We start from the raw sequence: 56,824 nt of genomic DNA, 5'->3' as shown, positions 1-56,824 counted from the left end.
TGCTTCAACTTTAGCTATAGTAGCTGAATTGTGTTTATTGTCCTCATAAATCTGAATAATATTATTTACTTTTTCTTTAAATTCAATGTGTTTTCTACTTTGTTTTAAATTAGCTATTATCTCATCATTGTTTACTAATGCTCTAAGATTATCAATTATATCAGATAATTTAGGTGGTTCAGGTGATTTATAATGTTGATTGATTTTCTCAAATTTATCTTTATGTGGATGATTCTTTATTAGATCATCTTCTATAAAAGAAATAAACTCTTTTTGAGGTACTCCTACTTGTTTTATTAGTCGTCCTAATGATTGTTCATAAGCTTTAACAGTAACGTCAAGACGTTTCCCTGCCATAGAAGCGCTTAATTCTATATAGCGGCTAAATTCCGGAATAAAAGCATCTTTGGTATCAATATGATGATCTTGAAAAAATTTCTCTATTTTTTCTTGTACGGTTAAATTAGATTGTTTTTTATGCGTTTCTTCTGGTACCTTTGTTTGTTCCGGAGCCGGTTTTGAAAGAATAATAGGCTTTATAGGCTTTTGGGTTTCAAATTGCGGAGATGGGGTACCGACAACTATATTAAGTGCTTGGGCATGTGCAGTTAAATCAGTCTGTTTTTTATGTGCCTCGTCCCATGCCTTTATTTGCTCAGGAGTAGGTTTTGGAGGAACAGCTGGTGTTGTATTTTTTAGTGGATTATTTGACATAGTTGTTTTTTCTTCCCACTCTTTTATTCTATCTTTTACTGATTTTGGAATATTATCTTGTGCCATATTAAACTCCTATATTTATTTACATAATTAAACCATATTTGTTATTTTCGTTATTTTGCTTAAATTTTTTATAGATTGCAAGCAAAATTTCTTTTTGTAGTGCGATATTTTTACTATAAGATAAGGTTATTAATTAAAATGAGATATGAATTTTATGTACCCTCTTGTTAGACTTAGAAGAAATAGAAAAGCATTGTGGCTTAGAGAGTTAATAGCTGAAAGTAATTTATCAATCAATGATTTAGTGCTACCTTTATTTGTCATTGATGGGCATAATGAAAGGCAAGAAATTAAGACTATGCCCGGTATATATCGTTTATCGATCGATCAAATAGTAGAGACGGCTAAAAGAGCAGCAGAGCTTGGTATTAATGCTATTGCATTATTTCCTAGTATTGATCAAAGTCTAAAAAGTGAAAAAGCCGACGAGGCTTATAATTTAGATAATTTGATATGTAGAACTATTAGAAGCATCACAAACGCTAATATTGATATCGGTATAATATGCGATGTAGCACTTGATCCTTATACCACACATGGTCATGACGGTATTGTGCATCACGGGGAAGTTGATAATGATAAATCAGTAAGAGCCTTGTGTAATCAAGCACTAGTGCTTGCAAAAGCAGGGGTAGATATTGTTGCACCTTCCGATATGATGGATGGCAGAATCGGAGCTATAAGGGAATATCTTGACAAAGAGGGTTTTATAAATGTCGGAATTCTTGCTTATGCCGCTAAATATGCTTCAAGCTTTTATGGTCCGTTTCGCGATGCAGTTAGGAGTAACAAAAAGAATTATTTAGATAAATCAAGCTATCAAATGGATGTGCGTAATATTAAGGAAGCAATGCTTGAAATTGAACACGATATAGCTGAAGGAGCTGATATGGTAATGGTTAAACCAGGTATGCCGTTTTTAGATGTTATTCGTGAAGCAGCAAATAATTTTAATGCTAAAATTTTTGCATATCAGGTTGGCGGAGAATATGCAATGTTAAAATTTGCAGCCGAAGCAGGGGCAATTGACTGGGAGAGAACCATAATTGAATCATTAACTAGTTTTAAACGAGCAGGAGCAACTGCTATATTTACCTACGCAGCTCTTGAAGTAGCTGAAATATTCAAGAACAATAAAATTAAGTAGAAAAACGGCTTCTGCCCTTGATATAAAATAAATAATATGTTTTATAATTATACCAAAATTATCAATTTTATGTAAATCATTATAAAGAGGCGAGGATGACGCAAAATAAGAAATCAGTATTTAAAGGTTGGAATTTTTTAAAGCCTAAAGGAGGTGGAGCTAATGAGGCAGGAGAGCATGGCGGAGTATATCAAAGCTCAGACGGTAAAATTACGGCGATGATAAAAAAAGAGACTTCAAGCTCAAAAAATATAGCCGAGTTTTTAGGATCTCAAATTTTTGAAGCTATAAGTCCTGGAAATGGAGCAAAGGTTAATTTAATTGCTCCTGATAATTTTAATAAATCTAAAGCCGTTGATTCGCAAATATATGTCAAATCTGAATTTTTTGAGAATTATAGTAGCGATATGTATGTGGACATGGATAAACATATGTCTGCTAAAACTAAACCGAGTTTTTGGTTTAGAAAAGACGGTGGTAGACCGCTTTTTATGGGGGCTCGCAATAAATTATTTAGAACCTTAGAAAATGCTTTTAAGGAAATTAAGTATCAGAACTTTGAAAATATTATGCCGGCAAGTTTATTGATCGGCGATTTTGATATACATGTTGGAAATATAGGAGTTATCAGAGACCAAAAAAATCCAAAAACTTTACCTAAATTAGTAAGAATTGATTTTGCCGGTAGTTTTGATAATTTAACAAATAATATCTACCCACATTCAAGAGTTAAACATTTGCCGGGATTTGGTCCTACTAACCATTTTAGAGAATTTCCCTCTAGTTTAAGAACAAAAAATCCTAAATTTGCCGATAGCTTACTTGCAGTTTCTAAAATTGATTTAAGCAAAACTATTGATAAAAGTGTTGATGAATTAACTAAATATTATAGTAATGAAGCAATTGCAGAATTTGCAAAACAAGCGATGCCAAAGAAATTTAATAATAAAAAATCTAAAGAAATAACGCCTGAAGAAATTAAGGCTAGTTTAATAGATATAATGAAAAAAAGCAAGAATCCTTAAAGGAATACGGCTTAGAAATTAAAATAAATAGTTTAATCGCTAAAAAATATAGTTTTCCTTATTACGAAGTGAAAGAGCAAGGATTAAAAACATTAATGAAAGAATATTCTGATTATTTTGAGAAAATTCTTAATTATGAAGAAAGAAAAAAAGGAGGACAAAAAATTAAATTAAGAAATAAAGTTACTACTAATTTTGCAAGAATTTTAGAAATACTCGGTGTTAGGGATAGTGCAAAAAAACATTTAATAAAGACAATAAAAAGTTTAAATGAAGATATTAAATATGAAAGAAATTTAGCTGATTCTTCTGATAAAGTAAAAATAAAAAAAGAACCAGAACAAAAATCGGTAAAGACAAATGTAGATGCAAACAGAGAATATGTAGATGTTCTAGAACAATTCAAGAAAGAAGTCGGAACAGATGATATTGTTAGTATTACTCCAAGTCAATTAGGTCTAGCTAAAAAAGCTAAAAAGAAAGACCAAGATTTATTAAAATTAGATGAAGAAGATCTAAAACATATAAAGAATCTCAACGAAAAGGTTATGAAACCGACAAAAACTACTTTGGTTGATGTTGATAACAAAAAACCTCTGAAATCTAAAGAAAGCAAAGCTAAAATGAGATAATAAACGAACCAAGCAACAAGAAGCCTACAACTAAGTAATTAATCAGTAAAAGCCCATATTGCATCGGCAGCTTAATTATCTCAATCTTTTTAGAAAAATACATGGCTTTTACTACTTGAAGATAATAAAAAGCAGCAACTACACTGGTAAAAATACCACAATAAGCTAATGCAAATTCTTCTTGATTAATTGCTTGGTAAAAAAGGTAATATTTACCGAAAAATCCTGTAAGAGGAGGGATTCCAATCATTGAAAACATAACTATGCTAATTACGGCAGCTATAGTTTTATGGTTCTCTGCAATTCCTTGTATAGTTTTAAAACTAGCTTTATCGGCGTCTTTACCGAGCAACATAATTAAGCAAGTAAAAAATCCTATACTCCCTACCGCATATATTAGAATATATAGTAGAACTGCTTTATATCCTTCTTGATTATGCAGAAGAACGCCGATTAATACATAACCGATATTTAAAATAGTGCTATATGCCATTAATCTTTTTAGAGAAGTTTGACGAATAGCTCCAAAAGCTCCAAACAGCATAGATAATATAGCAATTATCTTTATTAAATTATAATTAATAGGATGATAATCACCTATAATAAATTTGCTGATATTTAATAAAACGGCAACCATACCGATTTTAGAAGCAGCAGTAAAATAAGTAACTGACGCTATCGGGGATCCTTCATATACGTCAGGTGCCCAAAAATGAAGTGGAACGCTTGAGAGTTTAAAGAAAATGCTGCTTAAAAATAATACAATACCGATTATTAAACCAAGGTTTGTTGAAGAAGAATTATTTAGCTTATATAAAATGTCTTCAAATTGTAAGCTTCCACCAAATCCATATATAAAAGAAATCCCGAATAATGATAAACAACTCACTAAACTACCCAAGATACAATATTTTAAAGCACCTTCCGATGATTTAATATCATTTAATTTAAATCCTGCAAGTGCATACGAAGTTAAAGCAGTAAGCTCCATACCGCAGAATAATAATAGGAAATTCTGTGATGAAATTGCAACAAAAATACCTACAGTCGATAATAACATTAAAGTAATAAATTCAAACTTTAATTCCTCGTCGGCAAGAATAGAGTAATCACGGTATATAATCATGGATATAATAGTGAATAGTAACACTATGCTTTTACTAATACCGATATTTATTCCGGTAGCAAATGAGTGCCATACTCCTTCATATCTTGAATACTTAAAGGTAAGAAAAATTGATAATATGCATAATAAAATAATGATATTAGAAATAATTCTATTTTTATTTGGTATCATTACGGCAAAAAACTGCCCTAAAAGTGCTATTATAATTAAAGTTATTTCGGGAAGTAGCAGTAGCATATAAAACTAATATTATTTATGGAAATATAGATATTAGTAAATAAATCATTTTTTATCAACAAACTTATATATAATATTGAACTTTAAAACTACCTCTAATTAAAATTATTTTCTTTTATATACTAATAGTAGAAAAACTTATATAATACTACTTCATAATCTATATTATGCAAAAAAAGAAAAAACCTAAACATGATGAGATTGTACGTAGTGCATTTGCAAACCCTATAGTTGCTAAAGAGTTTTTTGAAATGCATTTACCGCCGCATATAAAAGCTGTATTTTCTCTAGAAACTCTTAAAATGGAAAAGGATAGTTTTATAGAGCCTAATCTTAAGAAATCTATATCGGATATTTTATTTTCTGCTAAATTTGACGGTGAAGACGGCTATTTATTTTTATTGTTAGAACATCGAAGTAAACCTAATTATTATATGGCTTTTCGCTTGTTTAAGTATATGTTAAATATTGCGGAATATCATATGAAAGTACTAAAAAATAAAAAATTTCCTTTCATATATCCTTTAGTGTTTTATAATGGCATACAAAAATATAATGTTCCTTTAAATTTATGGGAATTATTTGAAAATAGTGAATTAGTAAAAGCTACTTGGATTAATGATTATCAGCTGATTAATGTTCATGAAATTCCTGATGAGAAATTAAAAGAAAATGCTTGGTCCGGAATTTTACAATTTTTTATGAAGCATATTCATAAACGAGATTTGATAAAAAAATAGCAAGAAATAGCCGATCTTTTACCTGCATTTGCTGAAATTAATATAGGGATTGATTATATAGAGTTAATTTTATTCTACACTTTGACCAAAGCTAGTCAAAATGATATAATAGAAATAGAAAAAATACTTAAATCACAATTAAATACTGAAACAGGAGAAGAAATTATGGGAAGTATAGCACATTACTGGGAAAAGTAAGGTATCGAAAAAGGTATACATATCGGTGCAATGAAATTAAAAGAAGAAAAAATTATTATAGCCAAAAATTTAATCAAAGCCGGTTTAAAAACTGACTTAATAGTTACCTCAACCGGATTAAAGAAGGAAGAGGTTGAAAAACTTAAATAAATTACTCATACATGTATTTACTATCATTTATATTAGAAGGAGTAACTACATTATTCCGTCAATTATGGTTATCCGTTAGCTCTATAGAGTTTTATAAAGACGTATATAGAAACTATCAAGGATACGGAATAAGATATTTATTTACCGTATCTTTTATTCCATCAATAATTTATTGTATTTTTATATTAAATTACATAATAACTTTAAAAGATTATTTTAACGGAATACAATCATCAAAAGTTACAGATAATATTGAATATATTATCAATCAATTACCGGAAATTAAATATAATAATTCAAAAATTTCAGTTGAAGAAGTAGAGCCTATATATTTATATAGTAAAAATAACAATAAAATAGTCGTCATTGATACAAAACATCACGTTTCTAACAAAGAAAAAAGCAAAATACCGTTTGTACTTGAAGAGAATAAGCTTAGGATAAATTTAATTGTGGCCAATACTAAGAAAAATTTTCCAAGTATTGTTAACTATTCTGAGATATTCAAACAAAATGAAGTAATTTTAACTCCTGAAATAATAAAAAAATATTTTGCCGATAATTTATTATATGCACCAAATTTATTTATTTATTTTGGTATGCCGGCTATTATATTATTTTGGTTTGTAACATTCTTATTAGAAAGAAGTATTATAGTTTTGTTAGTGTATAGCTTAGCTAATTTACTTACTACTAAAACTTCAATACAAACTTCTATAAGGTTAGTAATGTTTTCAAGCGGAGTCCCGATAATATTACAACCGGTTATTATTATATTAATACCGGAATTAAGCATATTATTGCAGCTACTACAAATATTTACAACTTGTTTAGTATTTATCGCTATTTGGCAAATTAACAAGAGCCTGTCGAGTTATATATAAGAAAAATCGGTTATCGTATGATATGTGATTTTAAATCCTCAATTTACTAAAAAAACAGCCTATTACTAAAAAAGTAAAAGTTTTTATTGTTAAAATGAGACCTAAAATTATTTTTTTATAAATTTAGGGAATTCAAATGGGTAAAGAAAAAAAGAAAGTAAGGTTTGCAGAGGAGCCTCACGTTAAAGAATTTTCTCAAAATCAAGAAGCAACAGAAGTAAACCTTATAAAAGGAAGAGTAATTAATATTTATGATAAAGGCGGCTACTTAAAGCCGGATCAATTAGTATTCATGAAAGAGAAGCTACCGGAGTCAAAAATGTTGAAGTAAAGAGAAATCTAAATTTCTTTTAACAAATTTTCGCTGCAGTAGGTCTTATAAAAGATACAAAAATAATCAAAGAAGAATTTACTTATACTGCCTGCGATATACAAGGAATATTAAAGGATAACGGTCAATTTATTAATAATCCTGAAGAAATTAGAAAATTTGTTGCTAAAAATAGAGATCTTCAAATTGCGGATATTGACGGTATCGGTATTGGTAATTTAAATCATCAAGGTAAAATACAAATTAATTCAAAGCTTGGATTAAATAATGAAAAAAATTATCCTTTATAAGGATGGTCAATTAGCTATTATTGAAAGAAAAGGTCAACTTATTAATCACGAGGGAGAGCCTTTATACAAAGATAACTTAATCCACAAAGATAATAAAGTTTATCTAGTTGGGGATGCCGGAAGAAATATTGATACACCTTTTAAGAGATCCAAAAACTAGCGCTAGAGATAATTGGAATAGATTAATAGATAAATTCAAGCATGTTTTAATACCGGAAAAACATGAATTAGGAAAATTAAACGATGCTATAGTAGATTCCGTAAGAGTTAAAGTAGTTCATCCAAATCCAAAACTTTCAGAACATCATCTTCAAGAAATAGATCAAGGTAAACAAATATGGGATGGGCATGAATTTGAAATATTGCGTATGGGTCCGGAGGAACAAAAAAATCACCGACTATTCTATGATACCTCCTCTCCGAGATTACTTGATTCTAAGGGTAAGGTAGCTTCTACTATCGGTAAAGAAAGTAAAAGCATGGATAATGTTCAAGCATTTGTAATGGGAAAGGATGGAGCAATTTATATAGGTACTCATAAAAATCAATATTTGCCAAATACTAAAAATCTTGTTCACGGTTCATTTTTAAGCGGAAAGCCTGCGGAAACATCAGGTGTTATAGGTATAAATGATAAGGGAAAAATTGATTACCTTAGTAATAATAGCGGTCATTATCAACCTGAAGCTTTAGATATGTACCGTGCTATAAAAAAAATACAAGAAACTATGCCTGGTCCTTTAGATCAAAATTGTCAAATCGATATTCAAGGGCATCCACGAGTACTTGTTAATGATTTTGTAAAAAATATGGAAACCAAAATAGGTTTCAGAAAAAATGCTAAAACTCATTATGAAAAACTAAGCGAGGAAAGAATGGAGAAAATTAAAAATTATCAAACTAATTTAAAAAATATTGCTGCTTCTTCAAAGCCTAAAGCCAGAAATAGAAAAACAAACAGAGGTCGTGGATAATAAAATAGTTTATTTTATTTCAAAGTGCTTTTATGAATTTCAGCTTTTAGCCGGAATGGCATCGAAGCGTTAAGCTATGCTATAAAGTAATTCTTCTTAAGCAATGCTAGAATTATCAATTATTTATAATACTCTGCCCTTCTTTTCCACTTCTACTAGATTTCACACAATTAAACTTTATTTTATATTAACAAGCTAATTTTTTATGAAATAATATAATTTATATACTTGACTAAATTACTTGGATGTTGTAGATTTAAAAAAATTTTAAGTTTTAATAACGCGAATAGCGAATTATTGCATAATCTGCTATTCGGTTAGCAATACTGAATATAAAAGGTGAAAGGCGGCTTCCCCCTTTTATATAAATTAATTATATTGTTTTTTATTAAAAAACTTATCAGCTTTTACTTAAAATAATAATATATAATTTTGAAATCGGGGTGAAGAACCGCTTCAAACCCCGATTTCTACAATGATGTTGACGACGAAAGGAAGATATGCCGTAATGGCAATACTTGAAATGGCTTCAAAATCAAGTGCTGAACCGGTTACTTTGAATGAAATTTCCGTAAAACAAAATATATCGCTTAACTATTTAGAGCAAATATTTTCTAAACTTAAACAAAGCTGATTTAGTTAAGGCTATTAGAGGATCGAAAGGGGGATATATTTTAATAGGTAACCTAGAAGAAATAAAAATTTCCGATATTATGGACGCCGTTAACGAAAATTTTATAATGACTACCTGCTATAAGAAATCAGTTAAAACTTGCGTAGCTGATACAATAAAATGTAATTCGCATAAATTATGGAAAGGTCTTGGGAAGCATATTAGAGATTATTTTGAAAATATATCCATTAAAGATGCCTTAAATTTAAATATATGATATATTTAGACCATAATGCCACTACTGTTATTGACCTTAGAGTTAAGGAATTCATAATAAGTTTAATGGACACGGAGCTTAACCCTTCATCAGCACATAGCGCAGGTAGATTTGCTAAGAATATCATAGAAATAGCACGCTCGCAAATAGCAACGGCTCTTGGTATAACCTTATCATCTAGAGAATATGATATTACTTTTACGTCGTCGGGAACTGAAAGTAATAATTTAATAATGAAAAATTTTTATGACGGCGATATTTTGATTTCAGCTATTGAACATTTATCAATCTATAACCATATAAAACATGCTCCAAATATTAAAATTATAAAAGTTGATAATCAAGGTTTAGTTGATTTAAAACATCTAGAAGAATTATTATCTCAAAGTAGTACTGCTAAAAAACTAGTTTCCGTAATGATGGCTAATAATGAAAGCGGGGTTATACAAGATATAGCTGAGATAAGTAAAATAACTAAAAAATATGAGGCAAAATTTCATAGCGATTTAATACAATCATTAGGAAAAATATCTATAAATATCAAAGAGTTAGGGTTAGATTTTGCTACAATTTCAGGACATAAAATAGGAGCGGGGCAGGGTAGTTCTGCTTTAATTTCTAACTCTAACTTTCACGTTACTCCAATGATTATAGGGGGAGGACAAGAAAAAGGGATAAGATCAGGCACGGAAAATGTTTTAGCCATTGCAGGGCTTGGTTTAGCTGCTGAATTAATAACAAAAGATATCTCAGAAAAATATATAAAAATCAAAAGCTTACAAGAAACCTTAGAGAAAAAACTAAAAGAATATCCAAACGTAAATATTATTAGTGAAAATGTTTCAAGATTGCCTAATACTAGCTTGTTTACTGTGCCTGGTACGGATGCACAGATAAAATTGATAGGGTTTGATTTACGTAATATTTGTGTAAGTTCCGGCTCTGCTTGTTCATCAGGAAAAATATCTAAATCGCACGTATTAACCAATATGGGTGTAGAGGAAGAAGAGGCAAAATCTTCGATTAGGGTATCTTTAAGCCATAACAATACAATTGAGGACATAGAAGCTTTTATAAAAGCTTTTGAAGAGATATATGACTGGACGATGTCATTCCTGCAATAGTAACATTTAATGTTACCCCGTGAGCTTGACCACGGGGTCCAAAAAAAATTAAAAAGGATTGAATACCGTGGTCGAGCCACGGTATGACACAGTTGTAAGAGAATTAACTATATGAGCCCACAATTAAACAACCTAATTTTGCCGATATATATGGATTATCAGGCAACAACGCCGCTAGATCCAAGGGTAATGGAAGCAATGCTGCCGTATTTCACTACTAAATTCGGTAATCCGCATTCACGCAGCCATTCTTTTGGTTGGGAAGCAGAAAACGCCGTTGAAGAGGCGAGAAGTAGAGTAGCGAAGTTAATAGGAGCAGATGCTAAAGAAATTATTTTTACCTCCGGTGCAACCGAGTCTAATAACCTTGCAATAAAGGGAATAGCAAAATTTTACGGCAATAAAAAGAATCATATTATTACCGTAGTCAGTGAGCATAAATGTGTGCTTGACGCTTGTAGGCATTTAGAGCAAGAAGGTATAAAAATCACATACTTACCGATTAACCCAAATGGAATAATCGCTTTAGAAATATTAAAAGAATCTATTACCGATCAAACTATGTTAGTCTCGGTTATGGCGGTTAATAATGAAATAGGCGTGATCCAGCCTTTGAAAGAAATCGGAAAAATTTGTCGTGAAAGAGGCGTTTTCTTTCATTCCGATATTGCTCAAGGTTTTGGTAAAATTCCAATTGACGTTAACGAGTTTAATATTGACCTTGCCAGTATCTCAGGACATAAAATTTACGGTCCAAAAGGAGTAGGTGCATTATATGTAAGGAAAAAGCCTCGTATACGTGTTACGCCGCTCATAAACGGTGGTGGTCAAGAACGTGGTATGCGTTCGGGTACGCTGCCGACTCCTTTAATCGTAGGGCTTGGCATGGCTGCTGAAATATCGTATAATGAGATGGGAAAAGATACTAAGCATGTAAATTACTTATTTGACAGGTTTTTAAACAATATAAAACAAAAAATTTCGGAAGTTTATTTAAACGGCGATGAAGATCAAAGATATAAAGGTAATTTAAATTTAAGCTTTGCCGGAGTAGAGGGGGAGTCAATTATTCTTGCCATTAAAGATTTAGCAGTTTCTTCCGGTTCTGCTTGTACTTCTGCCTCACTTGAACCGTCATATGTTTTACGTTCCATGGGAATCGGTGAAGAGCTTGCCCATACTTCGATTAGGTTCGGCATAGGTAGATTTACTACCGAGCAGGAAATTGATTACGCAGTAGATTTAATATGTTCAAAAATCGATAAACTAAGAGAATTAAGCCCTCTTTGGGAAATGATGCAAGAGGGTATTGATTTAAAGAAGATCAAATGGGCGTTTCATTAAAGTCCTTAATGTCATTCCCGCTTCTAGCTAGGAATGACATATACAACGGGGAGTGACACATTAAAAATTAAATTTTAGAGAATAACAATGGCTTATAGCAAAAAAGTGATAGATTTTTATGAAAATCCTCGTAATGTCGGGTCGCTTAATAAAGAAAGTAAAAATGTCGGTACGGGACTCGTTGGAGCTCCTGCTTGCGGTGACGTTATGAAGTTACAAATCGAAGTTGACGATAACGGCATTATTACGGATGCTAAATTTAAAACATTCGGCTGCGGTTCGGCTATTGCTTCAAGTTCTTTAGTAACGGAATGGGTTAAAGGAAGATCGATAAATGATGCTGAAGCTATTAAAAATACCGAAATAGCAAAAGAATTATCGCTGCCGCCGGTAAAATTACATTGTTCACTACTTGCAGAAGATGCAATAAAAGCAGCTATAGCCGATTATAAACAGAAAAAAGAAAGCAAAAAAGATTCTTAAAACATGAAAAATGTTATTTCATTAACCGATTCTGCTACAAAGCAAGTAAAATTGCTAATAGAAAAACGAGCCAAGCCTACCTTTGGTATTAGGGTAGGGGTTAAGTCAGGTGGTTGTGCAGGTCAAACTTATTACGTTGAATATGCAGATAGTAAAAATCAATTCGATGAAGTAGTTGAAGACAAAGGCGTGCGGATACTAATCGATCCAAAAGCGTTAATGTATATTCTAGGTTCTGAAATGGACTATGTAGAGACTAAATTCAAATCTCAATTCACTTTCACCAATCCCAATGAAAAAGCTAATTGCGGCTGCGGCAAATCTTTTAGTGTGTGATAATCCCACTTGATTAATTACCCACTATGTATTATTCTATCAGTTATGATATAAAAAGTAATTTATATGACACAAGCATGTATATTAAAACCGGATACGAAAGGAAGAATAACACTTGGTAAATTAGCTAAAGGGGTAAGTAGTTTTCACGTTATTGTTAATAGTAAAAAAGGACAAATTATTTTAGAACCCTATACGGAAATACCTTTAAAAGAAAGTTGGCTATTTAATAACAAAAAGGCTTTAACACAATTAAATAATGGTATTAAAGATTCCGCTAAAGGACAAGTTAAATTTATAGAAGATTTTAGTAAATATTTAGATGATGACTTTTAAAATTCTTTTTACTATTCAAGCTAGTAAAGATTTGAAAGAACTTGAAAATAATAAAGGATTAGAAAAACGTTTAAAAGCAGTAAAAAAAAACATTAGCATATTTACAAGCAAATCCTCGCCATCCTAGTTTAAATACCCATAAATATAAATCTGTTAAAGGAAATAACGGAGAAGAAATATTTGAAGCTTATGCTGAAAACAATACTCCTGCTGCTTATAGAATTTTTTGGCATTATGGACCAAACAAAGATCACATTACTATTTTAGCAATTACAGCACATTAAAAAATGTCAATATATACGTTTTCTAAAATAAGTTGCATAAAATCGTTTTTATAGCTATATTAAAGCCATTTCTATATAATAAAATCAAAACAAAATATATGTCGCAAAAATTAGGTTTCTGGGCGGTTTTTGCCTTAGTGACCGGAAGTCAAATCGGTACTAGCGTTTTTATATTGCCGTTAAGTTTAGCTCCATTCGGTATATATAGCATTTGGGGTTGGGTGCTGTCGCTATTTGGTGCTATGAGTATAGCGCTTGTATTCTCGTGCTTATGTGCAAAATTTCCTAAAACGGGCGGTCCTCACGTTTATGTACGGGAAAGTTTCGGGGATAAAATAGCCTTCTTCACCGGTTGGACTTACTGGGTTATATCCTTTGTCAGTACAAGTATAGTTGTTATCTCAGCGATAGGTTACCTAACACCTTTTTTTAAATCACAAGCGATTTTGGATTTAATATTACAGATAATATTATTAAGTGCTATTGCGGTTTTAAATTTAAAAGGTCCTGAAGTAGCAGGAAAAGCAGAGTTTTATTTAACTCTCTTAAAATTTGTGCCACTGCTTGTAATAGGTTTAGCTGCATTATCTCATTTTAATATAGATAATATTGCTATAGCTGAAGAAGTAGAGAATTTAAGTATTCCGACTATAATGGGAAGAGTTGCACTGCTTACTTTTTGGGGATTTATTGGGGTTGAGTGTGCAACTACTACGGCAGGGGCGGTAAAAGATCCGGCAAAGACCATTCCAAGAGCCATCATGCTCGGAACTTTCTGCGTAGCGGTGTTATATATTATAAATAGTATAGGTATAATGGGATTAATCCCTGCTTCTGAACTTATTAGTTCTAAAGCTCCTTATGCTGATGCTGCCGCATTATTATTCGGTGGTAAATGGTCAAGAGTCATTGCGGTTATAGCCTCGATTATATGTATAGGTACACTCAATGCTTGGGTGCTAACTAGCGGACAGATTGCTCTTGGGCTTGCCGAAGATGGATTACTGCCGAAATTTTTTGCTAAGAAAAACAGTAATAATGCCCCAACTTACGGAATTATTGTAAGCTGCCTTGGTATTGTGCCGTTATTAGTCTTTACGGCAAATGATAATTTTGCCGAGCAGATCACACAAATAATAGATTTCTCGGTAATAGCATTTTTATTTGTTTACTTAATTTGTAGCTTAGCATTTTTAAAAGTAATTCTTAGTTCAAAAGAAAATTTTTCTTATTATTATTTACTTATAGCTATGATATCTATTATCTTTTGTAGTGGGGTCATCTATGAAACGCCTGTTAAAACTCTAATTATAGCTAGCTCCTTTACTATCCTTGGTATTCCTTTATATTACATGTGGTATAGAAGTAGTAAATAGTCCGTTGCAAAGCCCTCGGTGTCACCCCGTGACTTGATCACGGGGTCCATCGAGTTATTTTTATGGATACCGTGGTCAAGCCACGGTATGACAGATAAACATGATAAAAGAGAGAGTTAATCTACTTAGAAGCTTATTCACAGAATATAATATAGACGGTTATATAATTCCGTCTAACGATAAATATATGAGTGAATATGTACCGGATTATGCTAAAAGACTTGAATATATCACAGGTTTTACCGGCTCAAACGGTATGGTTATCATATGTAAGGATGTAGCATTATTTTTTACGGACGGTCGCTATTTAGAGCAAGCAAACAAAGAACTTGATTTAGAGCTTTTTAAGATTTTTGATTTAAAAGATATATCCACATTAAATAAAGATAAAAAAATACAGCATAATGCTGTAGGTTATGATTCTGAATTATTTACTTATCCTACTATATCAAATTTAAAGTTCAACTTTCAGAAAATTAACGGTAATTTAGTTGATAAGATTTGGCATAATCAGCCTCTAGAGCCAAATTCTAAGGTATATTTGCATGATATTGAATTTGCCGGTAGTAGTCATCTAGAGAAAATAAATCAGTGCCGTAAAACTTTTTTGGATTCCCGCTTTCGCGGGAATGACAATAAAGAGGGCTGGAATGACACTTTATCAGCCTTGGTCATTCTCGATAGCTCTTCTATATGCTGGTTACTAAATTTGCGGGCTAGTGACGTTGCGTATACACCTTTAATGTTTGCTAAAGTTATACTCACGTCTACAAAATTATATCTATTTATCGCTCCATCAAGAATTGATGCTGAAATTATTAATGCACGCCCTGAAATAACAATTTTATCTGAAAAAGAATTTGAAAATATTTTAAGAGATAGCGAGAATATTTTTGTTGATGATAGTATAGCCTCTGTCCATATAATGGACTTAATAACTGATAAAAAAGTACAAAAAATTACTGACCCGTGCCTAATACCAAAAGCCTGTAAAAATGAGATCGAAATTAAGCATGCAATCGACTTTCATATTAAAGATGCAGTAGCTTTGTGCGAATTTTTTGCTGATTTTTCTCAATGTCATCCCCGTGAAAACGGGAATGACACAATAACAGAACACACCCTCGGGTTAAAGCTTACAGAGTATCGAGCTAAACAAGAGGGTTATGTTGCGGATAGTTTTCCTGCTATTTGCGGGTTTCAGGAAAATAGTGCAATTATTCATTATAGAGCTGACCCAAAAACTGCTAAAAAAATTATAGAGCAGGGGATATTACTAATAGATTCCGGCGGTCAATATAGAGGAGCTACCACCGATATAACTAGAACGATCGTAATAGGTACGCCGACCGATGAGCAGAAAAAGCGTTATACGCAAGTACTTAAAGGACATATTGCTTTAGCAAGAGCAAAATTCCCTAAAAATATCGTTGTGGGAGCTAATCTTGATATACTCGCTCGGCAATATTTATGGCAAGAAATGCTAGATTATCCGCACGGTACAGGGCATGGGGTAGGGAGCTTCTTGAGTGTTCATGAAGGACCGCAAAGCATAAATCTTCGTAATAAAACCGTACTTAAAGCAGGTATGATCTTATCTAATGAACCAGGTTTTTATATTCCTGGAAAATACGGAATTAGAATCGAAAATTTAATGTATGTAAAAGAAAATAGCGGATGGCTTGAATTTGAGACCTTAAGCTTAGTGCCCTATGCTAGTAAATTAATTGATGTGAAACTACTTAATATTGATGAAATAAGCTATATCAAGGAATATTATAACAAAATTAGAGCTAAAATTTATGATTTGTTATCTACGCAAGCGGGGAATTGGCTTAATAATGAAATAAATTTATTTTTACAATCATTATTGTAATTGACGTTTCCGCTATTTATTGGTATAAAGTCTATACAAAGTTAATGTCATACTGTGGCTTGATCAAGCCACAGTATGACGCAGTCAATATTACTTTGGGACGTCGCCAAGTGGTAAGGCAACGGTTTTTGGTATCGTCATCCGGAGGTTCGAATCCTCCCGTCCCAGCCATCCTTCAATTTTCGATGCTTTTACGAAGCTTTTTGGTAAACAGACTCGCTAAATATAAATAAACCTTAATATGAACAAATCAAGTAAAAAGTTCTATAATCTATATTATGGAAAATAATACAAGGTTTTATTTGATACTTCTGCTCAAAATATGGTTGTTATCTCTTAAATGACCGTTATATTGAGTTAATTTAGTGATTGGTGCATTCGATTGGATTTGAACCAACGACCTTTGCCTTCGGAGGGCAACGCTCTATCCAGCTGAGCTACGAATGCAAATCGTCATTGCGAGCGAAAGTCAATAGGACTCCTGAGATTGCCACGTCGGCATAAAGCTTTCCTCGCAATGACGATTAATAAGAACGATCCAAAATAAATCTAATAATCGAAAACAAATAATCTTTATAAATATTCTGAACCGGAATTTTATTTAATAACTTATTTGTTTCATTTTCTAAGTTACTCAAATAATTAACTGTGTCATTGTAAATTTCATGCTCAATCATCAAATTACGTGCTTTAATAAACTCTTCATTAGTACGCTTATCGCATTTAATTACATTTTCAAGCCAAAGCTGCTTATCTTGCTCTAACTTATTATATAAAAAGATCAACGGTAACGTAACTTTTCCTTCTAAGAAATCATCACCGATATTTTTGCCTACCTGTTTGTCATCACCCAAATAATCAAGTAAATCATCTATAACCTGAAATATCGTTCCGAGTAATTTTCCAAAGTCCTGCATATCTTTAGAAACATGGTCTACCTGCTCTGCTATAATTGCCCCGACTTCGCAAGAAGCTCCAAATAGTTCGGCAGTTTTAGATTTAACTATTTGCTGATATTCGTCTATAGTTATAATACGTCGCTCATTTAACTTAACTAGCTGCACTACCTCTCCTTCGGAAATAATTGCCGAAGCTTTAGCTAAAATATTCATAGCTTTAATAGAGCCGGAAGCTACCATCAACTTGAAAGACTGACTAAATAGGAAATCACCGACTAAAATACTTGTTTTACTTCCCCAAATAACGTTAGCCGTAGGTTTGAATCTTCTTAAAGTACTGTTGTCTACCACATCATCATGAAGCAATGTAGCGGTGTGAATGAATTCAACGGCACTTGCGAGCTTTATATGATTATCGCCTTTATAATCAAACATTTTAGCGGTTATTATAGTTAAAAGCGGACGAATTCTTTTACCTCCTGCTTCCAGTAAATATTTACCGACTATTGCTATTAATTCTTCATCACTTTTTAAACAGCGAATAATCAGATTATTTAACTTCGTTACTTCATCTTTTAAATCTTGCTGTATTTTTACTATAATATTCATGGTATCTTTTAATTGCTATTGTCATCCCGCGACTTGATCGCGGGATCCAGTCTTTTTTAATTTTTTCTGGATACCGTGATCAAGCCACGGTATGACACCGAAAAATTATTTTTACAGTTTATCGAGTATACATTGTTCTAATATTTTTTGATTAGCATTAGGAATTAATTCCATAATTTTTTCTTTTACGTTTTCTCCCGGTTTCACTTTTTTTGCTGCCGCTTGATATAAAGATAAATAATATAAAGGTATAAGTTTATTTATATCATCTATAGTACCTATTTTAGCTTTGTTTAAGTCGGATAAATCAAATACATACTCAATGCTAGCGTCAATTAAATTAGATGAATTCGGGTGATCGGAAATAGTTTTTAAAAATGATTTTAAAGTATCTCCGTATACTTCCTTGCTCTCTTCCGGAAAGTTTTTAAAATCCCCTACCCCATATATATATGGGCTTACAACATCTATTATTTTAGAGTAGTTATTAATTATTATTACACCTTTACTATAAGAATCTTTAAGAGCATTTACGATAGTTTCATTTGTTATATTAAATCCCGATGCGTTTGAATATAGACTTAAGCTATTTATCTGTGCTCTAGTTAATTTGTTTAATTCAGTAACTAAATTAATATTTAAATTAAAATTATATTGCCTATCTTCAAAAATACTAAAATTATATTGTTTATTATTATTCAAAATATAGCTTAGTTCATTATTAAAATCTTTATATATCTTATTATCGGAAAGTTTAAACAAATAGTCCCGCTTATCATAATATTTCTTTATAACCTCTAATAAGCCAATTATAAAACCATGTTTTAGCTTAAATTGCGAATCTACCAAAAAATCAATATTATTATTGCCGAAATCGTTTAACTTACCTTTATATAGTAAATTAATATTGTTTTCAAAACCATTACTATTTATTTTTGCATTAGTAACTTCAATTGTTAAATCTTTAGCAATATCTTTAAAATGCAAACTACTAGTACTAATCACGAAATTACCGGAAAATTTGAAATTATTATTCCAAGCAAGCCTATATAATAATAAGCCGGCAGGTATTATTCTATCTTCAAGGTTGCTTTGTATTATTTCGGTTTCATAGTAAATTTCTAATTTTTGCGGTATGTTATCAAGGAAATCCTGTTTACTTGTATAATACTTACTCTTGTCAAATAACATAGTAAATATAGTATGATATTCTTCATATAATTTTTGATTATCGACTAAGTCAAAAATTTCTGTTTTACCAGAATTAAATTTAATATTTTCAATAAAATTTATGATTTCAAACAAATCTTTTTTCGACCGCACTATTTCAAATAATTTAAAATTTAACGGTATTTTTGCCGATAATATGAAGTTATCATTATAAAATCTTACTCCAAATCCTCTTTGAACCGGCTTAAATCTTCCGAATGCTTCTCCGGAAAAATTTATAAATAAATTCTGCTTAAGTAAATCATAACCGATATTTATCGGGGAGGTAAATTCAATTGCTCTATTAATACTCTCTTCTTGCCAATTAATTACCGCAATACCCCATTTAAAAGGAAAACCATAGGGCTGAACTTTGGAAAATTTAATAAGATATTGCTGATTAGGATTATTATCAGCCTCTTCTATATTAAGATCGGTACCGGCATATTTTTGGTTTATAGAGTGTGATAAAGAGAGCATAATAGCAAACCACAGCCCACTATATGCGAGTATAATAAAGATAGTTATAAATAATATTATTTTAAGAGTTTTTTTCATTTTAAATCGGCATTGTTGCGTGATTTTCTAAGTCGTCATTGCGAGCGACTAAAAGGAGCGTGGCAATCCAGCAAAAAATTAAAAAAATGCTAAAGATTAGCATTTTTTACTGGATTGCTTCGTCAATTACTCACGTAATTTCCTCGCAATGACGCTTTCATTTACACAATTCTATATATTCCTTATTCAATTTTACAACGTTCCAAATCCATAAACTCATCATAACTATAAAAATTACTAATAAATATATTATAATAGAATCAAAGGTAGCAGTCGGAATAATAATAAATATCAAAGACTGGATAAATGCTCCAAGCGATTTACCGAATTTAGTACCTATTACCTCTACGGCAGCTTTTCCCTTAGTTCTAAGCTCTAAAGATAAAGGAATATACGCCATTTCTTTTGTTGAATCAAATAATGAATATTTGGATGACTTACTAAGTATATTCTGAATCGCTCCAACAATAATCGCTGCATATAGAAGATTAAAATCACCGAAACATGATCCTATTTCTTTAATAAAAATTATAAAGATAAAAAATATCAAGCCGGTAATAGACAACATAATAGGAGTTAATAATGCAGAAATAAGCCAACCGAGTCTTCTAAGAATATTGCTGCCTATTACCATGAAAGTAACGCATGATATTCCCATCCAAATATTAAACCTGCCCATAAAATTAACATAGTCTATAGTATTTGGATATAATTCTTTTATTTTTGCTTTCCACGGTCCTTCGACTATATTTATTAATAATCCATAACAAATTATTAATAAAGCAATACGACCTATATATTTTGAGTGAATTACTAATTTGATACTTTCAATTACCGAAAGTGTGGTTTTCGTTTTAGCCGTAACTTTTTTTGCATCTAAAACATTGATGGAATCCGTTAAAATAAATCTATTTATTATCCTAAATAGAAGCATAGCAATTATTCCTGCAGTAACAATAATTGACATGATCGGCTGAAGCATTATAGCATTTTGAGAAGATGAATTAAAAGAATCCGGTAATAATTCTGAATCAATGACGCCCTGCCCGCTTGAGAAAAAGACAAGTACGCTACCTGCTATTATAAGACCGATATTGCCGACCATTCCAAGAACGGGATAGAATCTTTTAGCTTTAGACGTATCAAAAATGTGATTGGCAAACTGCCAAAACATTAAGTTTATGACTACTGCACTCCATAATTCTGAGAAAATATACATCAGTGCATAACTCCATTTACTACCTATCTTAATGAACCATTTAAAATTAGGGTATGAAGCAATTAAATTATTTATCATTTCATCATTAGGATGATAAATATCTTGATTTGGATAAATAATATAGGCAAATAATAAGAAAAATAGTAAAAAACTGCAGACTATAATGTAGAAAATATATTCAAAATTTAATTTATTACTAAGCTTAACGTAAAGTACGGTAAAGATTACGCACGAGGGTAATACTAACCATAATTTTAAGAAGCTAATAATTTCAGCACCCATAGAGGGTACTACTAAACTATCTTTGATAGATCTTAAAGCCCCAAAATTAAAAAGAATACATAACATCATTAAAGCCATAGGTATAAATAGCTTTAATTCTTTCCTTTCTATAGGCCAAATTATCTCTTGAACTTGTTCAAAAAAGATTTTAGGCGGTAACATTTTTATTGTAACCTTACATAAAAATTAAATTAAACTTTTAAATCTCTTAAGTGCTAAAGTCAATTAAAATAATCAATTTATACTGCTCCAAGGCGTTATTTCTCTATATCGCCAGTAATATTTTGTGATTTTATCTAACTTGTCCTGGTTTGTCTCCCATAATTCCTGCTTATCGGTAGTCCATGGCTTAGGTCCTGCATAATGTAAAATGAAATAAGAAAAATAAGGGCTTTGATCCTCAAAATATGTAGAAAAGTTCCATCTCATCGATAAAGGGTATATATAGTTATGAAAAGCAACATTCAATAAATCTTGATCAGGAAAAAGAAATTTACATTCTGAGTTTGTCATAGCTTCTAATATCATATATTTACTCTTTTGTTCTCTTATATTTTCAGGTTAAAAAATATAACACCACTATTTTTATAAGAACTAATCATATTCCTATTACATTCATTACTTTATCATTACAATATGTAATACCTGTATCTATGCTACCAGCCGCAATATAATCACTCACATCTATTTTTTTAAGAGAATTCAAATCACGCAGTACTACAATATCTGCATCAAGATATAATATAGAATCTAGATGAGGAAAGATTTGATCAAGATATAACCTATACATTACTAAACTAGGCCAATTATCTGAAAATCGCATTTTTTTATTACCTAAATCTTGATCTAGTATATTTTCAGGAAAAACAGTAAAATCTATAGAGTAATCTCTAATATATTTCATGGAAGCTAATTTTTCCATTGATTCTTTAGTAAGAATATCACTTGGACTCATGACAATATGAAATCTATAAAAACTATCTAAATCGCTATTCAGTAAACTAGAAGAAATTACTGTGTCAGCATGAACAGCAAATTTATCATTAATACTCAACGCTATATCAAGAATATTATCCTGCTTAATACCGGTAATTTTTATCACTTTTTGTATTTCTTCTGTAGCAAGTCTATAATCAGTTTTTATAGTTTTTGCATTAAAAGATGCTCTACCTAGTAAATGAATTAAGCTAAGCCTATATAAGCACTTGGCGGTAAGGTCTGGTATATTAAGAGAGATTAAACTGTTTAAAAAAGGAATCTCATCCGCTGTATAACCGCTATAATATTTTAGGAAATCATCATCATTTTTTATTTCTAATATTTCTTTTACTTTCCCTTCATGACCTAAAATAATGAGTTTAGCTAAATTAACTGCAGCTTTTTTAGTATATAAAGTATCTAAACCGTAACTACCGTTTTTAATTGCTTTATATTGCTGAATTAAAGTAGCATTTTTATCGGCATAAAGACGTAGTAAGCAATCATACCCTTTGCTACCTCTAAACGTACCATTACGTCTTCTACTTGAAAAGAACAAATTTTTTCTAACCTTGCTTTATCTTTTGAGTTTAAAGATTCGCTATCTTCTAATTGCTCAAGTACTAAATCAAAATTTAATTGATCTTTACGTATGGTACTATAGCACTTTTTATAACTATAAGTACCAATATCCATAACACAACTTGTATTTTTATGCATTCTGTAATTACTTATGAAAAAAGTAGCAATAACTATTATCATTAGCAAAATAAAAAAGATAGTATTAAATTCGTACGAGACATTTACATTTATAAAAAATTAATGTACGGATTTTAACAATTAATAATAAAAAGAGCAATAATTAGATTAGATTATTTGCTTATCTTCAGTTATTATAGGCTTTATGTTAAATAATTCTCGTTTATGTATTATTTGGTTGTTTGGACTTATTAGCGGTTTTAATCTAATGATTACCGGTAATACTTTAAATTATTGGCTTGCTAAAGAAAATATAGCCCTGCAAACAATCGGTATATTATCGTTCATAACGCTTCCCTACTCTATTAATTTTTTATTAGCACCGGTTTTTGATGCTCTGCAAATTAAATATTTGAATAAAATATTCGGTCATAGATTATCTTGGATTTGCTTAACTAGTAGTGCATTAGTATTTCTTGTGTATATTTTTAGCTTTTTAGATCCTAGTACTAATCTATTATTATTTGCTTTCACGGCTTTAATTATCTCTTTTTTTAGTGCCGTACAAGATACTATATTAAGTGCTTTAAGAACGGAAATAGTACCTAAAGAATCGCTTGGGTTTACTTCAGGAATATATATATTCGGTTATCGGGTCGGTATGCTTCTTGCAGGTCCCGGAGCTATTTATTTATCTATTTATTTAACATTTAATGAAATATATAAAATCTTTGCCGGTTTAGTATTTATTTATTTAATTTTATTGATTGTAGGAATTAAGTATTGTTATTTAAATGAGAATATACATATACAGATAATCAAGAATGATATAAAAAATAATCAAAATAAAAAAAACATCATAAATTTTATATATAATGCGTTAAAACCTATAGGTTCTGTTTATTTCATTATTCTTATATTAATTTTCCTAGTATTATATAGATTACCGGATAACTTAATTAATGTTATGATTAATCCGTTTTTGCTTCATCTTGGATATGATGCTTTTGAAATAGCAAGCGTTGGAAAGTTTTGGGGCGTTGTAGGAGCTATAATCGGCGGATTAGTCGGCGGTGTTATTATGAAACATAAAAATATATTAAATAGTATATTTTTATTTGGTATTATTCACGCTTTAGGACATATTTTATTTATTTTTCTTGAAATAAACGGTAAAAATTCTTTATTATTATTTATTACGATAGGAATAGAAAGTATTACCGGTGGTATGACAATGACTGCTTATATCGCTTTTATTTCTTCGCTCTGCCAAGGTAAGTTTCGAGCTACCCAATATTCTTTCCTTTCATCGATGATGGGGATTTCGCGCTCAATTTTTCCTATAATTTCAGGCTATATGGTAGTAAATTTCGGTTGGCAAAATTTCTTTTTATTTACTACAATTATTACTATTCCCTCTTTGCTAATATTATTAAAAATAAAAACTAAACTACAATGAATGGTATTAAATACTTTTTTACATATAATATTTTTAACACCATATTTGGCTATATATTCCATTATACCGAGTATTTTTATATTAAATCAAAGTGCAAAATATCGTAGTGTTAAAAAAGCTCTACCAAGTGTAATTACTGCTTGGGCATGTTATAGCTTTATTATAAGTATGGTCGCTGCCGCCGATCAATTCTTTATTGTGGCTATCACATTTATTATAGGAATAGTTGAACTTATTTTTTTATTTATATGGGATATAATATATGGAATCAATCATATTTTAATTTAACAATAGAATCTCAGCCGGTTTTTATATGGAAACAAATTTTAGTTTCTATATTGATATCAATATTATCTGCATTAAATCCGTACGGAATGTTTATAATGTATATTTATTTTGGTAAATATCACTCAAATAACATTGGCATTACTAATATATTCATAGGTATATGGTTTTTATCATTGGCAATAATCGGTTATAATATTAGAAAATTAAATAAAAATGCCTATAATATTAAAAATAATTAATAAAATAGGAGCCATGATAATTTGGGGTGGTCTTATTATGTGTAATGATAAGTGTAATAGGCTAAATGAATAACGATATATTAAGTGCTTTTTTACATGGCATCGTTTTAGCTCTCGGTTTAATAGTGCCACTCGGAGTACAAAATATTTTTATATTTAATCAAGGAGCAAAACAGCCAAAGTTTAGCAAGGCTTTACCTAGCATAATTGCGGCCTCAATATGCGATACTATTCTTATATGTATGGCAGTTCTTGGGATATCTTTGTTAATTCTTGAAATTTCTTGGTTAAAATTATCTATATTTATTGTTGGATTTATTGTTTTAATTTATATAGGATATAATACTTGGAATCAACCGCCTATTGATCTTACAACGCATTCTCAAGCTTTTTCAGCTAAAAAACAAATTTTATTTGCTATATCGGTGTCAATATTAAATCCGCATGCAATTATGGATACGATTGTAGTAATAGGTACTAGTGCTTTAAAGTATAACGGTAGTGCAAAAATTATATTTACCTTAACTTGCATACTTATATCTTGGATATGGTTTTTTTCTTTAGCAGTTGCAGGTTATAATATTAGAAAATTAAATAAAAGTAGTACGATTTTAACTATGATTAATAAAATAGCTGCTATTATTATTTGGGTAGTTGCGTTTTATATAGGAGTGCAGTTATTGCATGAAATCGGTTTTATTAACTAGAAGCCTAGAAGAAAATAGGAAAATTATTAAAGAAATGAGTAAATATAATTTAGATTTACATTATATTCATTGTCCTTTAATTAAATATAAAACATTAGATTTTAATATTAATATTTTAGATAATTACTCAAATATAATAATCACTAGTAAATATGCTGCTATAATTATTGCAAAACATTACATCAATCAAAATATTTGGGTAGTAGGTAACACATCAAAAAAATTGCTAGAAAATAAAGGTTTAAAAGTAGCTTATACCGCTAAAAACGTGGAAGATTTGATTGAGCATTTTCCACCTAATTTATATGAGCAGACTATATATTTATCTTCAAATGACATTACTAAAGATTTACCTAATAAAATAGCTAGACATATCATGTATAATGTAGAATATTTAAATGAGCTGCCCGTATCTATTATAAAAGAATTTGAAAAAAATATTGATTTCATATTATTTTATTCTCAGAATAGTGCTAAAACTTTAGTAAAATTATTACTTCAGAATAATTTACTCCAATATTTACAAGATAGTTTAGTTGTAGCTATAAGTTTGAAAGTCGCAAATATAGTTAGACCTTTTATAAAAAATATGGTTTATTGTGATGATCAAAACCCTAACGATATAATCAAGTTATTATCCGAAAATGCAAAAATTTGATAGTTTATTTAAAAGTAAAAACATCTTTTTTATAGCAATAGTAATATTTGTCTTATCTTCTTTTACTCTTTATCATAATAGCGCTGATATTTTAAAATTGTTTAAAAGTGATGCCAAAGATTTAAGCCAAACATTTGATACGGTAGAAGAAAGTAAATCAAATATTAGTGAAGAAAAAAATGAAGCACCGCTATTATCTACTAAATCGCTTTTAAATTACGTAAGTTCTTTAAAATTCCCTGAAGCACTACTGCCCGAACAGCAACTAGAAACTATAGTTAATTCAGCCTCATTCGGATACAAGGAACAAGGAGCGAAGCCTATAACTAATAGAAAAGTGACGAATGACACAGTAGGTACGTTCAAATCAATTGACTATACCGCAGATACTTCAAAAATATATACTCTAGATTATATTCATTACTTATTAAGCGTAAATTTATTAGTATATAATTTCATGCAAGATAAGGATTATAGTAAAGAACTAAGAATAGTAAAATCCCGCCTGCTACCTCAAGATATAAGGAATATTTTAAATAACTTAGAAGCATATAATAATAATTATCTTTTCTCTAAATCAAGGAGTCCGGAAGTAATTTTTCCTACAAATCATAAATGGCTGGAAAAATTTATCAAAATTGAGAAAAAATCTTCTGTTATGATAATAAAAGAACAAGATAAAAATCTAATTTTAGAGAAATTAAACTATCTAATCGATTTTCTTTATTCAGAAAAATTTATGCAGGCGTTCGTAAATAAAGATGTTTAGGTTATTATTAATATGTGCTACTTTTTTACTATTTTATTTCGGGTTTACTTTAATAGAGAGCTTTGATTCAAAAGTTTTTATTAGTTTATACGATTATAATATTGAAACTACTTTGTTCTTTAATCTTATTTTAGGGCTTTTATTACTAATTTCTTGTTTTATTGTCATTAGATTTCTAATATTAATTATCGATTTACCGTCTAAAATACATAACATTTTTAATAAACGAAAAATTAATCATGATAGATATGCTTTAATTTTAGCTTTTGCAGAATATATTATGAGTAATAAAGCTAAATCTGCTTCTATTGCCCGCAAAAATTTATCTTCTGAAGATCTAAAAGACTCACAAGAATTCCATAATTTAATCTTAGCCGTAACTGAAGAGGATATAGATACAAAAATTTCTTATTTTCAAAAACTTATTAAATCTAAAGAATTCGCTTTTTACGGTAGCAAAAACCTAGCAAAACTTTATTATGATAAATCTTTGTATGAGAAAGCAGAAAATTATGCAATAAAGGCTTATAATTTAAATGAACTTGATAGTGACAATTTAATTACTTTAATGCGTTGTTACGGAAAGCTTTCTCTATGGACAAAATTTACTTTTATAACGAATAAACTCACAAAATTTCATAAACATGACTCTATAAAACAAATGCAGGAAATAGCCGAGTATTACTTACTCGCAGCGAAGCAAGAAGTAGAAAGTAATAATACGGCTCATGCTATAGATTATTTGGAAACAGCTATAGATTTAAATTTTTATAATGGCGAATTGTTAGAATTTTACTTTACTTTAAATGATAAGCTTAATGTTAATAAAAAGACCAAAATATTAAAAGATGCTTTTTATATTGTCCCCTCTTTAAAGTTAGTACAGCTATTTAAAAAATTTACATCTCTATCAGATAGGCAAATTTACGAAGAATTAACTCAAGAGTTAGATGCTAAAAAAGATGAAATATTAATTTTGGCAATAGAAGCTTATTTAGAATTGTAGGCGTTGTTGCATCATGTCATTCCCGCAAAAGCGGGAATCCAGTAAAACATATAAAAAACTTGTTTTTATATGTTTATTTTATCAAATATGTAATTTTACCATTAAGGTTATTTTTTTGGATTCCTGCGATCAACGGAATGACAACCGCCCTTTTCCAAATCATACAACAAAAACTAATATAAAAATAGTTTCTTTTGACTCTTACTAATTTCTTCATTCACATTATTATTATGATGATAATGAGATTGGATTGTTATTAAATAATCATTTATTGCTTTAGAAAATCCTTCAGTTTTATAACGAAAGAAATGGTCAGCACCGGTGATAATTTTATAATCAACTTTAATATGGGATTGTTGCTTAGATAATCTATTTGCTAGATCTTTTACATCATCTGCCGATACTATACTATCATTATCTCCCTGTAATATAAACCCTGGGATAGGACAAGGTGAAAGGAATGAAAAATCATATTTATGAATTGTATTAACCGGCGGTGAAATAGCAATAAAGTGATTTATTTCAGGACGTCGCATTACAAGCTGCATAGCTATCCATGCTCCGAACGAAAATCCTAATATCAGATTAGACTGAGCATTCGGGTTATTCTGCTGTAACCAATCGAGAGCTGCCCCCGCATCAACAACTTCACCGACTCCATTATCAAATTTACCTTGCGATCCCCCTACTCCTCTAAAATTAATACGTAAGACGGTATAACCGTTATCTGCTAAAATTTTATAGGCATTATAAACTACTTTATTATTCATATTACCCTCATATAAAGGATGAGGATGAAGAACTAATGCAATAGGGGCATTAGGCGAGGTAGCTTTTGCATATCTTCCTTCAATTCGTCCTTCCGGACCGTTAAAATAAATTTGCGGCATAATTATTCATAATATTTAATTTGTTCGATATGATATTTTACCACTTTTTCTTATTAGTGCAACTATTCTTATATTTTAAGCCACTATCATTAAAATATGATTGTATTGACGTACGCCGCCATATATACTAAAATAGTGGATATAACTAAATAGAGCTATATTATGAATACGGTAGATATTAGATTACGTGTTTCGGAAGATATAAAGGTAGAAGCAGAAACAATATTTAAACAAATGGGTATGACTATGTCGGAAGCCATGAGAATATTCCTAAATCAATGTATAAATAGCGGCGGTTTGCCTTTCAAACCACATATTAAGATTCCTAATGAAAAGACTATAAGAACTTTTAAAGATACAGATAAGCAAATTGGCTTAACTATCTCAAATAATACAGAAGAAATGTTTAATAAGTTAGGTATCTAATTTGTGTTAAAGCTAATATATACAAATTCTTTTGAGAAAGATATAAAAATCGCAATTAAAAGAGGTAAAGATTTAAGAAAGCTAAAAAAGCTTATCGAATTATTATCTACCAAAAGCCCTTTACCTGTAAAATATAGAGATCATAACTTAATTGGCAATTTTATTGGTAGAAGAGAATGCCATATAGAGTCTGATTGGCTCTTAATTTATAAAATTGATGAAGATTCAATTATTTTTGAGCGTACCGGAACTCATTCAGATTTATTTTAAACCATATTATAGCACCAATAGCAAATTACAAAAGTAATTTGCTATTCACTATTATCTAAGAAAATACTGCTCGCTCGACTGCATCTACGCTATGTTGTACTAAATCCTTAGCGATTTCTTTAGTAATCATCTTTTTTAAACCGTTTTTTAGTTCTTGTCTAACACATCCAAGCATTTGCGGTTCTGCTACAATAATCAATTCCTTATATTTAGCTTGATCATTCCCTGCTATTTTTTCTAAATGCTTAATAACACTTTTGGCTGCTTCTTGATGTTCTATTTCTCTGAGAGAAGTATGAGGCTCAAACAATGATCCCGGTGTAGATTTATTTTGGTAAAAGCTTTGTCTTTTTTCTCTATGGTGGTGATGTTCCTCTAAATCCAAAGATAATTTTAAAGGTTTATTAGTAGTAATTTTAACTCCTTGAGCGTCGTAAAGCATCATTTGCTTACTATCGATAACCGCAATTAATTTTAACGGTGCTGTACTTACCATAAATACCTCCATAAAAACTAGTTAGTAATTTTATGATAATACTAATTATTTTTAAAACCTAATAATTTTTGTTTTTCACTATTAATTATTTGTTCAACCTTATCATTAAGTATACGTACATCTGTTTGCTCTACCTCTTCTTTTTCTATTACTCCAATAATTTTTACCTTTATAGTTCCAGGCTGCTTAAACCAAAAACCTCTAGGCCAAAATAAACCGGCATTATGAGCCATCATCACAATTGGAACTTTAGTAATTGAAGCAAGCTTTACGGCACTTGGCTTAAATTTTACCGTTCTATCAGGCGGGACTTTGGTTGATTCCGGAAATATTATTAACCATAATCCTTCTTTTATTTTTTCCTGACCTTCTCTTAAAATCTGAGCAACCGAGCTATTAGTACCTCGATCCACCGCAATCGGTTTAACCATCCGAAGCCCCCAACCAAGCAAGGGTATATTAAATAATTCACGCTTTAATACCCAAGAATGTTTAGGAATAATCAACTGCATAAACATTTGATCCCAAAAGGATTGGTGATTAGACACGACTATTGAGATTGTTTTCGGTAATTTCTCAAGCCCCTCTACTTCATATTTAAGACCGCAACAAATTTTTGCAAGCCACACAAAAGCATAAGAGAAGATAAGGGCAATTTTATATCTTATTTGATAGTTGACATTGAAAAATGTTACTGGTATGTAACATATAAGAAAGAAAATAAATGTAAATAACGATAATAATCCGTAAAATGATAAAATTCTTAAACGCCAAAGCATAATTATTAAAATAATTATATTAATTAAAATGGTATTTATAACATAATTTTACAATGAGTAAAATAAAAAGGTATTATAATGAAAAAAACTGTTCTTGCCGGTGTGCAAGCAACCGGTTCTTTACATCTTGGTAACTACTTAGGTTCAATTAGAAACTGGGTTAAAATGCAGGAAGAATATAATTGTTTTTTCTTCTTAGCAGATTTGCATGCTATCACGGTTGATATTAAGCCGTCAGAACTTAATAATTCAATTATGGAGGTTCTTGCAATCTATATAGCAGCAGGGCTAGAGTCCGACAAAGTAACAATTTTTGCACAAAGTATGGTAAAAGAGCATAGCGAGCTTGCTTGGCTACTAAACTGCGTTACACCGCTTGGCTGGTTAAAGCGAATGACGCAATTTAAAGATAAAGCAGGTAGCGATCAAGAAAAAGCGTGCCTTGGATTATTTTCCTATCCGGTACTTATGGCAGCGGATATTTTAATATATAAAGCCGATATAGTGCCTGTCGGTGAAGATCAAAAACAGCATCTAGAGCTAACAAGAGATATTGCAGGTGTGATAAATAGGAAATGTAACAAAGAAATTCTAAAAATACCCGAACCGCTAATTAACGGCTCAGGCACAAGAATCATGAGCTTGCGGGACGGGTTAAAGAAAATGAGTAAATCTGATATTGCGGATTTTTCTCGTATAAATTTGAAAGATGATAACGATCTTATTCATCAAAAAATAAAAAAAGCCAAAACCGATCATTTAAGCTTTGTTAGCTATGATAAAGAGACAAGACCTGAAATTAGTAATTTATTAGATATTTATAGAAGTTTATCCGAAGAAAGTTTGGAAAAAATAATCGATAATTATCAAAATCAAGGATTCGCAAAATTTAAAGAAGATTTAGCAGAAATTATTATTACAAATCTACAACCGATACGTGATACATATTTAGAATTAATGAATAATCAAGAGTATTTATTAAAAATACTTCACAAGGGAGCAGAAAAGGCAAGAATTAGAGCCTCTGAAACGGTAAATGAAGTGAAAGAACAATTTGGATTTGTAATTTAAATTTATATATTTCAAGATTTCCCTTGAAATATACAAGATTATTTGCTATGAATCTTCTTGGATAGGTGGCCGAGCGGTTTAAGGCACTAGTCTTGAAAACTGGCGTACGGGCAACCGTACCGTGGGTTCGAATCCCACCCTATCCGCCAGCTCGTATTCTGCTTAAAATCAAGTTACTTCCAAAAAAATATAAACAGAAACATAATAACTTAGTATGAAGTATTTATAGTGATATTATATCTGTAATATTGCTAAAAGGTTATTATGATGAATAAAGAAGATTTTGATTGTGCATTTAAAATACTAGAATTACAAATAAATATACTAAATCTAAAGTTATAACAAGTAAAACTAGGTTATTACCGACATAATACAGAATTAAAAGCTTTAGCTTCCGAGCTTTTGACATTTCTGAAAAGCATAACAAAATATAACTTTATTCCTCGTATTACATAACGTAAATGCAACTAAATTACATAAAACTTTTAATCATAATTCTTTTGATACAATAATTTTTCAATTTCCTCATTCCGGTAGTAGAGAAGAAGTAAATGGTTTAAATCCAAATTATATTCTTGTTCGTGATTTTATAATTTCTGCCTCTTATGTATTAAAGAAACACGGAGTGATTCTAATTACCATAGTGGATAGCGATTTCTATAATTACATATTTCGATTTGAAAAATTGTCACAAGAATTAAGAATATTTACCCCTATTAAATATAAATTTGATCCAAAAGATTACCCGGAATATATACACACTATGACTAATTAAGATGAAAGTGCAATTGAAGACTATTCTAAATTTGCTACTTGGGAACTTAAATTATGAGTCAACTTAGTCTTTTTGATGACCAAATAATTATTTCGGGACTAAAATATATTGCAGAATATATAACAGTAGAACAAGAGGATAAGCTCATAAAATTAATAGATAGTAACCCGTGGATTACTGAATTAAAACGTAGAGTTCAGCATTACGGCTATAAATATGATTATAAAAACCGTTCTATAGATCAATCATATTATTTAGGTCTCTTACCTAAGTGGCTACAGGTTATAGCTGATGAACTTTATAAACAAAATATTTTTAACGAACTCCCAAATCAAGTAATTATAAATGAATATAGGCCGGGACAAGGCATCGCCTCTCCCATATAGATTGTATACCTTGCTTTTCAGATACCGTATGTTCACTAAGCTTAGGCGGGAGCTGTGTTATGGAGCTAACAAATGATAAAACAAAACATTCTATTCTACTTAAGCCTAGAAGTTTATTAGTTTTTAAAAATGCAGCAAGATATGTATGGAAGCATGGGATTGTACCTAGAAAGAGTGATAATAAAATAATGCGTAATAGACGTGTATCTTTAACTTTTAGGAAAGTAATCTTTATAAAATCAATAGTTTTTATTTAAATACTAAAATCACCCTATCCGTCATCTTATTGTTGTCTTGCTTAATTTATTGATACTAATTCTCATTCTATATTACCCATTAGTTCAGCATCATTAAATTCGATAAACTGCCTTGCTACTATATTTGCATCATTAGGAATTATAGTAGGAGTATATGGAATCAACTCTTCCTCATTCCCGTTGAATATTTTATCCCTTCTTGCAATAATTTATTTACTTGTAGTTTATGTATATCATTCATTGCCTGATTAGGTTTAATATATACCTGCCCCGGTAATAAATTTGTACCTATAGTAACTTGGCTTGAAGATTCGCCTAGAATAATTACTACGCTATTTTGATTTTCTAAGGCTGCTCCTAAATAACTATTAAATACACTTTTTCCTCCAAATACAAAATTTACAAATATTGGGTTTACTCCTTCTGATTTAACTCCATCTAGGAATTTTTGACTAACTTTATCTAATTGATCTTCTTTTTTATGTACCGAAAGTTTTTCTTTAGTTTCCGGGTTATATTGACCGGTTCTAGGACCGTTAGTTGCTAAAAGTATCATATTTTGATCTTTTGCAATTTTAGCTAACTGCTTTCCTAACTCATATGTGTCATTTTCTGTATAAAATTTTATATTTCCTTGTGCATCCGGTGCATCCGCCTGCCAAACAAGTAATTATACAACCGTTGGAAGAAAGAGGAATCTTTTCATCATTTTTTAAATCATTATAATCTTTTATACATTCTTCTTTTGTAAGATTATGAGGTATACCTGCTCTTCGTTTAAAGCATAAAAAGGCAATGATATTGTATCTAAAATTTTTAGATTTGCCTTTACTTCCGTTGGTAGCTGATGCCCACTCCAAATAAATTTACTACTGTTTTTCATTGATTTTAAAATGTCAAATCCTTTAATCCCATCAAGCCCTGCACCTATAAAATGACTTGCTTTTGTGTCTGATTAGTATTTATTTGAGTATGACTTAAGTCTTCAATATTTATATCAGCATTCTCAACTTTAAAGCCTTCTTTTTCATAGCCTTTCTGCAATGCTGCTCTAATTCCCAATGCATTACTGTTGTCACCCATATATTGAGAACTAAGCAGTGCTACAAGTAAAATTGTTTTCATATAATTCCTCGATTAATTTAAATATTATTTGCTATTATCGTTCTAATTCACTCAACATCATTTTAGCAGCTTTTATGCCTGCTTCTTTTGAGGTTTTTATATTGGTAGTTTCAGTATGGAAAGTTATTTTACTGCCGTCAAGGTTACCGAGCATAAAATCGGTTTTTATATTATCTTTATCTAAATATTTAGAGTAAGCAGCAATCGGCGTGCGACAATTGGCATCTAGATATTCTAAAAATGCTCTTTCAGGCTTTATTAATTCAAAGGTAGGAAGATGATTAATTTGGTTGCATATCTCAAGCATAGCATTATCATCTTTTCTAATCTCAACTGCCACGACTCCCTGCCCTATACACGGCAACATCTGTGAATACTCTATCAAATGACAATATTGAGGATTAAATGCATTAAGTCTTTTCAGCCCTGCATATGCTAAAATCGTTGCATCAACTTCACCATTCATTAGCTTTTTTATTCTTGAATCAACATTCCCTCTAAAAACCGTTACCTTTAAATCAGATCTTATTTTTTGGATAAATGCTTTTCTTCGTACTGCCGAGCTACCTATTACGGCATTTTGCGGCAGCTCTTCTATAGATTTATATTTTAGACAAACAAAAACATCTCTAGGGTCTTCACGCTCTAAAACGGCAGCAATTATTAAATCTTCAGGAATCCTTCCAGGCACATCCTTTAAAGAATGAACGGCTAAGTCAATCTTTTTATCAAGTAAAGCTTGCTCTATTTCCTTTAAAAATAAGGCTTTACCGCCTATATCGTATAAGGGTTTATTTTGGATTAAATCACCGCTAGTAGTAATCGGCACTATTTCACAATTAATATCAGGAAAAAATTGCTTGATTTGCTGAATAACTAAATTAGTTTGAATTAAAGCAAGCGGACTTTTTCTTGTACCTATTCTGATAGAATTTGTCATTCGTTTTCTATTATTTCAAAAGGACTAGTAAAACTTAAAACACTATCGCTTATAATTACTTCATGATTCATAATAATTGGATGATTTATCTCACCATGCTCTATTCCTTCAGCTTTATAAGCTTCTATATTTTGGATATGCTTTAAGCAGAAATCTTTTATACTCGATCCTATTAATTCATCTCCTTTAGTAAAATCACCGAAAATTATCGCTTCTATACCATCAAATATACCGGCATTTTTTAACTGCACTAGATTACGATGTACTGCATAGGCTTTTTCATTAACGTCTTCAAGCAGTAATATATTACCTTTTTTAGGTTAATAGAAGTTCCTATTAACTTGCTAAAAACCGTTAAATTGCCGCCTATTATTTTAACCTGTTCATTTTCCATGGCTTCTTTAAACATTCTCACCCTTTCTGCTTCTGTATCGGCAAAAAATGGTAATTCATCACCTGAGAAAATCCTATCATCTACTAAAGTTTTAAACCCTTGTAAAGCTAGCATTTTAATAGCTTCCTTTAATTTATCCTGTGCATCCGGACAACCTAACGCAGGAGCTATTATAGATATAAAATCTTGTTGTTTGTTAAAAATAATTTTCTTCATAGATAAGGATTCTAATTTATGGCTCGATTTTACGTCATTGCGAGGAAAAATTGTAAATTTTGACGAAGCAAGGAAGAATAAAAATGCTAATTTTTAGCATTTTTTGATTTTTTTTTTTGGATAATAAGTAAATGCTGTAACAAAAAGTACTATAAACTTATTTTATTCCCAAATAATTAAAAACCAAGTTCACTGTGTGAACCTAATCGTATTAATTCCAATGTGTCAGTATCAGGTTTTCTATAAATTAATACTAAATCTAGCTTAATATGACCATCTCTACAATCTTTCCAATTACCTATAAGAGCATGATCGCTCATATGTACAGGTAATGTTATATCAGCAATCAAGTACTTAACTGCTTTCAGTATAGATATAATCCAAATTTATTCAATAGAGTTCTTTCCACACTCGCTTATAGAGAGGAATTTAAAGGAGACACGGAACACAGCACCGCAGCGTACATAGAAGTACGTGAGGATGCGAGTACCGGATCGACGTATAAATACCTCTAGAAGTAGAGTTTCGAAAGAACTCTAATGTTTTCTACGTTTTTCACGCTTGTAGTCACGTTTAAACTGTATAGTACGTTTAATCGTTCTCATTTAATCGGATAACAAATTATTTATATTACCAATATGAACTAATTTACCGCTTCTTGCAGTTTTCATGGCTTTAATTGTTTCATCATTTGGGATAAGCGGTTCAAATGGCAATGCTTTTTCACGAGCAACACGAAATAAAAGCATACGAACAGCATCGGATAAAGTAAGCCCCATGGCAGCAAGTACTAAAGCTGCTTCTTCTTTCACGTCTTCATTAATACGGGCTCGCACAATAGAATCAGCAGACATAAAAATTTTCTTTTAAAGAATGTAGCTACATTGTAGCACATATATTAAAAACTTTCAAGATTAAAAAACAAAAATAAATCATATAAATATAACTCAATACAATTGCTTTGCTCCTTTCAGTCGCTCACAAGGTATCATAAAAATAAACTTAGTCTTTCCCTGCTTATCGTTTTCTGCCCAAATTTTTCCAGCATGCAAAGTTCTATTACTTTCTTACATAATGCAAGCCCTACTCCTCTGCCTCCTGCCGGCGTGCGTGTTTTAGAGCTTACGACAAATACACCGAATATAGTTTGTAATTCTTCTTTCGGTATTCCTATTCCATCGTCTTTTATACTGAATAAAATATTATCTTCCTGCATGTGTAGATCAATTTTTATTATTCCCTCACTACAATAGCTTATAGCATTAATAATTACATTATCGAATGTGTGTTTAATATAATGAGGATCACAGTTAAATATTATATTTTCTTCAATATCAGGTATAAAATTTAGGGTTTTGCCGTTTAGATATAGTTTCTTACATATTTGAATTCTTTCGTGTAGCAATTCGCTTAAGTTTATATTTTCTTTATTTAATTTATAATTCAGACTGGATAATTTTGAAAAATCTAGAATATTATTTATCAAGCTATTTAATTCTAATAGAGCTTTTAGCTATAATCTCTACGGCATTGCGACGCTGATCTTCATTAAATTTATCATAATTACCCCATAAGGTTCCACCAAGGCTAATAAATACCGGTTAGCGGCGTATTTATTTCATGGTTTATATTACGTAAAAATTCATGTTTCAAATCAAGTAATTTTTCGAGTTCCTGTTCTCTATAATTAACTCTATTGCCTAAATGAGCATTGTGCAGCTTAATTAATCTTTCTTGCTCTAGCCTTGGTTTTAAGAATACTATTAAAAGACTACTAAATAAGGTTAAGAAATATATTACTTTTAACTGGAAGCTGTCTATACTAATTAATAACTTCTCATCCATAAAATATTTATAAAACTCTATACTAGCAAACACGCCGGTAACGGGTCATAAGTAAAGTAGCTTGCCACCTGAATATCGTTGCAATTATAAGTAAGTTAATTATCGAACTCATTAATTGCAACTGATCAAAACTACTTGATATAACAAGTAAACTACCGAAAAATATTAATATAACGAAAATAGCAACAAACCAAGATAAAGATATAATATAATTCTTTTTAAACTTTAAAGACCATAAAGGATAAGTGATTAATATTGCGGCAGTTATTAAGTGTGGTATGGTAAATAATGTTATATATCTCCAAATGGTTCATTATTCTGCTATTGGGCGTGGTATATAAAGATGAGAACATCGATATTAAAATAAATATACCGACATAACTATAAGTAATTTCCTTACTAGGTAGGGTACTTTCCCAATATTTAAAGATGTTAAAATTCTTAAGATCACGGAGTAAAGTCAAAAATTTTCTTTTTCTCTCTTGCTGATTATTTTAACGGCTAACGGCTCTTTTAAAGAACTAAAACCCCCTGGTTGCTTTAAAATATAATGGCTTCCAAGGAAAAAGAGTAAATTTACGATAGTTGCGGGTAATATCGGATAAATACCTAAAACCGCTCTTAAAGAAAATATTTGCCACAATATAATAGTTAATATTGCAGCAATCATACCGATAAAAAAACTTTTGGCAGTTGATTTAAAACCGTATATTAACAAAATTAACGATAAGGTGATTAGCGGCAAATAGATACTGGTTAATAATAAAAATAGATTTATTAAATCTTTCGTATAGAGCGATATAATAAAACCTATTAAGCCTATAGTAATTGCCGTTATATAATTATACTTTAGAGAAGTTTTTTTAATGATGTCATTAGTAAAAGTTATAGCTGCAACGTTAATATAAGAGTTAGTACTTGAGATTATCATTGCCATAATAACACCAACTATTAACCCCTTAAATCCTATATAACTTTTAATAATCCGTAAAAACAATTGATTAGTATCGACACCAGGATTTTGCGAGAGTAGTAATATCACAATCCAAATAAATAAAGCGGATAAGCAAAGGCAAATAATTGCCGAAATAAAAAAAGTTTTTGATATTTGTTTTGTATCTTTTGCCATCAATATTCTTTGAAAGATTGAAGGACCAAGCGACGGAATCGCAAAATATATAAAAATATTTAAAGATATCCAAAATTTAGGACTAGTATGGTGAAACAATCCTTGTAAATCAGTCAGACGAGTTTGTACATTTGAGTCTATAGTTATATGCGGGGCGCTAAAAACATTCCATACGATAATTCCTATTACCGGAATAACGGCACTATAGGTAAAAAACTGTACCGCTTCAGTAAAAGTAACCGATTTTACGCCACCAAAAGCAGAATAGCTTATTATTACGGTGGCTATACATAAATCTATGTAAAAATTTGAAATATTAAAGAATAGCTGTAATATTAAGCTTGCTACATGGAATTGCATAGCAATCCTACCTATAGCCATTAATATACTAACTACCGATGTAAGAATACGAACTTTGTTGCCGTACGCCTCCCCTATTATTTCCGCTGCCGATAAGCTACCCAAAAAATTCTCAAAACGAGGAGCTATAAAGTAACTAATTAATAACCAACTAACGACGCTACCGAATATACTAGGTAATAAGTAAAACAAGCCATCCGTATATATTCTTGAATTATCAATTAAAAAAGTACTAGTACCGATCCAAGTAGCAATAAGAGTGGCAACTATCGTACCTGTGGAAAAATCCCTTTTCCCTATCGCATATTCACGAATATTGTTTATATTTTTGATATTTAGAAGTCCAACTAGCAAATTAATCGCTAAAAAGCTAGTAAAAACAATGATATCTATATTTGGCATAGAGTTAAGTTATCAGGTAGCAATAAAGAATTTTCTATGCAAATAATAATAAAGATAAAAAAGAAACAAACAATATTTTTGTAAAGTTAAAGAATATAGGCTTTGTTGCACGGCTCGTTTTATGTCATTCCTGCGAAAGCAGGAATCCAGTAAAACATATAAAAACTTGTTTTTTTATATGTTTATTTTATCAAATATATAATTTTTGTACCAATGTTAAGGTTATTTTTCTGGATCCCCGTCTATGCAGGGATGACATCGAGTGCGTTTTTCGAGTCATGCAACAAGACCAAGCCGTCGCATGAATGACATAGAAAGTCATGACTAGTACACTATAAATAGACTATTTTTTATTCATAAAGATTAAACTCTTCTACCGCCTGACCTAATGATGTTACAGTATAATCATTATTATACCAAGTTGTGTATACATCAAGTGCATTATGACAATCATCATAATCAACTATAGATGTTTTTTTTCTTCTAATACATCTGCAGCAGTTTTATTACCAACCATCTTGATACTTGGATCAAACGGCGGTTTATTTTCTTTATTTAATAAAACTTTTAAAGTTGGAAGTTTTGGGGTATTAGCATTCTTTTCTGATTTATTTAAAAATAAATGATGAACAGACGTAGCTTTAAGCTCATGTTCCACTGTACAGTTTATACCGGCCTACAGGAAATGTTATTTTATACTTCTCACTACTCACAGAATTTACATTACCACCATTGTTTACTAAAACTTCTACAACTTTATCGTCATTATAATCACTATACCAATGTAGTACAGTCCTGCCGGTTTTATCTTCAAGATTTATATCAGGTTTTGTTTGCATATTTTTTATGCATTTTTCCAAGAAATCAGCTCCTAATTCACCAAGCCATGCTACTGGATTGGAACCAAAATTACTATCGTCCTTAATGTTAGGATTAAACTTTTCTTGTTTAACTATTTTTTCTATTATAGGCTCAACTACAGTTAATAATTCTTGTGATTTAATAGGTAATATTTTATTCATAAGCATTACGATCATATTACTAGAATCTTTAAAGTCATAATTTTCTAATGTTTTTTCTACTAACTTATGTACATTCTCAGTTAATTTTTTAAAATTTGTTGTAGCTAAAAATTTATGCCCTACATCTGAAATTTTAGAAATATTTTCTTGAATTTGTAAAGAACCTTGAACTAATATATTATTTGCTTCAAGTGAAGGGTTAGCTCCAAATTTCAGCAAATTTTCAACTATTTTATTATATTTATCCATTTGAGCTTGAAATAAATTTATATTTTGATTATTTGGCTTATTAGCAATAAGTTGATATTTATTGCAGAATATAAAGCAGTATGATTATCTTGACCAAGATCATTAATATCTAAACCTACCGACCTTCCGGCTTTAATTTTTCGATTTGTGTCTTACGGAACTCATCAGAAATATGTGATTCCATTAAAACACGGAAAAAATTATGAATTTGTGCTTTCTCAGCTGAAACAAATTTATTCATTATTTGAGGATTATTATGAAATATTCCCATTACCTTAGAGCTATTACTCCAAACTCCCCATTCAAATATAGTATTACCGTTTGCATCTTTCTTATCCCAATTAGTTTCAGGAATAGAAATCATTTTTTCTAATATCTGTAATGTAATATTTTCTAAAGCATTTTTAACATTCTGATCTTGTTGGTTAGGTATCAAGCTGCAAAGAGTTTCAAAAATATTAAGGTTATTGTTAACATCATTAATATTAGTTCCGTTTAATATAGCCGGTATTTGTTGTATGTTTTGTATATTTCCTGAATTTAGTAATTGAAAAGGTGTATACATAAAAAAGCTCCAAAATTTATATTATATTTTACAATAAAATTACCATGAAACATGGTTTTTTCATTTACGCTTTTAAAATATATAAAAAGTTACTAAATATCAATAAATTATTAAATTTAATACCAAGGTGCTAATGATAGCTCTATGCTAATCCCTTTAACGGTAATACCAGATTCTTTAACGGCAAGATATTTTTCTTCTCTAATTAAAGCGAGTGCTTTATTACGGTAACTTGAGCATATTACGCCGATTTTATCTTTATATGCGAGTATTTCTTCATCTTTAACTAATGAGGATAAATCTTCATCTGCTATAACTTTATATATCTTTCTTCTTATAACCCCTTGATATTTAGCTCTTGAAATGACTTCTTGTCCTACATAACAACCTTTATCGTAGCTAATCCCGTTTAATTCTTCACCGCCGTATAAAATCGGGATGGATTTATCGAAAGATAAATCTTCTACACCGTCTATTATTGCAAAATTATATTTATCTTCTAGGTATATTGGATTCCCGCCTTCGCGGGAATGACATAGGGGGCGAGAATGACATAAAGGGTCGAGAGTATCTTTTAATGTTCCATTTACTATTGAACGAAAACCAAGCTTAGTATAGCGAGGATCACGAGATGTAACTAACGTGTCTATATCTAATTTTTGATGTGCGTAGATCACTTTATATTCGTCACTGCAGTCTATTATTTGTATTTTGGAACGAAATTTATAGAAATTTAAATGATCTATCAAAGCAGCTTTATTACTTTTATCAATATCAAGGTAAATTTCCTCAAAGTTATGAATATACACAAAAAAATCAAATAGGTATCTTCCTTGATTGTTAAGTAAATAAGTATAACAGTATTTACTTTTATTTATATCGTTAGTAACAAGATTTTGTAGGAATTTTACTGAATCTAAACCTATTATTTTAATGACCTCTCTATCACTTAATATTTCATACATAATTATAATATTATTGACTTTATACGTGCCTAACTACTATACTCTAAATTTATATAAATTAAACTTAATAATCATGAGATGTTCATCTTACTGTACTTCTTCCGAATATAAGATGAGTGATCTAGTTACTAATTTAAAAAAGATTGGTCTTGAACCTCAACATTTTGACGATGTTTTATATATTCGGAAAGAGATAAATAAAGATTCTGATTTTATAGAGATATTTTTCTTTCCGTTTGGTTGCGTAACTATTTGGGGCGGTGATGAAATTCAAGAAAAAATAGTTTTAAGCGATACTGATTTAGTAACGGTAAATAAGCTTAAAGAACCGGTATCAGATTATATTTATTTTGAATATAATACGGCAGTCGAGAAAACCTTTATTGATGAAGAAAAAAATAAAATAATCTTAGCTGATAAATCGGTTTTTGTTAAACTCTCTATTTCTCATGCTCTTGCACAATCAGTTAAGCTTAGCGTTCTTGAGCAATCTGTTAGTAACTTGATTGTTCAGACAACTCCTATACAGCAGGAACTAGCTAGAACCGGTAGCGTATCACTTTCTAAAAAGGAAATATTACAGCAAATAGGTATATTATTTAACGAACGTTATTCAATTAGTCTGCATAGCGATATATTCGATACTCCGGAATTCTTTTGGCGTCGCCCGAGCTATGAGCCTCTATATCTCATGACGGCAGAGTTTCAAGACATAGCAATACGGCAAAATATAATGAATCATCGTCTTAATATGATTCATGAGCTTTTAGACATTCTTTCAAACGATCTTAATTATAAACATTCTACCAAACTTGAGTGGATCATTATTATTTTAATTGGTCTTGAAGTTGTTTTATCTTTATCTCGTACTAATCTTTTCTTAAAAATTATCGGAGCTTTATAGAATCGCTTCTATGCAAATTATCGATAATCACAAAACATTAGAAGAAGTTTGTAAACAGTTAGCAAGTAAGACATGCTTAAGCATAGATACGGAATTTGAGCGTCGCTATACTTATTATGCTCAGCTTAGTATAATTCAAGTTAAAGCAGAAAATTATTGCGGAATAATTGATGCATTAAGCAATTTGGATCTGAATATTTTTAATAAGCTGCTTGCAGACAATAATATTACTAAAATATTTCATGCTCCTCGTGAAGATTTAGAGATTTTCTATAATTTGTTTAAAACACTACCTTCTAATGTTTTTGATATACAAATTGCGGCAAATATTTGTGGATTCGGTAAACAACTAAGCTATGATGATCTTTGTTATAAACGATTCGGTATTGCTATTGATAAAACTCATCAAAAATCTAACTGGCTAAAACGCCCTATCACTAGTGATATGTTAAATTATGCTATGTTAGACGTGGAGTATTTATATAAGATATATAAAGAGTTAAATAATATAATTATTAGAAATAATTTAGTTAATAAATATCAAACTACTCTTAGTTCTTTGTTAGACGTTAGAAATTATAAGGTTGAGCCGAAAGATGCTTGGAAAAAAATAAAATATAGAAGTGATGATGAGAGCTTTAACCGTAAAATTCAAATACTTGCAGCTTATCGCGAAGAGAATGCACAAACTATAAATATTCCTCGTAAGCATTTTATTTTAGATGAAGATTTAATAAAGCTTTGTAAATACCCGCCGGTAACAAATAAAGATTTTAAAAATCTAAATTTAAAAAGCAAATATTTGCATAAACAAAAATATAAAGATGAAATAATAAGTTTGTGTAATAACTTTTTGGTCATGTTATGATATTATTATAGACCTTATTGTAGAAATCATACCGAGATCACAAATTTAAGCTTACGATCATGAGATTCAACCGGAAAATTATCGCTTAATTGTTCTTTTAAACAAACTCCGGCGGTTAATATATTTCGGTTATTATTTAAATATCGATCAAAATGTCCTTTGCCGTATCCAAGTCTATAACCGTCGCTACTAAATGCAAGACCTGGGATAATAACTAACTCAGGAATAAAAAAATCATTATTTATAGGCTCAAAAGTTTTAAAATCACCTAAAGCCAATGAGTCATTATAATGATAAGGACAATATTTTATCTCATTTTTTATAATTTTCGGTAGGAAAAATTTTATTTCAGGATGTAAGTTTGTTATTTCAAGTAAATTAATTTCATATTTTAGAGGGTAATAGAGACCAACGGTTTGGATTTCTAACTCCTTTAATAAATGGCTAATTTTACTTATTAAGGAGTTTCTGACTAAGCCGGAAGTAATTTTTTCTTGGTTTTTTATTAAAAGATCCTTGAAATAAAGACGCAGTTCTTGCTTGTTCATTATTACTGTCATTCCCATACTCCCCAATGTCATTCCCGCGAAAGCGGGAATGACATTGCAATATCACATATTGATCGTTCTTTTATCCACACTAAGAGCTGCTTCTTTTATAGCTTCGCTTAATGTTGGGTGGGCGTGGCAGGTTCGTGCTATATCTTCCGCTGCTGCTCCGAATTCCATATAAGCGGTAAGCTCAGCAATTAATGTACCTGCATCGGCTCCTATAATATGTGCTCCTAAAACCTTATCGGTTTTACTATCGGCAAGAATTTTAACCATACCTTCTGTACTACCGATCGCTCTTGCTCTACTATTTGCTAAAAACGGAAACTTACCGACTTTATAATTAATGCCTTTTTCTTTTAGCTGCTCTTCCGTTTCACCGACACTTGCTACTTCAGGATAAGTATATATCACGCTTGGAATCAAATTATAATTCACATACCCTGCCTGCCCTGCCACAATTTCCACGGCAGCTACGGCCTCTTCTTCGGCTTTATGAGCAAGCATCGCTCCTTTCACAACATCACCGACTGCGTAAATATTTGAAACGGCTGTTTGGAAATGATCATTAATCTCAATTCTACCTTGCTTATCCGTAATAATACCGACAGACTCAAGCCCCAAATTTTGCGTATAGGCTTTTCTGCCTACTGCCATTAATACCACATCGCTAGTTATTACCGAGCTTTTACCGCCCTCCTCTATTGTCAGATTTACTTTTCCTGATTTTACTTCTGCGTATAATACTTTAGTATTTAGTTTAAACTCTATACCCTGCTTTTGCTGTAACTTCATAAATTGCGTAGCAATTTCTTTATCAAGCATAGGTACAATGCTCGGTGCATATTCAACAACCGTTACTCTAGCTCCTAGGCGACGCCAAACCGAACCGAGTTCTAAGCCTATATACCCCCCGCCGACTACTATTAAGTTCTCAGGTACTTTAGAAAGCTTCAAAGCACCGGTAGATGAAACAATAAATTCCTCATCAATTTTGATATTCGGTATTTCTATGACGCTAGAGCCTGTAGTAATTAAGATATTTTTAGCTTTAATTTGCTCATTATTTACTTCAACGATATTGTTAGAGATAATTTTAGCTTCACCTTTTATCCTAGTAACCTTATTCTTGGCAAATAGGCTTTCTATACCTTTTGTAAGATCAAGAACTACCTTATCTTTATTAGCGAGCATTTTTTGTAAGTCTAATTTTACCTCTGCAGTAATACCGATACTTTCAAAATGCTTTAAAGCTTCTTCATATTTTTCAGAGGAATTAAGTAAAGCTTTTGATGGTATGCATCCTATATTTAAACAAGTGCCGCCAAGAGTATCGTTTTTCTCAATGCACACTACTTTCATATCGAGCTGAGCAGCTCTAATACTGCCTGTATAACCCGCTGGACCGCTACCTATTACCACTAAATCAAATTCTTGCATATTTTTACCTTATATTACTATCAATTTGTCATACCGTGGCTTGACCACGGTATCCAAAAAAAAAATTAAAAAAGACTGGATCCCGCGATCAAGCCGCGGTATGACAATTGTATTGTCTAAGCCACACGGGAATGACATAAACCATACACCACTATTATCTCTATAACAACTTTAATCTTATACTATTCTTATTTGGTGAAGCAATAAAACTAATTAAATTAATATTATCTTCAAAAGTGTTTGTATAATTTTGTAGTAAAGAGAACATCTTTTTAGAAATAGCGTAATTATGATGAAGATTCAGTGCATTTGACTCACCGATATTTTTTATTTCTCTCATTAAAGCTAAAGGATTATCAAACTCAAGGCTAATATTTTCATAATCAACAATTACTTCGGCAAATCCTGCCTGCGAAAATAAAATCGGAACATGATCAAAATGAATAAAAGGAGAAATATGAGGAGAATGTTGAAAATTACTTGTTATTTCTGCCTCTATCAAAACTTTACGTAAGTTTTTTAGACTATCACCACCGACAAAATTACCGATAAAAATGCCCTCAGGTTTTAAAAATGTTCTAATATTAGATAGAAAGCGTTGTACATCATTTATCCAGTGTAATCCTAATGAATAAACAATTAAATCAAAAGAATTCGGAGGAAATTCTAAATATTCATCATCAATTAATAACTTACGATCATGATTAAATGAATCAAGCAACAAAGGAGACATATCTGTTGCGGTAATATCGGCATTTCGATAAGCATCTTTTAGTAAACCTGTAAGATAACCGCACTTTGCAGATATTTCTAGAATATCAGAAAAATCGTTATTAATCAGCTTTAACCTATCAATTATGTCACCCTCTGCATGCTTGATAAATAAGCTGTTACTTATTCCCTCTACTGCATTATTTCGGTGATTTTTTAGTTTTGATCTGTTGAATATATAATTCTCTCAATTTATCTTGTATTTTTTCTTCTAGAGTATTCGCCTCTTTTATCGGCTGGTAACCCAACTGATCATTTTTTAGCCAACTATTTTGGATAAGTTTTCTCTGTCTTGCGGTGTGAATCTCATCACCTTTAACTCTATTTAGCTCTTCAAAATTATCCTGAATACCGATAACTACAGGCTTCGTATTTTTATTAGGCAATAAAAGCTTTGAATCCCACTGATTTTTATCTAGAATATAAAATTCTTTATATTCTTTTAATTGTTCATTCTTAATAAAAATTGAGGGTTTTTCTATATCAGGATTTGTATCACTTAAATTTTCTTGAAAATCTATGAAATTACTATTTCTTTCTTTTTCTATATTATTAGATTCTCCTAGAGATTTATAACTACTTATACACAACAATACTAATATAAATTTCTTTAACATAAATAACCCTGTATATTACTATAGTTAATATAAATTAAATAATATATGAATCAAGTATAGAAATAAATTAATTATTTCTATAGATATTATCTTTATATTTCTTTCTATAATATATTTTATAATTCTCATTCTTCATATCATTAAACCACTGCTCTTGTTGTTTTTTAATATGATAATTTAAGGAATTAGATTTACTATTACTAGTTTGGAAATTATCTTCACAAAATTTTAAAAAACCTGAAATTAACGTTTCTACTCCATTAGTCTCAGATTTTTTCTCAAGAAATTGCATAGAAAAATTAGCAGGATTATTATGTTTTAAATAAAATTGCTTATATTTCTCATGAATTTTCTTTCCCTTTTTTATTTGTTGTTCTGAAAAAGATAATTTTTCTTCTAATAATTTATGAATTTCGGTACAATCGCTCCAAGGTAATTTTATTATTACCTGCTCTTCCTGATATTCAAAATTTTCCTGAATATTGTTAAAATCAGCATTTGCTTTTACCGTACTTACTAATATTAAAAAACATGCTATTAACTTAGGTTCTATGAACAAAAATTTTAAATAATCTATTTTAGCTCTTTTTAGCTGCAAATTATAAGATTTTTTTGAAATAGGAATCACTATTCCTGCACAAACCTTATTAATTTTCGCATAAAAATATCTTAAAATATAAATATTTAAATTTTTGTTCATAGAACCTAATATTCATAAATTTAATTAATTTTAGCAGGAATCGGTATCATAATACTACTTCTGTATCTTTTATTGCTACTAAAAAGTGACTTTTTTTGAACTTTGTTATTATTTACCGAAATTTTATCTTCTAAAACCCCTTCATTATTATTTAGATAACCATGTAAGGATGCTTTATAAAGTGCCATGTTACTTGCTATTTTAACTACATCTTGCTTATATTTAAACCCTAAAGCATGAGTGGCTGAGTGGTAATGTGCTATCGCTTTGTGCCAGCTCCCTAGTTGATCATATTTTGAACGCAAGAATTTTGCACCGTAACCAATGTTATTATTTGGATCAAATGCCTGTTCAAGAGAATTAAAAGCCCCTAAATGATGTCTTAAGTTAATCTGCATGCATCCGACGTCAATACTCTCTCGCCCTTTTATAAGCTCTATTCTAACAAAACTTACGGCTTCTCTTTTACTGTTAAAATAATAGCCTTTTCCTTCGACATTTACCGTCCAAGGCCATACTACTCTAATTTTACGGGTTGTATGTTTTTTACCCGATTCTTTTAAAGCTATTGAATGTAGTGTATTAGAGGGGATATTAAATTTTTTTTCAAAATAAGGAAAAAGCTTAGAGCATTTAAAGGATTCAGCTATTTCAGGATCGGCAATAGCCGGCTTAGAAAAGAAAATAAAGGAAAATAATAGGATTAGTATGGTTATTGTGTCATTCACCCACTTTCTTATGTTATTCCTCACCTCTCTTATGTCATTCCTGCGAAAGCGGGAATCCAAAAAAAAATTTATAATATATTTTGCTTTGACGTTTTTGCTGGATCCCGTGGCGGCGGGGCCACGGGATGACATATTGTTTTTCCAAACCATGCCGGCAACGCTAAAATAACTTAAGTTACAATAAGATAAATTAACGTATCATAACTTATCTTATGAGGCAAGGAAAAATATGAGTGCGCCAAGGAAAGTGCGTAAAAATCAGTTGGTGAAAATCCCACCTATGCAAAGTCTAACCAACAGCATAGAAGCAACTATTGCATTACAGGAGGCGACAAATGTGATGAAGCCAGTAGAAGCGACATACCAGGCTGCAACGCAAGTGAAGGTGTTGAGCCCCGAAATATCCAACATTATAGAGGCCGACGTTTTTCATAGTGCGGAAGGCAGCATGAAGGGTGACGTAATGGTAAGTCACAACTCACTCTATCGGGGTCGGAGTCCGGTGGCATGGTATGAGATGGAGTTTACGTAAACTTGGGAGATCTTCTGTATTCTCGAAAGAGTATGTTGGGACAAGTCAAAATAGGCAAGAACTGACAAATGATACAGAAGAAGTCGGACTGACTGATAGTACTCGGAGTATAGGAAAGCTATGTACATGGGGAAGCGGTCAGCAATGGAAAGCTTGGTTGAGTACCGTTCAAGATAACACGCTGAGGTTATTATAGTGATGCAGGTTAAACTCAATCAAATAGCTAAAAGAGCGAAGCAAGATAAAAGGCTAAAATTCACATCATTAATACATCATGTTAATGAGGCTAATCTTGCAGAATGCTATCAAGTGCTCAAGCGTAATAAAGCTTGTGGGATTGATGGTGAGACAGTGGAAGCATACGGTATTAATCTAGAAGATAGGCTTAATCAATTAGTGGAATCGATAAAGTTGAAGCAATATCGTCCTAAACCAGTAAAGAGGGTATATATCCCAAAAGCTGGTAAGAATGAGAAGCGTGGCCTTGGTATACCATCAGTTGAAGATAAGTTAGTTCAAATTATGCTAAAGCAAATCTTAGAACAGATTTATGAAGCTGAGTTTTTGGATATGTCTTATGGATTCAGACCTAAGTTAAGCTGTCACGATGCAATAAGAGCATTACACAAAACGGTTATGACTAAGCCAATTAATTACATTGTGGAAGTAGATATTAAAGGGTTCTTTGATAATGTTAATCACTATTGGCTACAACGTTGCTTAGAGGAGAAAATTGTTGATCGTAATTTATTGTGGTTAGTAAGAAAATTCTTAAAAGCTGGAGTAGTTGAGGATGGAAAGCAGTTAGTAACGGAGGTAGGCACTCCTCAAGGAGGAGTGATTAGTCCATTACTTGCAAACATCTATCTTCATTATGTACTAGACTTATGGTTTAAGAAAGTTAAATCACAAGCAAAAGGACACATGGAGCTAATACGCTACTGTGATGACTTTGTAGTATGTTGTGAAAGTGAGAAAGATGCAAAGAATTTTCTAGATCTGCTACATGTAAGGTTAGAAAAGTTTGGTCTACAGGTATCAGAAGATAAGACTAGAGTTCTTAAATTTGGACGAAAAGTTTGGAAACATGCTCAGGGAAGTAAAGAAAAAGTAGAAACTTTTACCTTTCTTGGGTTTACGCATTATTGCGGTAAGAGTAGACAAGGGTATTTCGTTATGGGTCATAAGACGAGTAAGGAGAATCTTTGTCAGAAGCTTAAGGAAACTAAGGAATGGTTAAAGAATATACGTAATAAATTGTGTCTTAAAGCATGGTGGCCAGTACTTAAATCTAAATTAACGGGCCATTATAATTATTTTGGAGTGAGTGGTAATTATCGCTGTCTCTATAAATTTTATAAGTCGATCTTTTGGATAGTATTCAAGTGGATAAATCGTCGCAGTCAGAAAAAGAGTATGAATGTCAAAGAGTATCAAAATTATCTACAGTGGAATCCACTACCAACACCGAGGATATGTAATGCAATGTATTAATTCTAGCTTTATAGTAAATGTTTCATTGAGGAGCCGTGTGCGGGAAAATCGCAAGCACGGTTCTGTGGGGGTTACCATAGCATGGAACTAATTTAATTAAAATATGGAGTAAATGTTATGGTTTCTACCCGACTATTATTAGCTTAGATAAGTTAATATCAGAATTATTTTCAGCAACACCTAACATTTTTAATATTTGAGTTAGCTCTATTTCTATTGGATCTAATATAGCTTGTTCATTTATAACTTCCGTAAAATATTTTGATATTGATTTATTTTGCTGAAAAAATATTTCTTCGTCTGATTTTGAAGTTATTACACTACTCCATCTTACGTCAATTTCTTTAAGCCATTGATATGTATTATTAACATCTTCATTATTTCTATAATAATTAATACAATCATTTAGTAACATGTGAAATATTGTTGCTTTGAATAGATCACTTTTAGTTGCCGGTAAATTTGGGGCGGAGCAAGTAACTCTAATATTTCCTTACCTTTTATAATAGCTTCATTATTATTTTTGGCTTCTTTTGAAACCTGTTCTAAGGACAATAAACCTTGCTTTAATGCTACATTATCAATATCATTAGCTTCAATAAGCTTTCTAATTTCGATAAGTATGCTCAAATAATCTGTTGTCTCTAGTGGTTCTACTGCATCTTTTTTAAATTTTTCAATCAAAGACTCTTTACACAAATATATATCCTTATTTAAATTAAATTCAAATCTCAAGAAAATATGGGTTTTGAATTTTTGAAAACGGAAATATATAGAATTGGTAAAATTTTGTCAATAAAATATAAGATTTTTGTGTAGAAATTATTAATTCTTTTTAAGAAAAAAGCAAGCTATCATAACTTCTCTTATGAAACAAGAGGAGTTATGACATTTAAGACGTAAAGACTTAATCTAAATCTGAACTAAAATCTTCAAAAATTGTTCCAGCTGCTACAACGTCAATTTCTGGGTTAAACTACAACCGGAGTAGGATTTACTTCTACATTAAAGTTTTCTTCATACCATTTTATATATGTTTCTGCTGCTGCTTTTAATGGATTTAATGGTTCTCCACCAAACATAGAGCCTAATACTTGTAATGGATTACTTGTTCCTTTTGCTATTACTTTACAATATTCATATTTTAGAGCTTTACTTTCCTTATCTGATATGGGTAGTAAATCTTCTATTAATTCTGCTAAATTTTGAAACTCATCTAACTCTACAAATAAAGACTTACTTACAACATTCAGAGAAGCATAATGACTACCCAATGATTTCGTAAGATTTTCTACTATTATGAGAAGTTCTTGTTTAATAAAATGAGGCTTATTTAAAGCTTGATCTATTGTCTCCGCATCTCCGGTTTCTATGGCTCTATTTATATATTCTTCACTGATTACTATTTTATAATTTTTTATTAACTTATTAATTTCATTAATACTTTCCTTAACATTGAACTCTACTCTACTAGAGCTAGCCGTACTCGAACTAGTAGAAGGTTGTTCACCTAATTCTGCATTACTTAATATTGAGCCGGCATTATTTAGCCATGCTTGCAAGTTCTTTGGTGTTGAAGTAGCTTTATCAGCAAGGGTAGTTGCTTGATTAAATAAAGCGGCAAGTTGCTCAGGATTATTAAGGTCTATATATTTCGGCATTCCTGTAGGTGGAGTAAAATCATTATAAGAAATATTTGATTCTTCATCAAAAGATTCATTTTCAAATGAATCTTTTGTAGGCTCCATACTAAAAGCTCATCATCAACAAATGCCTGATGTTTTGCAGTTGCATATTGTACATTTGGATTATTTTTATAATTACCTGGAATAGCATATAAACCGTGTTCTCCTTTATTTGCTTCTTCTAATAGGAGATTAAATATTTCTGATTTAATTTCATGGTTTTTTGTTGCCTGTAAATTTTTCTCTAGAAGTTTTAGTATCTGATCACCGTGTGCTGCACCTTTATTATTTTCCCAGCCTCTTGTTAAACTACAATAATCTATACCTGATGTTTTAGCAGGCTCTAATACGGCTTTTATAGCTTTCCATTGATTATTAGCTTTTTCATAGTGTTTTTTACGTTGCCCTTCACTTAGCATTTTATTTTCACCTTACTGCTCATCTTTAATAGCATTCTCAGCCTATTTAGCAAGCTGAGCATATGGTGCCAGGTCTCCTACTGCATTAAATATGGATACATGTTTACCTAGATAATCTACTTTTGTAATTATTTCAGATAGATCAAATTTTTGAACTAATTTCGGTAATTCAACAAAAAATTCATCATAATATGGTTTGTCTAAACTCCATTCACTTCCATTTTGTTTGATTTCATTTATAGTTTCATAATGAATATTTATTCATAATTTGACCCCTTTGTAATTATTGGTTAAATTTATATTCAAAAACCACGAAATGAGGTATTTTATTTTAAAATGCTTTAAATTGGTAATTGACTGAATAAATAAAAATGTTTATTATTAGTCCAAATTAAATGTAATAAGTATATTTTATGAAAGTCGTTAGCTCATTAAAATCATTAAAAAAACGTGATAAAGATTGTCAGATCGTTAAAAGAAGAGGCAAAATTTTTGTGATAAATAAAAAGAATAAAAGATTTAAAGCAAAACAAGGTTAATATTATGTATATTTTAAGAATTATTGTTTCATTTTACCAGGGATTCGTGTACTCACCAATCAAAATAAAATCTAATTCCTAAAATATACACAATATAATAATAGCAAAATGGCCGGTCACTCAAAGTTCAAAAATATTCAGCATCGTAAAGGGGCTCAAGATAAAAAAAGAGCAAAAGTTTTCACTAAATTAATTCGTGAAATAGTTACTGCAGCTAAAACCGGTTCTTCTAATAACCCTGAAAATAATCCACGTCTTAGAAATGCTTTAACTGCTGCACGTAGTCAAAATCTCCCAAAAGAAAGAATCGACAAAGCTATTAATAGTGCTAATGATGCTTCTAATACCGAAAGTTATACGGAAATTAGATACGAAGGTTACGCACCTGGCGGTATTGCTATAATAGTTGAAGCTTTAACCGATAATAAAAACCGTACTGCTGCTGAGGTACGCTCTAGTTTTACTAAATATGGTGGGAGTTTAGGCGAAACCGGTAGTGTTAATTATTTATTTAAACATTGCGGTGTTATTCAATATCTAAGCAACATAGCATCGAGTGAAAATATTTTAGAAGCGGTTATAGAAGTAGATGTAGATGATATTATATCTGATGATACCACCCATACAATCTATACGGATATTGAAAATTTTTCTAAAGTTCTAGAATTTTTAACCGGCAAATACGGCATACCTGAAGACTCTTATATAGGCTGGATTCCATTAAATACAATAATTATAGATGATAAGGAAAAAGCCGAAAAATTACTAAAGCTTGTGGAAGTTTTAGAAGAAAGCGACGATGTGCAAAGAGTTTTCGGTAATTATGAGCTATCTGATGATGTTTACGAAATAATACAAGGAGAATAATGACTTATAACGGTGCAAATTATCAAATAATTATTTTAGCAGCCGGTAAAGGCACTAGAATGGAGTCCGCTTTACCGAAAGTAATGCATAAAGTCGGCGGAGTTCCAATGCTTGAAACGGTATTAAAGAATTCGCTCGAAGTAACAAATGATGTAGTTATAGTTTATTCAGAGGAACTTAAAAAATATTTAACGCCCTATGAGAATATGTGTCGCTTTGTACTGCAAAAAGAACCTAAAGGTACAGCTCATGCTACTTATGCAGCAATAGATTTAATTGATGAAAATAAAATAATATTAGTTTTATACGGCGATCATCCTCTTATTACTCCAAAACTTATGCATGAATTAATAGATTATTTAAGCCTTACTAATTCTGCATTAGTGACTTTAAGTTTTGAGAGAGAAAATCCTGCTTGGTACGGTAGAATAGCTACTGATAAAAACGGTGATTTTTTAGAAATAATCGAGTATAAAAATGCAAGCGAAGAAGAGAAAAAAATAAAGCTTTGTAATTCGGGTATTATGGCTTTCAGTAGAGGAGTTTTAAACAAATACTTACCTTTATTTGCTACTAATACTACCGGTAATAAGGAAGTTTATTTAACTGAAATAGTAAAAATATGTAAAAATCACGGTGAAAAAGTTTCATATTTATTATCTACTGATCATGATTTAATTGTTGGTGTTAATAATAAAAATGAGCTAGAGGAAGCCAATAATATTTTTTCTAAGAATAATTGTTAAAAAAGTCTTAGCATTGTTGCATGGCTTCTATTGGATTCCCGTGTTTGCGGGAATGACATAGAAGCCATGCAACAACGCCAAAAATCTTGGAGAGATGGCCGAGCGGTTTAAGGCGCACGCCTGGAAAGCGTGTTCATGGCAACGTGTCGGGGGTTCGAATCCCCCTCTCTCCGCCAACTCTAGAAAGCTCGCCACTTCTTGCGGTTTATCGAACGGAAAAGCCAAGGAGTAATCAAGGTTTCCGCCTCTCAAACTTAGGTTCGCAAATATAAAATTTAAAAATTCTCTTTTTTCGTCAATTGTCGAACCTTAAAGGTTTCAAAATAAAGGAGTTGGTAAACAAGTAGCAGAGCAAATTTGGCAAATGCACCAAGGACTTTGGGAAGTTTCAGTTATTCCTGAAAATAAACCGGCATTAATATTTTGGCAGAAAGTCGTTAACAAATTTACTAAAGGTGATTATCATGAAGAAGTTAAACTTGTCCAAATGAGTGATTATAAAGCCGAAAAGAATTATTTTTGAGTTTAATACCATATCATGAATAAACTACTACAACCTTATCTCTGCTTTTGTGAGGTCTTTTAAAGTACGTGATCCGGTGCATAGCATGGTAATCTTAAGCTGCTTAATTATTAATTGTATCTCTTCGGAAACCAAGCACTCCGAAGTATCTGCCGCTTTTAATAATTGACCGGCAAGTCCAAAAATATTAGCTCCCATACGAATTGCTTTTGCACCGTCAATACCCGATTTTAATCCACCGCTAGCAATAATTGAAACATTTTCTGAAACTTCCCGTACCATCTTGAGAGAATCTAAAGTCGGGATTCCCCAGTTAATAAAGCTACTAGCAATACGGTTTTGTAATGAATTTTTAGCACGATAAGCCTCAACTTGACTCCAGGACGTTCCTCCGCTCCCTGCAATGTCGAGAACTTTAACTCCTACATCAATAAGGTTTTTAGCAGCTTGTTTAGATAAACCGTATCCTACTTCTTTAACAATTACAGGGACAGAGAGGTAATTCATCACTTCTCTTATCTTAGGTAAAAGATTTTCCCAATTTCTATTACCTTCCGGCTGAGTTAGCTCCTGCAATACGTTCAGATGAAGGATTAAGGCATCGGCTTTGGTAGCATCAACTAAATACTGACATTCTTGCGGTGTTACTCCGTAATTAAGCTGCACTGCCCCGATATTGGCTAATAAAGGGATATCAGGAGCAATATGCCTTACTGCAAATGTCTTGATCGTATCG

63 protein-coding genes, 4 tRNA genes and 6 pseudogenes (2 of these 73 only partly in view) are annotated in these 56,824 nt (G+C 30.9%); 37 read left to right on the top strand and 36 right to left on the bottom strand.

Annotation, left to right across the window (positions count from 1 at the left end; translation table 11 throughout):
* Positions 1-780, bottom strand: partial view of a hypothetical protein gene (locus ACIAS7_RS06565; protein WP_473198708.1) — the 5' portion only. It extends 264 nt beyond the left edge of the window; the window shows 780 of its 1,044 coding nt (coding positions 1-780); it begins with the start codon at positions 778-780; the stop codon falls past the left edge of the window.
* A 154-nt stretch (positions 781-934) separates the two neighbouring features.
* On the opposite strand from ACIAS7_RS06565, the gene hemB reads away from it, so the two are divergent.
* Both hemB and ACIAS7_RS06555 read left to right on the top strand, forming a co-directional pair.
* Positions 935-1,927 (top strand): porphobilinogen synthase, encoded by a 993-nt coding sequence (hemB, locus tag ACIAS7_RS06560; protein WP_473198707.1) that lies wholly within the window; start codon positions 935-937, stop codon positions 1,925-1,927.
* 95 nt (positions 1,928-2,022) lie between these two features.
* Positions 2,023-3,584 (top strand): annotated as a pseudogene (locus tag ACIAS7_RS06555) (hypothetical protein).
* Here ACIAS7_RS06555 and nuoN read toward each other — a convergent pair.
* Positions 3,571-4,947 (bottom strand): NADH-quinone oxidoreductase subunit NuoN, encoded by a 1,377-nt coding sequence (gene nuoN, locus ACIAS7_RS06550; protein ID WP_473198706.1) that lies wholly within the window; start codon positions 4,945-4,947, stop codon positions 3,571-3,573. The pseudogene ACIAS7_RS06555 and the gene nuoN sit on opposite strands and share 14 nt — an antisense overlap.
* 167 nt (positions 4,948-5,114) lie before the next feature.
* Here nuoN and ACIAS7_RS06545 point away from each other — a divergent pair, with 167 nt between their 5' ends.
* From ACIAS7_RS06545 to ACIAS7_RS06485, 13 genes and pseudogenes are all read left to right on the top strand, one after another.
* Positions 5,115-5,687, top strand: a complete 573-nt coding sequence (locus ACIAS7_RS06545) for an Rpn family recombination-promoting nuclease/putative transposase (protein WP_473198705.1) — start codon at positions 5,115-5,117, stop codon at positions 5,685-5,687.
* Positions 5,688-6,046: 359 nt separating this feature from the next.
* Positions 6,047-6,919 (top strand): DUF1189 family protein, encoded by an 873-nt coding sequence (locus ACIAS7_RS06540; RefSeq protein ID WP_473198704.1) that lies wholly within the window; start codon positions 6,047-6,049, stop codon positions 6,917-6,919.
* Positions 6,920-7,055: 136 nt separating this feature from the next.
* Complete coding sequence (locus ACIAS7_RS06535; protein WP_473198703.1) at positions 7,056-7,250, top strand: hypothetical protein; 195 nt, start codon at positions 7,056-7,058, stop codon at positions 7,248-7,250.
* A gap of 1,018 nt (positions 7,251-8,268) precedes the next feature.
* Positions 8,269-8,514, top strand: a complete 246-nt coding sequence (locus ACIAS7_RS06530; RefSeq protein WP_473199445.1) for a hypothetical protein — start codon at positions 8,269-8,271, stop codon at positions 8,512-8,514.
* A 475-nt stretch (positions 8,515-8,989) separates the two neighbouring features.
* Positions 8,990-9,404, top strand: a pseudogene (locus tag ACIAS7_RS06525) (Fe-S cluster assembly transcription factor).
* Positions 9,401-10,528, top strand: a complete 1,128-nt coding sequence (locus ACIAS7_RS06520) for a cysteine desulfurase family protein (protein ID WP_473198702.1) — start codon at positions 9,401-9,403, stop codon at positions 10,526-10,528. The pseudogene ACIAS7_RS06525 and the gene ACIAS7_RS06520 overlap by 4 nt, the downstream one beginning before the upstream one ends.
* A gap of 111 nt (positions 10,529-10,639) precedes the next feature.
* Complete coding sequence (locus ACIAS7_RS06515; RefSeq protein ID WP_473198701.1) at positions 10,640-11,872, top strand: IscS subfamily cysteine desulfurase; 1,233 nt, start codon at positions 10,640-10,642, stop codon at positions 11,870-11,872.
* Positions 11,873-11,959: 87 nt separating this feature from the next.
* Entirely contained in the window at positions 11,960-12,355 is a 396-nt protein-coding gene (gene iscU, locus ACIAS7_RS06510) for a Fe-S cluster assembly scaffold IscU (RefSeq protein ID WP_473198700.1), read from the top strand.
* A 3-nt stretch (positions 12,356-12,358) separates the two neighbouring features.
* Positions 12,359-12,691, top strand: coding sequence for an iron-sulfur cluster assembly accessory protein (locus tag ACIAS7_RS06505; RefSeq protein ID WP_473198699.1), 333 nt, complete (start codon positions 12,359-12,361; stop codon positions 12,689-12,691).
* Positions 12,692-12,757: 66 nt separating this feature from the next.
* Complete coding sequence (locus tag ACIAS7_RS06500; RefSeq protein ID WP_473198698.1) at positions 12,758-13,027, top strand: hypothetical protein; 270 nt, start codon at positions 12,758-12,760, stop codon at positions 13,025-13,027.
* A 382-nt stretch (positions 13,028-13,409) separates the two neighbouring features.
* A complete protein-coding gene (locus tag ACIAS7_RS06495) occupies positions 13,410-14,687 on the top strand; it encodes an APC family permease (protein WP_473198697.1) in 1,278 nt (425 codons plus the stop codon).
* A gap of 100 nt (positions 14,688-14,787) precedes the next feature.
* Complete coding sequence (locus ACIAS7_RS06490) at positions 14,788-16,563, top strand: aminopeptidase P family protein (protein WP_473198696.1); 1,776 nt, start codon at positions 14,788-14,790, stop codon at positions 16,561-16,563.
* Positions 16,564-16,659: 96 nt separating this feature from the next.
* Positions 16,660-16,734: transfer RNA gene (locus tag ACIAS7_RS06485), tRNA-Gln, on the top strand.
* Between the two features lie 199 nt (positions 16,735-16,933).
* On the opposite strand, the gene ACIAS7_RS06480 is transcribed toward ACIAS7_RS06485, so the two are convergent.
* The 7 genes from ACIAS7_RS06480 to ACIAS7_RS06450 form a co-directional block, all read right to left on the bottom strand.
* Positions 16,934-17,010: transfer RNA gene (locus ACIAS7_RS06480), tRNA-Arg, on the bottom strand.
* Between the two features lie 77 nt (positions 17,011-17,087).
* Positions 17,088-18,071, bottom strand: coding sequence for a polyprenyl synthetase family protein (locus ACIAS7_RS06475; RefSeq protein WP_473198695.1), 984 nt, complete (start codon positions 18,069-18,071; stop codon positions 17,088-17,090).
* 111 nt (positions 18,072-18,182) lie between these two features.
* The gene (locus ACIAS7_RS06470) at positions 18,183-19,838 is read right to left on the bottom strand and encodes a hypothetical protein (RefSeq protein ID WP_473198694.1); all 1,656 of its coding nucleotides are present in this window, start codon (positions 19,836-19,838) and stop codon (positions 18,183-18,185) included.
* Positions 19,839-19,995: 157 nt separating this feature from the next.
* Positions 19,996-21,501 (bottom strand): nucleotide exchange transporter Tlc3, encoded by a 1,506-nt coding sequence (tlc3, locus tag ACIAS7_RS06465; RefSeq protein WP_473198693.1) that lies wholly within the window; start codon positions 21,499-21,501, stop codon positions 19,996-19,998.
* A 72-nt stretch (positions 21,502-21,573) separates the two neighbouring features.
* Positions 21,574-21,867, bottom strand: a complete 294-nt coding sequence (locus tag ACIAS7_RS06460; RefSeq protein ID WP_473198692.1) for a glycosyltransferase — start codon at positions 21,865-21,867, stop codon at positions 21,574-21,576.
* Positions 21,868-21,937: 70 nt separating this feature from the next.
* Positions 21,938-22,876, bottom strand: a complete 939-nt coding sequence (locus ACIAS7_RS06455) for a glycosyltransferase (protein ID WP_473198691.1) — start codon at positions 22,874-22,876, stop codon at positions 21,938-21,940.
* Positions 22,780-23,037: a hypothetical protein gene (locus ACIAS7_RS06450; RefSeq protein WP_473198690.1), complete on the bottom strand. Its 258-nt coding sequence runs from the start codon at positions 23,035-23,037 to the stop codon at positions 22,780-22,782. Before ACIAS7_RS06450 ends, ACIAS7_RS06455 begins: the two co-directional genes overlap by 97 nt.
* A gap of 184 nt (positions 23,038-23,221) precedes the next feature.
* Between ACIAS7_RS06450 and ACIAS7_RS06445 the strand changes: the two genes are divergently transcribed.
* The 6 genes from ACIAS7_RS06445 to ACIAS7_RS06420 all read left to right on the top strand — a co-directional run bounded on the left by ACIAS7_RS06445 (position 23,222) and on the right by ACIAS7_RS06420 (position 28,142).
* A complete protein-coding gene (locus ACIAS7_RS06445) occupies positions 23,222-24,475 on the top strand; it encodes an AmpG family muropeptide MFS transporter (RefSeq protein WP_473198689.1) in 1,254 nt (417 codons plus the stop codon).
* Positions 24,476-24,723: 248 nt separating this feature from the next.
* Positions 24,724-25,002: a hypothetical protein gene (locus ACIAS7_RS06440; RefSeq protein ID WP_473198688.1), complete on the top strand. Its 279-nt coding sequence runs from the start codon at positions 24,724-24,726 to the stop codon at positions 25,000-25,002.
* 65 nt (positions 25,003-25,067) lie between these two features.
* On the top strand, positions 25,068-25,709 hold the full coding sequence (locus ACIAS7_RS06435; protein WP_473198687.1) for a LysE/ArgO family amino acid transporter: 642 nt from the start codon (positions 25,068-25,070) through the stop codon (positions 25,707-25,709).
* Positions 25,687-26,367 (top strand): uroporphyrinogen-III synthase, encoded by a 681-nt coding sequence (locus ACIAS7_RS06430; RefSeq protein ID WP_473198686.1) that lies wholly within the window; start codon positions 25,687-25,689, stop codon positions 26,365-26,367. Before ACIAS7_RS06435 ends, ACIAS7_RS06430 begins: the two co-directional genes overlap by 23 nt.
* Complete coding sequence (locus ACIAS7_RS06425) at positions 26,354-27,136, top strand: palindromic element RPE2 domain-containing protein (RefSeq protein WP_473198685.1); 783 nt, start codon at positions 26,354-26,356, stop codon at positions 27,134-27,136. The genes ACIAS7_RS06430 and ACIAS7_RS06425 overlap by 14 nt, the downstream gene beginning before the upstream one ends.
* Positions 27,129-28,142 (top strand): tetratricopeptide repeat protein, encoded by a 1,014-nt coding sequence (locus ACIAS7_RS06420; RefSeq protein WP_473198684.1) that lies wholly within the window; start codon positions 27,129-27,131, stop codon positions 28,140-28,142. The genes ACIAS7_RS06425 and ACIAS7_RS06420 overlap by 8 nt, the downstream gene beginning before the upstream one ends.
* Positions 28,143-28,315: 173 nt before the next feature.
* Here the strand turns inward: ACIAS7_RS06420 and ACIAS7_RS06415 are convergent, their stop codons facing one another.
* Positions 28,316-29,032 (bottom strand): alpha/beta hydrolase, encoded by a 717-nt coding sequence (locus ACIAS7_RS06415; protein ID WP_473198683.1) that lies wholly within the window; start codon positions 29,030-29,032, stop codon positions 28,316-28,318.
* A gap of 162 nt (positions 29,033-29,194) precedes the next feature.
* Here ACIAS7_RS06415 and ACIAS7_RS06410 point away from each other — a divergent pair, with 162 nt between their 5' ends.
* On the top strand, positions 29,195-29,458 hold the full coding sequence (locus tag ACIAS7_RS06410; RefSeq protein WP_473198682.1) for a type II toxin-antitoxin system RelB/DinJ family antitoxin: 264 nt from the start codon (positions 29,195-29,197) through the stop codon (positions 29,456-29,458).
* Between the two features lie 3 nt (positions 29,459-29,461).
* Positions 29,462-29,728 carry a type II toxin-antitoxin system RelE/ParE family toxin gene (locus tag ACIAS7_RS06405; protein ID WP_473198681.1) on the top strand — a complete coding sequence of 89 codons (267 nt, stop codon included), beginning with the start codon at positions 29,462-29,464 and terminating at the stop codon, positions 29,726-29,728.
* A 55-nt stretch (positions 29,729-29,783) separates the two neighbouring features.
* Here ACIAS7_RS06405 and ACIAS7_RS06400 read toward each other — a convergent pair whose 3' ends face one another.
* The gene (locus tag ACIAS7_RS06400) at positions 29,784-30,224 is read right to left on the bottom strand and encodes a host attachment protein (RefSeq protein ID WP_473198680.1); all 441 of its coding nucleotides are present in this window, start codon (positions 30,222-30,224) and stop codon (positions 29,784-29,786) included.
* A gap of 41 nt (positions 30,225-30,265) precedes the next feature.
* On the bottom strand, positions 30,266-31,003 hold the full coding sequence (locus ACIAS7_RS06395; protein ID WP_473198679.1) for a lysophospholipid acyltransferase family protein: 738 nt from the start codon (positions 31,001-31,003) through the stop codon (positions 30,266-30,268).
* Positions 31,004-31,081: 78 nt separating this feature from the next.
* On the opposite strand from ACIAS7_RS06395, the gene trpS reads away from it, so the two are divergent.
* The 5 genes from trpS to ACIAS7_RS06370 all read left to right on the top strand — a co-directional run bounded on the left by trpS (position 31,082) and on the right by ACIAS7_RS06370 (position 33,492).
* Positions 31,082-32,074: a tryptophan--tRNA ligase gene (trpS, locus tag ACIAS7_RS06390; protein WP_473198678.1), complete on the top strand. Its 993-nt coding sequence runs from the start codon at positions 31,082-31,084 to the stop codon at positions 32,072-32,074.
* Between the two features lie 59 nt (positions 32,075-32,133).
* Positions 32,134-32,223 (top strand) — tRNA-Ser (locus ACIAS7_RS06385).
* Positions 32,224-32,504: 281 nt separating this feature from the next.
* Complete coding sequence (locus tag ACIAS7_RS06380) at positions 32,505-32,849, top strand: Rossmann-like fold-containing protein (RefSeq protein WP_473199444.1); 345 nt, start codon at positions 32,505-32,507, stop codon at positions 32,847-32,849.
* Positions 32,850-32,902: 53 nt separating this feature from the next.
* On the top strand, positions 32,903-33,235 hold the full coding sequence (locus ACIAS7_RS06375; protein WP_473198677.1) for a 2OG-Fe(II) oxygenase family protein: 333 nt from the start codon (positions 32,903-32,905) through the stop codon (positions 33,233-33,235).
* A gap of 59 nt (positions 33,236-33,294) precedes the next feature.
* Positions 33,295-33,492 carry an alpha-ketoglutarate-dependent dioxygenase AlkB gene (locus ACIAS7_RS06370; RefSeq protein ID WP_473198676.1) on the top strand — a complete coding sequence of 66 codons (198 nt, stop codon included), beginning with the start codon at positions 33,295-33,297 and terminating at the stop codon, positions 33,490-33,492.
* A gap of 160 nt (positions 33,493-33,652) precedes the next feature.
* Here the strand turns inward: ACIAS7_RS06370 and ACIAS7_RS06365 are convergent, their stop codons facing one another.
* From ACIAS7_RS06365 to ygfZ, 12 genes and pseudogenes are all read right to left on the bottom strand, one after another.
* Positions 33,653-34,048: a hypothetical protein gene (locus ACIAS7_RS06365; protein ID WP_473198675.1), complete on the bottom strand. Its 396-nt coding sequence runs from the start codon at positions 34,046-34,048 to the stop codon at positions 33,653-33,655.
* A gap of 49 nt (positions 34,049-34,097) precedes the next feature.
* Positions 34,098-34,352, bottom strand: a complete 255-nt coding sequence (locus ACIAS7_RS06360; RefSeq protein WP_473198674.1) for a hypothetical protein — start codon at positions 34,350-34,352, stop codon at positions 34,098-34,100.
* 67 nt (positions 34,353-34,419) lie between these two features.
* On the bottom strand, positions 34,420-34,617 hold the full coding sequence (locus ACIAS7_RS06355; protein ID WP_473198673.1) for a hypothetical protein: 198 nt from the start codon (positions 34,615-34,617) through the stop codon (positions 34,420-34,422).
* 34 nt (positions 34,618-34,651) lie between these two features.
* Positions 34,652-35,557 carry a hydroxymethylbilane synthase gene (hemC, locus tag ACIAS7_RS06350; RefSeq protein WP_473198672.1) on the bottom strand — a complete coding sequence of 302 codons (906 nt, stop codon included), beginning with the start codon at positions 35,555-35,557 and terminating at the stop codon, positions 34,652-34,654.
* Positions 35,554-36,167, bottom strand: a pseudogene (locus ACIAS7_RS06345) (LD-carboxypeptidase). The gene hemC and the pseudogene ACIAS7_RS06345 overlap by 4 nt, the downstream one beginning before the upstream one ends.
* A gap of 176 nt (positions 36,168-36,343) precedes the next feature.
* Positions 36,344-36,487 carry a type II toxin-antitoxin system mRNA interferase toxin, RelE/StbE family gene (locus ACIAS7_RS06340; RefSeq protein WP_473198671.1) on the bottom strand — a complete coding sequence of 48 codons (144 nt, stop codon included), beginning with the start codon at positions 36,485-36,487 and terminating at the stop codon, positions 36,344-36,346.
* Between the two features lie 271 nt (positions 36,488-36,758).
* Positions 36,759-37,021: pseudogene (locus ACIAS7_RS06335) on the bottom strand (type II toxin-antitoxin system RelB/DinJ family antitoxin).
* 93 nt (positions 37,022-37,114) lie between these two features.
* Positions 37,115-39,903 (bottom strand): annotated as a pseudogene (locus ACIAS7_RS06330) (sodium:solute symporter family transporter).
* A gap of 463 nt (positions 39,904-40,366) precedes the next feature.
* Positions 40,367-40,561, bottom strand: coding sequence for a hypothetical protein (locus ACIAS7_RS06325; RefSeq protein WP_473198670.1), 195 nt, complete (start codon positions 40,559-40,561; stop codon positions 40,367-40,369).
* Entirely contained in the window at positions 40,551-41,174 is a 624-nt protein-coding gene (locus tag ACIAS7_RS06320) for an ankyrin repeat domain-containing protein (protein WP_473198669.1), read from the bottom strand. Before ACIAS7_RS06320 ends, ACIAS7_RS06325 begins: the two co-directional genes overlap by 11 nt.
* Positions 41,175-41,289: 115 nt before the next feature.
* Positions 41,290-41,739, bottom strand: a complete 450-nt coding sequence (locus tag ACIAS7_RS06315; protein ID WP_473198668.1) for a hypothetical protein — start codon at positions 41,737-41,739, stop codon at positions 41,290-41,292.
* A 116-nt stretch (positions 41,740-41,855) separates the two neighbouring features.
* Positions 41,856-42,704: a CAF17-like 4Fe-4S cluster assembly/insertion protein YgfZ gene (ygfZ, locus tag ACIAS7_RS06310; RefSeq protein WP_473198667.1), complete on the bottom strand. Its 849-nt coding sequence runs from the start codon at positions 42,702-42,704 to the stop codon at positions 41,856-41,858.
* A gap of 112 nt (positions 42,705-42,816) precedes the next feature.
* Here ygfZ and ACIAS7_RS06305 point away from each other — a divergent pair, with 112 nt between their 5' ends.
* Both ACIAS7_RS06305 and ACIAS7_RS06300 read left to right on the top strand, forming a co-directional pair.
* Entirely contained in the window at positions 42,817-43,608 is a 792-nt protein-coding gene (locus tag ACIAS7_RS06305) for an RMD1 family protein (protein WP_473199443.1), read from the top strand.
* A 10-nt stretch (positions 43,609-43,618) separates the two neighbouring features.
* On the top strand, positions 43,619-44,476 hold the full coding sequence (locus tag ACIAS7_RS06300) for a ribonuclease D (protein ID WP_473198666.1): 858 nt from the start codon (positions 43,619-43,621) through the stop codon (positions 44,474-44,476).
* Between the two features lie 26 nt (positions 44,477-44,502).
* Here the strand turns inward: ACIAS7_RS06300 and ACIAS7_RS06295 are convergent, their stop codons facing one another.
* From ACIAS7_RS06295 to ACIAS7_RS06270, 6 genes are all read right to left on the bottom strand, one after another.
* Positions 44,503-45,024, bottom strand: coding sequence for a 5-formyltetrahydrofolate cyclo-ligase (locus ACIAS7_RS06295; protein ID WP_473199442.1), 522 nt, complete (start codon positions 45,022-45,024; stop codon positions 44,503-44,505).
* 63 nt (positions 45,025-45,087) lie between these two features.
* Positions 45,088-46,467: a dihydrolipoyl dehydrogenase gene (gene lpdA / locus ACIAS7_RS06290; RefSeq protein WP_473198665.1), complete on the bottom strand. Its 1,380-nt coding sequence runs from the start codon at positions 46,465-46,467 to the stop codon at positions 45,088-45,090.
* Between the two features lie 160 nt (positions 46,468-46,627).
* Positions 46,628-47,323 (bottom strand): methyltransferase domain-containing protein, encoded by a 696-nt coding sequence (locus ACIAS7_RS06285; RefSeq protein WP_473199441.1) that lies wholly within the window; start codon positions 47,321-47,323, stop codon positions 46,628-46,630.
* 55 nt (positions 47,324-47,378) lie between these two features.
* Positions 47,379-47,855, bottom strand: a complete 477-nt coding sequence (locus ACIAS7_RS06280) for a hypothetical protein (RefSeq protein WP_473198664.1) — start codon at positions 47,853-47,855, stop codon at positions 47,379-47,381.
* Between the two features lie 67 nt (positions 47,856-47,922).
* Positions 47,923-48,408 carry a DUF2532 domain-containing protein gene (locus tag ACIAS7_RS06275; RefSeq protein ID WP_473199440.1) on the bottom strand — a complete coding sequence of 162 codons (486 nt, stop codon included), beginning with the start codon at positions 48,406-48,408 and terminating at the stop codon, positions 47,923-47,925.
* Between the two features lie 167 nt (positions 48,409-48,575).
* On the bottom strand, positions 48,576-49,433 hold the full coding sequence (locus tag ACIAS7_RS06270) for a lytic transglycosylase domain-containing protein (protein WP_473198663.1): 858 nt from the start codon (positions 49,431-49,433) through the stop codon (positions 48,576-48,578).
* Between the two features lie 362 nt (positions 49,434-49,795).
* Here ACIAS7_RS06270 and ACIAS7_RS06265 point away from each other — a divergent pair, with 362 nt between their 5' ends.
* Positions 49,796-50,011 carry a hypothetical protein gene (locus ACIAS7_RS06265; protein ID WP_473198443.1) on the top strand — a complete coding sequence of 72 codons (216 nt, stop codon included), beginning with the start codon at positions 49,796-49,798 and terminating at the stop codon, positions 50,009-50,011.
* 2 nt (positions 50,012-50,013) lie between these two features.
* Complete coding sequence (gene ltrA, locus ACIAS7_RS06260) at positions 50,014-51,309, top strand: group II intron reverse transcriptase/maturase (protein WP_473198444.1); 1,296 nt, start codon at positions 50,014-50,016, stop codon at positions 51,307-51,309.
* A gap of 124 nt (positions 51,310-51,433) precedes the next feature.
* Here the strand turns inward: ltrA and ACIAS7_RS06255 are convergent, their stop codons facing one another.
* The 5 genes from ACIAS7_RS06255 to ACIAS7_RS06235 form a co-directional block, all read right to left on the bottom strand.
* The gene (locus ACIAS7_RS06255; protein ID WP_473198662.1) at positions 51,434-51,724 is read right to left on the bottom strand and encodes a hypothetical protein; all 291 of its coding nucleotides are present in this window, start codon (positions 51,722-51,724) and stop codon (positions 51,434-51,436) included.
* Entirely contained in the window at positions 51,715-52,008 is a 294-nt protein-coding gene (locus tag ACIAS7_RS06250) for a hypothetical protein (RefSeq protein WP_473198661.1), read from the bottom strand. The genes ACIAS7_RS06255 and ACIAS7_RS06250 overlap by 10 nt, the downstream gene beginning before the upstream one ends.
* Positions 52,009-52,280: 272 nt before the next feature.
* Positions 52,281-53,057 carry a hypothetical protein gene (locus tag ACIAS7_RS06245; protein WP_473198660.1) on the bottom strand — a complete coding sequence of 259 codons (777 nt, stop codon included), beginning with the start codon at positions 53,055-53,057 and terminating at the stop codon, positions 52,281-52,283.
* Complete coding sequence (locus ACIAS7_RS06240; protein WP_473198659.1) at positions 52,955-53,413, bottom strand: hypothetical protein; 459 nt, start codon at positions 53,411-53,413, stop codon at positions 52,955-52,957. The genes ACIAS7_RS06245 and ACIAS7_RS06240 overlap by 103 nt, the downstream gene beginning before the upstream one ends.
* Before the next feature lie 42 nt (positions 53,414-53,455).
* The gene (locus tag ACIAS7_RS06235; RefSeq protein ID WP_473199439.1) at positions 53,456-53,674 is read right to left on the bottom strand and encodes a dihydrolipoamide dehydrogenase; all 219 of its coding nucleotides are present in this window, start codon (positions 53,672-53,674) and stop codon (positions 53,456-53,458) included.
* A gap of 152 nt (positions 53,675-53,826) precedes the next feature.
* Here ACIAS7_RS06235 and ykgO point away from each other — a divergent pair, with 152 nt between their 5' ends.
* From ykgO to ACIAS7_RS06210, 5 genes and pseudogenes are all read left to right on the top strand, one after another.
* Positions 53,827-53,952, top strand: coding sequence for a type B 50S ribosomal protein L36 (gene ykgO / locus ACIAS7_RS06230; protein ID WP_004998227.1), 126 nt, complete (start codon positions 53,827-53,829; stop codon positions 53,950-53,952).
* Positions 53,953-54,060: 108 nt separating this feature from the next.
* Positions 54,061-54,819: a YebC/PmpR family DNA-binding transcriptional regulator gene (locus tag ACIAS7_RS06225; RefSeq protein WP_473198658.1), complete on the top strand. Its 759-nt coding sequence runs from the start codon at positions 54,061-54,063 to the stop codon at positions 54,817-54,819.
* Complete coding sequence (locus tag ACIAS7_RS06220) at positions 54,819-55,565, top strand: sugar phosphate nucleotidyltransferase (RefSeq protein ID WP_473198657.1); 747 nt, start codon at positions 54,819-54,821, stop codon at positions 55,563-55,565. Before ACIAS7_RS06225 ends, ACIAS7_RS06220 begins: the two co-directional genes overlap by 1 nt.
* Before the next feature lie 88 nt (positions 55,566-55,653).
* A tRNA-Ser gene (locus ACIAS7_RS06215) sits at positions 55,654-55,741 on the top strand.
* A 137-nt stretch (positions 55,742-55,878) separates the two neighbouring features.
* A pseudogene (locus ACIAS7_RS06210) lies at positions 55,879-56,088 on the top strand (acetyltransferase); the annotation flags it as partial.
* Positions 56,089-56,115: 27 nt separating this feature from the next.
* Here ACIAS7_RS06210 and fni read toward each other — a convergent pair.
* A protein-coding gene (gene fni, locus ACIAS7_RS06205; protein ID WP_473198656.1) for a type 2 isopentenyl-diphosphate Delta-isomerase crosses the window boundary here: on the bottom strand, positions 56,116-56,824 show its 3' portion. 320 nt of this gene lie beyond the right edge of the window; only the last 709 of its 1,029 coding nucleotides appear in the window; the start codon falls outside the window, past its right edge; it ends in the stop codon at positions 56,116-56,118.

Source organism: Rickettsia sp. 109562A South Dakota, assembly GCF_055791265.1.
This window is presented reverse-complemented; position numbering and strand designations above follow the sequence as displayed.

Bases quoted from the DNA above. Each gene is read 5' to 3' on its own strand.
- hemB (WP_473198707.1), top strand. From the start codon at position 935: ATGTACCCTCTTGTTAGACTTAGAAGAAATAGAAAAGCATTGTGGCTT.
- nuoN (WP_473198706.1), bottom strand. From the start codon at position 4,947: ATGCTACTGCTACTTCCCGAAATAACTTTAATTATAATAGCACTTTTA.
- ACIAS7_RS06545 (WP_473198705.1), top strand. From the start codon at position 5,115: ATGCAAAAAAAGAAAAAACCTAAACATGATGAGATTGTACGTAGTGCA.
- ACIAS7_RS06540 (WP_473198704.1), top strand. From the start codon at position 6,047: ATGTATTTACTATCATTTATATTAGAAGGAGTAACTACATTATTCCGT.
- ACIAS7_RS06535 (WP_473198703.1), top strand. From the start codon at position 7,056: ATGGGTAAAGAAAAAAAGAAAGTAAGGTTTGCAGAGGAGCCTCACGTT.
- ACIAS7_RS06530 (WP_473199445.1), top strand. From the start codon at position 8,269: ATGCCTGGTCCTTTAGATCAAAATTGTCAAATCGATATTCAAGGGCAT.
- ACIAS7_RS06520 (WP_473198702.1), top strand. From the start codon at position 9,401: ATGATATATTTAGACCATAATGCCACTACTGTTATTGACCTTAGAGTT.
- ACIAS7_RS06515 (WP_473198701.1), top strand. From the start codon at position 10,640: ATGAGCCCACAATTAAACAACCTAATTTTGCCGATATATATGGATTAT.
- iscU (WP_473198700.1), top strand. From the start codon at position 11,960: ATGGCTTATAGCAAAAAAGTGATAGATTTTTATGAAAATCCTCGTAAT.
- ACIAS7_RS06505 (WP_473198699.1), top strand. From the start codon at position 12,359: ATGAAAAATGTTATTTCATTAACCGATTCTGCTACAAAGCAAGTAAAA.
- ACIAS7_RS06500 (WP_473198698.1), top strand. From the start codon at position 12,758: ATGACACAAGCATGTATATTAAAACCGGATACGAAAGGAAGAATAACA.
- ACIAS7_RS06495 (WP_473198697.1), top strand. From the start codon at position 13,410: ATGTCGCAAAAATTAGGTTTCTGGGCGGTTTTTGCCTTAGTGACCGGA.
- ACIAS7_RS06490 (WP_473198696.1), top strand. From the start codon at position 14,788: ATGATAAAAGAGAGAGTTAATCTACTTAGAAGCTTATTCACAGAATAT.
- ACIAS7_RS06475 (WP_473198695.1), bottom strand. From the start codon at position 18,071: ATGAATATTATAGTAAAAATACAGCAAGATTTAAAAGATGAAGTAACG.
- ACIAS7_RS06470 (WP_473198694.1), bottom strand. From the start codon at position 19,838: ATGAAAAAAACTCTTAAAATAATATTATTTATAACTATCTTTATTATA.
- tlc3 (WP_473198693.1), bottom strand. From the start codon at position 21,501: ATGTTACCGCCTAAAATCTTTTTTGAACAAGTTCAAGAGATAATTTGG.
- ACIAS7_RS06460 (WP_473198692.1), bottom strand. From the start codon at position 21,867: ATGATATTAGAAGCTATGACAAACTCAGAATGTAAATTTCTTTTTCCT.
- ACIAS7_RS06450 (WP_473198690.1), bottom strand. From the start codon at position 23,037: ATGCATAAAAATACAAGTTGTGTTATGGATATTGGTACTTATAGTTAT.
- ACIAS7_RS06445 (WP_473198689.1), top strand. From the start codon at position 23,222: ATGTTAAATAATTCTCGTTTATGTATTATTTGGTTGTTTGGACTTATT.
- ACIAS7_RS06440 (WP_473198688.1), top strand. From the start codon at position 24,724: ATGGGATATAATATATGGAATCAATCATATTTTAATTTAACAATAGAA.
- ACIAS7_RS06435 (WP_473198687.1), top strand. From the start codon at position 25,068: ATGAATAACGATATATTAAGTGCTTTTTTACATGGCATCGTTTTAGCT.
- ACIAS7_RS06430 (WP_473198686.1), top strand. From the start codon at position 25,687: ATGAAATCGGTTTTATTAACTAGAAGCCTAGAAGAAAATAGGAAAATT.
- ACIAS7_RS06425 (WP_473198685.1), top strand. From the start codon at position 26,354: ATGCAAAAATTTGATAGTTTATTTAAAAGTAAAAACATCTTTTTTATA.
- ACIAS7_RS06420 (WP_473198684.1), top strand. From the start codon at position 27,129: ATGTTTAGGTTATTATTAATATGTGCTACTTTTTTACTATTTTATTTC.
- ACIAS7_RS06415 (WP_473198683.1), bottom strand. From the start codon at position 29,032: ATGCCGCAAATTTATTTTAACGGTCCGGAAGGACGAATTGAAGGAAGA.
- ACIAS7_RS06410 (WP_473198682.1), top strand. From the start codon at position 29,195: ATGAATACGGTAGATATTAGATTACGTGTTTCGGAAGATATAAAGGTA.
- ACIAS7_RS06400 (WP_473198680.1), bottom strand. From the start codon at position 30,224: ATGGTAAGTACAGCACCGTTAAAATTAATTGCGGTTATCGATAGTAAG.
- ACIAS7_RS06395 (WP_473198679.1), bottom strand. From the start codon at position 31,003: ATGCTTTGGCGTTTAAGAATTTTATCATTTTACGGATTATTATCGTTA.
- trpS (WP_473198678.1), top strand. From the start codon at position 31,082: ATGAAAAAAACTGTTCTTGCCGGTGTGCAAGCAACCGGTTCTTTACAT.
- ACIAS7_RS06375 (WP_473198677.1), top strand. From the start codon at position 32,903: ATGAGTCAACTTAGTCTTTTTGATGACCAAATAATTATTTCGGGACTA.
- ACIAS7_RS06370 (WP_473198676.1), top strand. From the start codon at position 33,295: ATGGAGCTAACAAATGATAAAACAAAACATTCTATTCTACTTAAGCCT.
- ACIAS7_RS06365 (WP_473198675.1), bottom strand. From the start codon at position 34,048: ATGATACTTTTAGCAACTAACGGTCCTAGAACCGGTCAATATAACCCG.
- ACIAS7_RS06355 (WP_473198673.1), bottom strand. From the start codon at position 34,617: ATGAAAACAATTTTACTTGTAGCACTGCTTAGTTCTCAATATATGGGT.
- hemC (WP_473198672.1), bottom strand. From the start codon at position 35,557: ATGACAAATTCTATCAGAATAGGTACAAGAAAAAGTCCGCTTGCTTTA.
- ACIAS7_RS06340 (WP_473198671.1), bottom strand. From the start codon at position 36,487: ATGAGCGATCATGCTCTTATAGGTAATTGGAAAGATTGTAGAGATGGT.
- ACIAS7_RS06320 (WP_473198669.1), bottom strand. From the start codon at position 41,174: ATGGATAAATATAATAAAATAGTTGAAAATTTGCTGAAATTTGGAGCT.
- ACIAS7_RS06315 (WP_473198668.1), bottom strand. From the start codon at position 41,739: ATGTATACACCTTTTCAATTACTAAATTCAGGAAATATACAAAACATA.
- ygfZ (WP_473198667.1), bottom strand. From the start codon at position 42,704: ATGTATGAAATATTAAGTGATAGAGAGGTCATTAAAATAATAGGTTTA.
- ACIAS7_RS06305 (WP_473199443.1), top strand. From the start codon at position 42,817: ATGAGTGATCTAGTTACTAATTTAAAAAAGATTGGTCTTGAACCTCAA.
- ACIAS7_RS06300 (WP_473198666.1), top strand. From the start codon at position 43,619: ATGCAAATTATCGATAATCACAAAACATTAGAAGAAGTTTGTAAACAG.
- ACIAS7_RS06295 (WP_473199442.1), bottom strand. From the start codon at position 45,024: ATGAACAAGCAAGAACTGCGTCTTTATTTCAAGGATCTTTTAATAAAA.
- lpdA (WP_473198665.1), bottom strand. From the start codon at position 46,467: ATGCAAGAATTTGATTTAGTGGTAATAGGTAGCGGTCCAGCGGGTTAT.
- ACIAS7_RS06280 (WP_473198664.1), bottom strand. From the start codon at position 47,855: ATGTTAAAGAAATTTATATTAGTATTGTTGTGTATAAGTAGTTATAAA.
- ACIAS7_RS06270 (WP_473198663.1), bottom strand. From the start codon at position 49,433: ATGGTTTGGAAAAACAATATGTCATCCCGTGGCCCCGCCGCCACGGGA.
- ACIAS7_RS06265 (WP_473198443.1), top strand. From the start codon at position 49,796: ATGAGATGGAGTTTACGTAAACTTGGGAGATCTTCTGTATTCTCGAAA.
- ltrA (WP_473198444.1), top strand. From the start codon at position 50,014: ATGCAGGTTAAACTCAATCAAATAGCTAAAAGAGCGAAGCAAGATAAA.
- ACIAS7_RS06255 (WP_473198662.1), bottom strand. From the start codon at position 51,724: ATGTTACTAAATGATTGTATTAATTATTATAGAAATAATGAAGATGTT.
- ACIAS7_RS06245 (WP_473198660.1), bottom strand. From the start codon at position 53,057: ATGGAGCCTACAAAAGATTCATTTGAAAATGAATCTTTTGATGAAGAA.
- ACIAS7_RS06240 (WP_473198659.1), bottom strand. From the start codon at position 53,413: ATGCTAAGTGAAGGGCAACGTAAAAAACACTATGAAAAAGCTAATAAT.
- ykgO (WP_004998227.1), top strand. From the start codon at position 53,827: ATGAAAGTCGTTAGCTCATTAAAATCATTAAAAAAACGTGATAAAGAT.
- ACIAS7_RS06225 (WP_473198658.1), top strand. From the start codon at position 54,061: ATGGCCGGTCACTCAAAGTTCAAAAATATTCAGCATCGTAAAGGGGCT.
- ACIAS7_RS06220 (WP_473198657.1), top strand. From the start codon at position 54,819: ATGACTTATAACGGTGCAAATTATCAAATAATTATTTTAGCAGCCGGT.